At 59.8% G+C, this 51,867-nt stretch carries 53 protein-coding genes (1 of these 53 cut by a window edge); 25 read left to right on the forward strand and 28 right to left on the reverse strand.

Going from position 1 to position 51,867, the window contains the following annotated elements:
- From J2T09_RS21400 to J2T09_RS21430, 7 genes are all read left to right on the forward strand, one after another.
- Nucleotides 1-297: the 3' end of an SMP-30/gluconolactonase/LRE family protein gene (locus J2T09_RS21400; RefSeq protein ID WP_306838386.1), read on the forward strand. It extends 747 nt beyond the left edge of the window; 297 of the gene's 1,044 nt are visible here — the last part of the coding sequence; the start codon falls outside the window, past its left edge; its stop codon occupies nt 295-297.
- Between the two features lie 121 nt (nt 298-418).
- Entirely contained in the window at nt 419-808 is a 390-nt protein-coding gene (locus tag J2T09_RS21405) for a YciI family protein (protein ID WP_306838273.1), read from the forward strand.
- Nucleotides 805-2,079 (forward strand): RNA polymerase sigma factor, encoded by a 1,275-nt coding sequence (locus J2T09_RS21410; RefSeq protein ID WP_306838275.1) that lies wholly within the window; start codon nt 805-807, stop codon nt 2,077-2,079. The genes J2T09_RS21405 and J2T09_RS21410 overlap by 4 nt, the downstream gene beginning before the upstream one ends.
- A gap of 176 nt (nt 2,080-2,255) precedes the next feature.
- On the forward strand, nt 2,256-3,278 hold the full coding sequence (locus J2T09_RS21415; RefSeq protein WP_306838277.1) for an ABC transporter substrate-binding protein: 1,023 nt from the start codon (nt 2,256-2,258) through the stop codon (nt 3,276-3,278).
- Nucleotides 3,275-4,315 (forward strand): FecCD family ABC transporter permease, encoded by a 1,041-nt coding sequence (locus J2T09_RS21420; RefSeq protein ID WP_306838281.1) that lies wholly within the window; start codon nt 3,275-3,277, stop codon nt 4,313-4,315. Before J2T09_RS21415 ends, J2T09_RS21420 begins: the two co-directional genes overlap by 4 nt.
- Complete coding sequence (locus J2T09_RS21425) at nt 4,312-5,073, forward strand: ABC transporter ATP-binding protein (protein WP_306838283.1); 762 nt, start codon at nt 4,312-4,314, stop codon at nt 5,071-5,073. Before J2T09_RS21420 ends, J2T09_RS21425 begins: the two co-directional genes overlap by 4 nt.
- Nucleotides 5,074-5,191: 118 nt before the next feature.
- Nucleotides 5,192-5,653, forward strand: a complete 462-nt coding sequence (locus J2T09_RS21430) for an SRPBCC family protein (RefSeq protein ID WP_306838285.1) — start codon at nt 5,192-5,194, stop codon at nt 5,651-5,653.
- A 103-nt stretch (nt 5,654-5,756) separates the two neighbouring features.
- Here J2T09_RS21430 and J2T09_RS21435 read toward each other — a convergent pair whose 3' ends face one another.
- From J2T09_RS21435 to J2T09_RS21445, 3 genes are read right to left on the reverse strand one after another with little or no spacing between them, the layout of a single operon-like run.
- Nucleotides 5,757-5,987, reverse strand: a complete 231-nt coding sequence (locus J2T09_RS21435) for a hypothetical protein (RefSeq protein ID WP_306838286.1) — start codon at nt 5,985-5,987, stop codon at nt 5,757-5,759.
- A 1-nt stretch (nt 5,988) separates the two neighbouring features.
- Nucleotides 5,989-6,642: an OmpA family protein gene (locus tag J2T09_RS21440; protein ID WP_306838288.1), complete on the reverse strand. Its 654-nt coding sequence runs from the start codon at nt 6,640-6,642 to the stop codon at nt 5,989-5,991.
- Complete coding sequence (locus J2T09_RS21445) at nt 6,642-7,091, reverse strand: hypothetical protein (protein ID WP_306838289.1); 450 nt, start codon at nt 7,089-7,091, stop codon at nt 6,642-6,644. The genes J2T09_RS21440 and J2T09_RS21445 overlap by 1 nt, the downstream gene beginning before the upstream one ends.
- A gap of 301 nt (nt 7,092-7,392) precedes the next feature.
- Here J2T09_RS21445 and J2T09_RS21450 point away from each other — a divergent pair, with 301 nt between their 5' ends.
- The 4 genes from J2T09_RS21450 to sbmA all read left to right on the forward strand — a co-directional run bounded on the left by J2T09_RS21450 (nt 7,393) and on the right by sbmA (nt 11,959).
- Nucleotides 7,393-8,454: an LLM class flavin-dependent oxidoreductase gene (locus J2T09_RS21450; protein WP_306838291.1), complete on the forward strand. Its 1,062-nt coding sequence runs from the start codon at nt 7,393-7,395 to the stop codon at nt 8,452-8,454.
- A 53-nt stretch (nt 8,455-8,507) separates the two neighbouring features.
- Nucleotides 8,508-9,263, forward strand: a complete 756-nt coding sequence (gene map / locus J2T09_RS21455) for a type I methionyl aminopeptidase (RefSeq protein ID WP_306838293.1) — start codon at nt 8,508-8,510, stop codon at nt 9,261-9,263.
- Between the two features lie 114 nt (nt 9,264-9,377).
- Nucleotides 9,378-10,550, forward strand: coding sequence for a YbfB/YjiJ family MFS transporter (locus J2T09_RS21460; RefSeq protein ID WP_306838295.1), 1,173 nt, complete (start codon nt 9,378-9,380; stop codon nt 10,548-10,550).
- 128 nt (nt 10,551-10,678) lie between these two features.
- Nucleotides 10,679-11,959, forward strand: coding sequence for a peptide antibiotic transporter SbmA (gene sbmA / locus J2T09_RS21465; protein ID WP_306838298.1), 1,281 nt, complete (start codon nt 10,679-10,681; stop codon nt 11,957-11,959).
- Between the two features lie 81 nt (nt 11,960-12,040).
- Here sbmA and J2T09_RS21470 read toward each other — a convergent pair whose 3' ends face one another.
- Both J2T09_RS21470 and J2T09_RS21475 read right to left on the reverse strand, forming a co-directional pair.
- Nucleotides 12,041-12,394 (reverse strand): VanZ family protein, encoded by a 354-nt coding sequence (locus J2T09_RS21470; RefSeq protein WP_306838300.1) that lies wholly within the window; start codon nt 12,392-12,394, stop codon nt 12,041-12,043.
- Between the two features lie 54 nt (nt 12,395-12,448).
- Complete coding sequence (locus J2T09_RS21475; protein WP_306838303.1) at nt 12,449-13,489, reverse strand: polysaccharide deacetylase family protein; 1,041 nt, start codon at nt 13,487-13,489, stop codon at nt 12,449-12,451.
- Nucleotides 13,490-13,718: 229 nt separating this feature from the next.
- On the opposite strand from J2T09_RS21475, the gene J2T09_RS21480 reads away from it, so the two are divergent.
- The 3 genes from J2T09_RS21480 to J2T09_RS21490 all read left to right on the forward strand — a co-directional run bounded on the left by J2T09_RS21480 (nt 13,719) and on the right by J2T09_RS21490 (nt 16,564).
- Nucleotides 13,719-14,390, forward strand: coding sequence for a tetratricopeptide repeat protein (locus tag J2T09_RS21480; protein WP_306838305.1), 672 nt, complete (start codon nt 13,719-13,721; stop codon nt 14,388-14,390).
- 47 nt (nt 14,391-14,437) lie between these two features.
- The gene (gene der, locus J2T09_RS21485; RefSeq protein ID WP_306838308.1) at nt 14,438-15,862 is read left to right on the forward strand and encodes a ribosome biogenesis GTPase Der; all 1,425 of its coding nucleotides are present in this window, start codon (nt 14,438-14,440) and stop codon (nt 15,860-15,862) included.
- A 348-nt stretch (nt 15,863-16,210) separates the two neighbouring features.
- Nucleotides 16,211-16,564: a hypothetical protein gene (locus J2T09_RS21490; RefSeq protein ID WP_306838310.1), complete on the forward strand. Its 354-nt coding sequence runs from the start codon at nt 16,211-16,213 to the stop codon at nt 16,562-16,564.
- Nucleotides 16,565-16,897: 333 nt separating this feature from the next.
- On the opposite strand, the gene J2T09_RS21495 is transcribed toward J2T09_RS21490, so the two are convergent.
- A complete protein-coding gene (locus J2T09_RS21495) occupies nt 16,898-17,938 on the reverse strand; it encodes a glycosyltransferase family 4 protein (RefSeq protein WP_306838312.1) in 1,041 nt (346 codons plus the stop codon).
- A 199-nt stretch (nt 17,939-18,137) separates the two neighbouring features.
- Here J2T09_RS21495 and J2T09_RS21500 point away from each other — a divergent pair, with 199 nt between their 5' ends.
- Nucleotides 18,138-18,686 (forward strand): fused DSP-PTPase phosphatase/NAD kinase-like protein, encoded by a 549-nt coding sequence (locus tag J2T09_RS21500; protein ID WP_306838314.1) that lies wholly within the window; start codon nt 18,138-18,140, stop codon nt 18,684-18,686.
- Between the two features lie 54 nt (nt 18,687-18,740).
- Here the strand turns inward: J2T09_RS21500 and J2T09_RS21505 are convergent, their stop codons facing one another.
- From J2T09_RS21505 to J2T09_RS21535, 7 genes are all read right to left on the reverse strand, one after another.
- Nucleotides 18,741-19,256: a hypothetical protein gene (locus tag J2T09_RS21505; protein WP_306838315.1), complete on the reverse strand. Its 516-nt coding sequence runs from the start codon at nt 19,254-19,256 to the stop codon at nt 18,741-18,743.
- Between the two features lie 44 nt (nt 19,257-19,300).
- Nucleotides 19,301-20,212, reverse strand: coding sequence for a sugar kinase (locus J2T09_RS21510; protein ID WP_306838318.1), 912 nt, complete (start codon nt 20,210-20,212; stop codon nt 19,301-19,303).
- Nucleotides 20,213-20,366: 154 nt separating this feature from the next.
- Nucleotides 20,367-21,377: an ABC transporter ATP-binding protein gene (locus tag J2T09_RS21515; protein WP_306838319.1), complete on the reverse strand. Its 1,011-nt coding sequence runs from the start codon at nt 21,375-21,377 to the stop codon at nt 20,367-20,369.
- Nucleotides 21,370-22,377 carry an ABC transporter ATP-binding protein gene (locus tag J2T09_RS21520; RefSeq protein ID WP_306838321.1) on the reverse strand — a complete coding sequence of 336 codons (1,008 nt, stop codon included), beginning with the start codon at nt 22,375-22,377 and terminating at the stop codon, nt 21,370-21,372. The genes J2T09_RS21515 and J2T09_RS21520 overlap by 8 nt, the downstream gene beginning before the upstream one ends.
- 1 nt (nt 22,378) lies before the next feature.
- A complete protein-coding gene (locus tag J2T09_RS21525) occupies nt 22,379-23,296 on the reverse strand; it encodes an ABC transporter permease (protein WP_306838323.1) in 918 nt (305 codons plus the stop codon).
- Nucleotides 23,293-24,216 (reverse strand): ABC transporter permease subunit, encoded by a 924-nt coding sequence (locus tag J2T09_RS21530; protein WP_306838325.1) that lies wholly within the window; start codon nt 24,214-24,216, stop codon nt 23,293-23,295. The genes J2T09_RS21525 and J2T09_RS21530 overlap by 4 nt, the downstream gene beginning before the upstream one ends.
- A 116-nt stretch (nt 24,217-24,332) precedes the next feature.
- The gene (locus J2T09_RS21535) at nt 24,333-25,913 is read right to left on the reverse strand and encodes a peptide ABC transporter substrate-binding protein (RefSeq protein WP_306838327.1); all 1,581 of its coding nucleotides are present in this window, start codon (nt 25,911-25,913) and stop codon (nt 24,333-24,335) included.
- A 285-nt stretch (nt 25,914-26,198) separates the two neighbouring features.
- Here J2T09_RS21535 and bglA point away from each other — a divergent pair, with 285 nt between their 5' ends.
- Nucleotides 26,199-27,842, forward strand: a complete 1,644-nt coding sequence (gene bglA / locus J2T09_RS21540; protein ID WP_306838387.1) for a beta-galactosidase BglA — start codon at nt 26,199-26,201, stop codon at nt 27,840-27,842.
- 33 nt (nt 27,843-27,875) lie between these two features.
- Nucleotides 27,876-29,033, forward strand: coding sequence for a hypothetical protein (locus J2T09_RS21545; RefSeq protein ID WP_306838329.1), 1,158 nt, complete (start codon nt 27,876-27,878; stop codon nt 29,031-29,033).
- A gap of 3 nt (nt 29,034-29,036) precedes the next feature.
- On the opposite strand, the gene J2T09_RS21550 is transcribed toward J2T09_RS21545, so the two are convergent.
- Entirely contained in the window at nt 29,037-29,942 is a 906-nt protein-coding gene (locus J2T09_RS21550; RefSeq protein WP_306838331.1) for an AraC family transcriptional regulator, read from the reverse strand.
- Nucleotides 29,943-30,182: 240 nt separating this feature from the next.
- Between J2T09_RS21550 and J2T09_RS21555 the strand changes: the two genes are divergently transcribed.
- Entirely contained in the window at nt 30,183-30,305 is a 123-nt protein-coding gene (locus J2T09_RS21555; protein ID WP_306838333.1) for a hypothetical protein, read from the forward strand.
- An 87-nt stretch (nt 30,306-30,392) separates the two neighbouring features.
- Here the strand turns inward: J2T09_RS21555 and J2T09_RS21560 are convergent, their stop codons facing one another.
- The 5 genes from J2T09_RS21560 to J2T09_RS21580 all read right to left on the reverse strand — a co-directional run bounded on the left by J2T09_RS21560 (nt 30,393) and on the right by J2T09_RS21580 (nt 34,403).
- A complete protein-coding gene (locus tag J2T09_RS21560) occupies nt 30,393-31,634 on the reverse strand; it encodes a saccharopine dehydrogenase family protein (protein ID WP_306838335.1) in 1,242 nt (413 codons plus the stop codon).
- 66 nt (nt 31,635-31,700) lie between these two features.
- Complete coding sequence (locus J2T09_RS21565; RefSeq protein WP_306838337.1) at nt 31,701-32,798, reverse strand: carboxynorspermidine decarboxylase; 1,098 nt, start codon at nt 32,796-32,798, stop codon at nt 31,701-31,703.
- Between the two features lie 160 nt (nt 32,799-32,958).
- Entirely contained in the window at nt 32,959-33,375 is a 417-nt protein-coding gene (locus tag J2T09_RS21570) for a GFA family protein (RefSeq protein ID WP_306838339.1), read from the reverse strand.
- Between the two features lie 80 nt (nt 33,376-33,455).
- A complete protein-coding gene (locus tag J2T09_RS21575; RefSeq protein ID WP_306838341.1) occupies nt 33,456-33,989 on the reverse strand; it encodes an SRPBCC family protein in 534 nt (177 codons plus the stop codon).
- Nucleotides 33,990-34,010: 21 nt separating this feature from the next.
- Nucleotides 34,011-34,403, reverse strand: coding sequence for an ArsR/SmtB family transcription factor (locus tag J2T09_RS21580; protein ID WP_306838343.1), 393 nt, complete (start codon nt 34,401-34,403; stop codon nt 34,011-34,013).
- 212 nt (nt 34,404-34,615) lie between these two features.
- Here J2T09_RS21580 and J2T09_RS21585 point away from each other — a divergent pair, with 212 nt between their 5' ends.
- Nucleotides 34,616-35,458, forward strand: a complete 843-nt coding sequence (locus J2T09_RS21585) for an alpha/beta fold hydrolase (RefSeq protein WP_306838346.1) — start codon at nt 34,616-34,618, stop codon at nt 35,456-35,458.
- A 195-nt stretch (nt 35,459-35,653) separates the two neighbouring features.
- Here J2T09_RS21585 and ade read toward each other — a convergent pair whose 3' ends face one another.
- Both ade and J2T09_RS21595 read right to left on the reverse strand, forming a co-directional pair.
- Complete coding sequence (gene ade / locus J2T09_RS21590; RefSeq protein ID WP_306838348.1) at nt 35,654-37,348, reverse strand: adenine deaminase; 1,695 nt, start codon at nt 37,346-37,348, stop codon at nt 35,654-35,656.
- Nucleotides 37,349-37,462: 114 nt separating this feature from the next.
- The gene (locus J2T09_RS21595) at nt 37,463-38,422 is read right to left on the reverse strand and encodes a threonine ammonia-lyase (RefSeq protein ID WP_306838349.1); all 960 of its coding nucleotides are present in this window, start codon (nt 38,420-38,422) and stop codon (nt 37,463-37,465) included.
- A gap of 97 nt (nt 38,423-38,519) precedes the next feature.
- Between J2T09_RS21595 and J2T09_RS21600 the strand changes: the two genes are divergently transcribed.
- Genes J2T09_RS21600 through J2T09_RS21610 form a run of 3 tightly spaced genes read left to right on the forward strand, consistent with a single transcriptional unit; the run spans nt 38,520 to nt 41,027 of the window.
- The gene (locus J2T09_RS21600) at nt 38,520-38,993 is read left to right on the forward strand and encodes an Lrp/AsnC family transcriptional regulator (protein WP_306838352.1); all 474 of its coding nucleotides are present in this window, start codon (nt 38,520-38,522) and stop codon (nt 38,991-38,993) included.
- 4 nt (nt 38,994-38,997) lie between these two features.
- On the forward strand, nt 38,998-39,408 hold the full coding sequence (locus tag J2T09_RS21605) for a thiol-disulfide oxidoreductase DCC family protein (protein WP_306838354.1): 411 nt from the start codon (nt 38,998-39,000) through the stop codon (nt 39,406-39,408).
- Nucleotides 39,405-41,027 carry an SDR family oxidoreductase gene (locus J2T09_RS21610; RefSeq protein ID WP_306838356.1) on the forward strand — a complete coding sequence of 541 codons (1,623 nt, stop codon included), beginning with the start codon at nt 39,405-39,407 and terminating at the stop codon, nt 41,025-41,027. Before J2T09_RS21605 ends, J2T09_RS21610 begins: the two co-directional genes overlap by 4 nt.
- Before the next feature lie 50 nt (nt 41,028-41,077).
- Here J2T09_RS21610 and J2T09_RS21615 read toward each other — a convergent pair whose 3' ends face one another.
- The 7 genes from J2T09_RS21615 to choX form a co-directional block, all read right to left on the reverse strand.
- On the reverse strand, nt 41,078-42,181 hold the full coding sequence (locus tag J2T09_RS21615) for a branched-chain amino acid ABC transporter substrate-binding protein (protein ID WP_306838358.1): 1,104 nt from the start codon (nt 42,179-42,181) through the stop codon (nt 41,078-41,080).
- Between the two features lie 282 nt (nt 42,182-42,463).
- The gene (locus J2T09_RS21620; RefSeq protein ID WP_306838360.1) at nt 42,464-44,185 is read right to left on the reverse strand and encodes an ABC transporter ATP-binding protein; all 1,722 of its coding nucleotides are present in this window, start codon (nt 44,183-44,185) and stop codon (nt 42,464-42,466) included.
- Between the two features lie 417 nt (nt 44,186-44,602).
- Nucleotides 44,603-44,920 (reverse strand): ArsR/SmtB family transcription factor, encoded by a 318-nt coding sequence (locus J2T09_RS21625; protein WP_153359791.1) that lies wholly within the window; start codon nt 44,918-44,920, stop codon nt 44,603-44,605.
- Between the two features lie 136 nt (nt 44,921-45,056).
- On the reverse strand, nt 45,057-45,791 hold the full coding sequence (locus J2T09_RS21630) for a HugZ family pyridoxamine 5'-phosphate oxidase (protein ID WP_306838364.1): 735 nt from the start codon (nt 45,789-45,791) through the stop codon (nt 45,057-45,059).
- Between the two features lie 52 nt (nt 45,792-45,843).
- Complete coding sequence (choV, locus tag J2T09_RS21635) at nt 45,844-46,932, reverse strand: choline ABC transporter ATP-binding protein (RefSeq protein WP_373458560.1); 1,089 nt, start codon at nt 46,930-46,932, stop codon at nt 45,844-45,846.
- Entirely contained in the window at nt 46,929-47,771 is an 843-nt protein-coding gene (gene choW, locus J2T09_RS21640; RefSeq protein WP_306838366.1) for a choline ABC transporter permease subunit, read from the reverse strand. The genes choV and choW overlap by 4 nt, the downstream gene beginning before the upstream one ends.
- Nucleotides 47,772-47,848: 77 nt before the next feature.
- Complete coding sequence (gene choX / locus J2T09_RS21645; protein WP_306838368.1) at nt 47,849-48,802, reverse strand: choline ABC transporter substrate-binding protein; 954 nt, start codon at nt 48,800-48,802, stop codon at nt 47,849-47,851.
- A 202-nt stretch (nt 48,803-49,004) separates the two neighbouring features.
- On the opposite strand from choX, the gene J2T09_RS21650 reads away from it, so the two are divergent.
- The 3 genes from J2T09_RS21650 to J2T09_RS21660 all read left to right on the forward strand — a co-directional run bounded on the left by J2T09_RS21650 (nt 49,005) and on the right by J2T09_RS21660 (nt 51,709).
- Nucleotides 49,005-49,457 carry a pseudoazurin gene (locus J2T09_RS21650; protein WP_306838370.1) on the forward strand — a complete coding sequence of 151 codons (453 nt, stop codon included), beginning with the start codon at nt 49,005-49,007 and terminating at the stop codon, nt 49,455-49,457.
- Nucleotides 49,458-49,607: 150 nt separating this feature from the next.
- Nucleotides 49,608-50,525 carry a hypothetical protein gene (locus J2T09_RS21655; protein WP_306838372.1) on the forward strand — a complete coding sequence of 306 codons (918 nt, stop codon included), beginning with the start codon at nt 49,608-49,610 and terminating at the stop codon, nt 50,523-50,525.
- Between the two features lie 32 nt (nt 50,526-50,557).
- Nucleotides 50,558-51,709, forward strand: a complete 1,152-nt coding sequence (locus J2T09_RS21660; RefSeq protein ID WP_306838374.1) for a DUF2333 family protein — start codon at nt 50,558-50,560, stop codon at nt 51,707-51,709.
- Nucleotides 51,710-51,867 lie beyond the last annotated feature (158 nt).

Genomic DNA, 51,867 nt, shown 5'->3' on the forward strand with positions numbered 1-51,867 from the left:
CTGACCAACAAGAAGGCGCTGATCACCGCCGACGACAATGGTGGCCTGGACGGTTTTCGCGTCGATGTCGACGGCAATCTGTGGTGCGGCTGGGGCTCTTCGGGCGCCGCCGGTGCGAAGCCGGAAGACCTCAACGGCGTGAAGGTGTTCAACAAGGAAGGCAAGGCAATCGGCTTCATCAAGCTGCCGGAGCGTTGCGCCAACCTCACCTTCGGTGGCCCAAAGAAGAACCGCCTTTACATGGCATCCAGCCATTCGGTTTACGCGCTTTATGTGGAAACCCACGGCGCGGTCTGATCTGCCTGTGACCGAATGACGGGGCCGGACCGGTGAACGGTCCGGCCCCGTTCTCATTTTTGCGTGCGCATTGTCGGTTCTGCCGTTACTTCTGCGTCTTCCAGCGGAGAAGGAGAAAACGATGCTTTATGCCATTCTGTGTTATGCCCATGAGGAAACCGTGTTCGCCTGGTCGAGGGAGGAAGAGGCCGCCGTCATGGAAAAACTCCATGCTGTGCAGGCGCCTCTGGAAAAGGCCGGCAAGCTAGGGCCTGTCGGGCGGCTGATGCCGACCACGGCGGCGACCACCGTGCGCAAGGGACGCGACGAGCCACTGGTGCTCGATGGTCCGTTTGCCGAAACCAAGGAAGTGCTGCTCGGATTCTACACGGTGGATTTCGAGACGCTGGACGAGGCCGTTGCCTTCGCCAAGGATCTGTCGGCGGTCAATCCGGGCTCCAGTTCCTATGAGATCCGGCCGTTCTACGTCTTCCATCCGGGGCAGATTACCGCGTCAGAGGCGATCGTATGACCGATATCGGCTGGATCGAGCTGGCGTTGACCGCGGCACGGCCGCAGGCGCTGGGCGCTTTGCTGCGCTATTTCCGCGATCTCGATACGGCGGAAGAGGCGTTTCAGGAAGCCTGCCTGCGTGCCGTCCGCACCTGGCCGGACAAGGGCGCACCGCGTGATCCGGCCGCCTGGCTGATCCTTGTCGGCCGCAACAGCGGCGTCGATCAGATCCGCAAACGGGCGAAAAACGAACCGCTGCCGGAAGAGGCTGCCTTTTCCGACCTGTCCGATGCGGAAGAGGATATCGCCGACCGGCTCGACAATGCGCATTACCGTGACGACATCCTGCGGCTGATGTTCGTCTGCTGCCATCCCGACCTGCCCAATACGCAGCAGATCGCGCTTTCGCTGCGCATCGTATCCGGCCTCACCGTGCCGCAGATCGCCAAGGCGTTTCTGGTGTCGGATGCGGCGATGGAACAGCGTATTACCCGCGCCAAGGCACGCATCGCCAGGGCGCAGAGCGACAACACTCCAGGTGACAAGGGTGTTGTCGGTTTCGAGGCGCCGGATGCCTACGAGCGCGCGGCGCGGCTGAAAACCGTGGCAGCGATGATCTATCTCGTCTTCAACGAGGGATATTCGTCCGGCGTCAACAAACCCGACAGCATCATGTTTTGCGAGGAGGCGATCCGGCTGGTGCGCATTCTTCTGCGCATATTCCCGTCCGAGGCGGAAATCATGGGCCTTGCTACGCTGATGCTGCTGCAGCATTCCCGCGCCGGTGCCCGTTTCGATAATGCCGGCCAGATCATTCTGCTGGAAGATCAGGATCGCTCGCTTTGGGACAAAAAGCTGACCGCCGAGGCGCTTGCCATGCTCGACAAGGCCGTGCGTCACAGGAGCGGTGGTCCCTACCAGTTGCAGGCGGCGATCGCCGCCCTTCATGCCCGCGCGGAAAAATTCGAGGACACCGACTGGTGGCAGATCGATCTGCTTTATCAGGCGCTGGAGCATTTGCAGCCATCGCCGGTCGTCACGCTCAATCGCGCCGTTGCCGTGTCGAAGGCGGAAGGGCCGCAGGAGGCTTTGGCGCTGATCGAAACAGTGGCAGGTCCGCTCGACGGCTATTTCTACTTTCACGGCGTGCGTGGCGGTCTGCTGATGCAGTCCGGTCAGACGGCCGAGGCGCGCGAAGCCTTCGATCGCGCCATCGCTCTTGCCAATTCACCGGCGGAAGCGGCGCATATCCGCATGCAGATCGATAAATTGGGCGAGGTTGGAACATAGCGGTAATTCTCGGCGGGTCTTCGTTTATTCAGACAGAAACGCTGCATCTTCTGTGATCTTGAGCCTTGAAAAATATCAGCTTTGTCGAAAGATGATTGCAATGCTCTTGTTTGTGTCGGCGAGATGAGTCTATAGGGCGCCAACGTTTTCGCATCTCCTAAACAGGAACTCTCCTCGTGAATGCAATGAAATCCCTTCTGGCCGCCAGCGGCCTGTGTGCCGCAATCGGTTTTGCTGTCACATCTGCCGAAGCTTCGACCAAATACCCTCTGACAGTGGACAATTGCGGAGCGCAGGTCACCTTCGAGAAGGCGCCGGAACGGGCAATCGGCCTTGGTCAGAACAGCGCGGAAATCCTTCTGTTGCTCGGCCTTGAAGACAAGATGGTCGGCACGGCATTCTGGCCGACCAAGGTGCTGCCGCAGCTCGAGGCGGCCAATGCCAAGGTCAAGCTTCTGACCGTCGAATTCCCGACATTCGAAAGCCTGTTGGCGCAGAACCCGGATTTTGTCGCCGCATCGCTGCCAACCCTGATCGGCCCCACCAGCAAGGTCGCCAAGCGCGAGGATTTCGACAAGGTCGGCGTGGCCAGCTACATTTCTCCGAGCACCTGCCTCTCGACCGAAAAGGTCAAGAACGAATATGGCAGCCGTGACCAGATGTGGACCATGGATCTGCTCTACAAGGAAATCGAAGAGCTTGCTGAGATCTTCGACGTTTCCGACCGCGGCGAGGCCGTGATCGCTGACTTCAAGAAGCGCGAAGCCGCCCTGCGTTCGAGCGTTTCGAAGGATGGCAAGCAGCTTTCCTACGTTTTCTGGTTCTCCAGCCCGTCGCCATCCGCCGACGCCTATCTTGGCGGCAAGAACGGCGCCTCCGGCTTTATCGCCGATGTGCTTGGCGGCAAAAACGCCATCGACGCCGAAGCGGAATGGCCGACGCTCGGTTGGGAAAGCATCATTGCTTCCAACCCGGATGTCATCGTTGTTGCCAGTCTCGACCGTAACCGTTGGGAACTCGACAAGCCGGAAGCCAAGATCAACTTCCTGACCACCGACCCGGCTGTCAGCCAACTTGATGCCGTCAAGAACGAGGCCATTTTCGTTATGGACGGTGCGGCGATGAACCCGACCGTGCGCACGATCTACGGCGCCGAGCAGGTCGCCGAGCAGATGAAAGCTCTTGGTCTCCTCAAGTGAGTGAAAGTGGCCGCATAATCCGGCATCTGGCGGTGCTGGCAGCTTTGCTGCTGGCATCGCTTGCCGCCATCGCGCTTGTCGTGGGCATCAGTGTCGGTATCGGCGATCTGCCGATTCCGCTTTCGACCACCTATGCGGCCATATCCAACCGGCTGGGCTGGACGGCGATTGAACTCAATCGCATCCATGAAACGGTGATCTGGGATTACCGTCTCAGCCGGGCGCTTGTCGCGGCATTCTGCGGTGCGGGTCTGGCGCTTTCGGGCGCGATCATGCAGTCGCTGCTGCGCAATCCGCTGGCCGAACCTTATGTGCTCGGCATTTCGGCGGGTGCGTCCACAGGTGCGGTTGCCATCGTCATTCTTGGCCTCGGTGCCGGAACGGTGTCACTGTCGGCCGGTGCCTTTGCCGGCGCATTCGCTGCCTTCTTCTTCGTCGCACTGCTTTCGAACGGTACGCGCGGAGGCGCCGACCGCACCATTCTTGCAGGCGTAGCCGCATCGCAGCTGTTCAATGCCGCCACGTCCTATGTCGTCACCACGGCCGGTAACGCGCAACAGGCGCGCGATGTGATGTTCTGGTTGCTCGGCAGTTTCGGCGGCGTGCGCTGGCCGGAATTCATGCTGGTGTCGGTCATTGTCGGTTTCGGCCTGATCGTCTGCCTGTTTTACGCCCGCGTGCTCGATGCCTTTGCCTTTGGTGATGAGGCGGCGTCTTCGCTCGGCGTTAATGTCGGGCGCGCACGCATTCTCCTGTTTGCGCTGACCGCGATGATGACGGCGACCATCGTCAGCATGGTCGGCACGATCGGTTTCGTTGGTCTCGTTGTGCCGCATGCGGCCCGTTATGTTGTCGGTCCGCTGCATATCCGTCTGCTGCCGGCCTGCGCCATTGTCGGTGCCATCTTCATGATTCTCGCGGACATTGCCTCTCGTGCGCTCATTCCGCAGCAGGTCCTGCCGATCGGTGTGGTCACCGCGCTTGTCGGCGTACCGTTCTTTTCCGTCATCCTCTACCGGTTCCAGCGCGCGTCATGAGTATCAAAACCGACAATCTCGTCTGGAAGATCGGGCGCAAGACAATTCTCGACGGCGTATCCTTTGCGGCGAAACCCGGGAAGATGCTCGGCCTGCTCGGTCCCAACGGATCGGGCAAGACCTCGCTCTTGCGCCTTCTTGCCGGATTGAAGACACCGCATTCGGGCAGCGTTACGCTCGACGACAGGGATATTCGCAGCATCGGCCGCAAGGCGATGGCGCAACGTGTTGCCTTCGTGGAGCAGCACGCCACCACCAACGCCAACCTGTCCGTCATCGATGTGGTGAAGCTCGGGCGTTTCCCGCATCGGTCTATGTTTTCAGGCTGGTCCAAGGTCGATGATACGGCTGTCGAAGAGGCGCTGGACCGCGCCGGAATGATGGCGAAACGCAATGACCGCTGGCAGAGCCTGTCTGGTGGTGAAAAGCAGCGGGCGCATATCGCCCGTGCGCTGGCGCAATCGCCGAAAGAGCTCATTCTTGATGAGCCGACCAACCACCTCGACGTTCAGCATCAGATCAGCCTGATGCGGCTTGTTTCCGGCCTGCCTATCACCAGCATCATCGCCCTGCACGATCTCAATCACGCGGCGATGTTTTGCGACGAACTCATCATCATGCAACAGGGCAAGATTGTGGCGACCGGTTCGCCGGAAGATGTCCTTACGCAGGGTCTGTTGAAGGACGTCTTCTGTGTCGAGGCGCGGGTGGAAACCTCGCCGCATCATGACCGGCCGCATATTCATTATCTTCGCTGAATGCTTTTTTCAGCACCGTGCGAAGAAAAAACTTTGCCGCTGTCGGTTCCGTCTGTTCTGCTTCGTCCTAGGTTCATCATCCGATGCGATGTTTTTTGAAACTCAGGAGGAAGAGATCATGACCGCCAAATACCAGCTGCAGATCGTGCGTGAATTCGACGTGCCGGCCGAAAAGCTCTTCAAGGTGTGGACGACGCCGGAACGGTATGGCGAATGGTTCTGCCCGCTGCCGTGGAAGGTTACCGAGGCGCATATGGATTTGCGCGCCGGCGGTTCGAGCATGATCGTCATGGAGGGGCCGAACGGCGAGCGTTTCGAAAATCCCGGCATCTATCTCGACGTCATCCCGAACAGGAAACTCGTCTTTACCGATGCCTATACGTCGGCTTGGGTGCCGTCGGAAAAACCGTTCATGACCGGCATCATCGAGTTTGAGGATCTCGGCAACGGCCGCTCGCGTTACACCGCGACAGCGCTGCACTGGACGGAAGAGGATATGGAAACCCACAAGCAGATGGGTTTTGAAGAGGGCTGGAGTGTGGTTGCCGGCCAGATGGCGGACGTCGCCAAGACATTCTGATTTTTTCGAGTCGTTGCAGACACTTGTCGGAGTGAGTTGCGATATCGATTCAGTTGCTTCGAAGGAGGTGGTGGGCGTAAAAACGCCCGCCATTTTGTCCGTTTCAGCGCATGATGGCGGCGATCATGATTGCCGCAAACGCAAGCATCATGACGCTGCCGAGCACGATCGTAACGACGGCCTGGGCAGAAATATAGGTGCCGGCGACGCCACCGAGCATGCCCGGCCATCCGCTTTTGCCCTTTGCCTGCATCATCGGGTAACCGCAGGTCGGGCAGGCAATCGCCTTGTCCGAGACCTGGCCGGCGCAATCGGGGCAGGTGGTGAGAGCCATGTCAGTCTCCTGTTCCTATGGCAAATTCGACACGGCGGTTTTTCTGGCGACCGCCGGGATCATCGCTGCCATCCGCATTCTGGTTGGGCGCGACCGGTTCGGCTTCGCCCTTGCCGGATGTGGTCATGCGACGGTCGGCTACACCGAGCTGCGCCAGCCATTTGCGCACCGAGGTGGCGCGCTGCTCGGAAAGACGCTGGTTATAGTCGTCGCTGCCCTTGGCATCGGTATGGCCGGTAATGCCCACCGGTGATTTCGGCATGGCGAGCAGGATGCCGGACAATTGCCCGAGCACGGCACGCGCATCCGGGCGGATGTCCGACTTGTCGAAATCGAACAGCACATCGGCGGGCAGGGCGACGATGATGCGATTGCCCTCCTGCCGGGCGCCGAGCGCCGACAGAATGGCCTCGGTTTTCACACGGGTCACATCGTCCATGTTCTTCAGCGCAAAGGACGAGCTTCCGCTGGAAGCAGTGGCTGTGCTTGCCTGCGGTCGTGGTTCGAAACGCGAGGCCGGGAACTCGGCCTGCTCGAAACGCGAAGGCGTTTCGCCGACCGGGGCGGCACCGGTCGTGACCGTATAGGCCAGAGCCGAAACCGGCAGCATCAGCGCGATGCCTGCCGTGGCGAGGGCGGAAAGGCGCGCCGGCATCAGGGATTGAGATCCAGCGGTACGGTCACGCCCGGAGCATTGGTGTCATCACCGTCCTGACCCGGATTGAACACCAGCGTCAGCTTTTCCGCATCTTCGGGAATGGAGCCGGGGAACACGAGATCGCCTTCCATCGTCTGGCCGTTGATCACACGCATCCACTTGTTTTCGCCGATCATGCGCATGTGCAGGCGCTGTTCGGGGGCATCGCCCCAGGCGAGATAGGCGTTCTCTTCGTCGTTCATGTTGATGAAATTGGTCGCCTGGCTGTCAAAACTGGCGAGCAGGCGCACGGTCGTGGCGTCTTCGCCGAGCTTGATGGACTTTACCTGTACGGTGAGGCCGACCTCAGTGCTGACCTGTCCACCCTTGATGGTGACGGTGCGTTCCTCGGCGAGAACCGTGGTGGGAAGAAGAAGCGCCAGAACAATGGCGGAGGCTTTCAGCATGCGAAGTAACTCCCTAAAATCAACGCGGATTTATTCCTTGTCCGGTGGTTATAGGAGCCGATCGCTTTATTTCATCGGGCCAGTATATTTTTATGGGATTTAGCCGCTCCTGTGTGATGTTTGGGAGACATCTCGCGGCCGCACGCTCTTGCCATGCTGAATCCGCCCGCTGCCGCAACCTTCTGAAATCGGAATCGTTTCGCCCATCGAAATCTTCGAAACTTGCGTTCGAAAGTTTCGCATTTGTGCCAGGCGTCGTCAGTATCTATGTGAGCATGAACAGCAACGGATTTGTGAGCGAATGGAACTCGGCCTTTATACTTTTGCGGATGTCGATCCGAATGCGGAAAACAAGGGTGCGGAAGCGCATCGACGTCTGAAGGACCTGCTCGAGGAAATCGAACTGGCCGATCAGGTCGGTCTCGACGTGTTTGGCCTGGGTGAGCATCACCGCGCCGATTATGCCGTATCGTCGCCCTCGACGGTTCTGGCTGCGGCGGCAGTGCGGACGAAAAACATCCGGCTTTCCAGTGCCGTTTCCGTGCTCTCCTCGGATGAGCCGGTGCGGGTTTTCCAGCAGTTCTCCACCGTCGATCTCCTCTCCGATGGCCGGGCCGAAATCATGGCGGGGCGCGGCTCCTTCATCGAATCCTTTCCGCTGTTCGGGTATGATCTCGGCGATTACGATCAGCTGTTTTCCGAAAAGCTCGATCTTCTGCTCGCCATCCGCGACCAGGAAGTGCTGAGCTGGAACGAAGGCAGGCTGCGGCCGCCGATCAATGCCCGTGGCGTTTACCCACGGCCGTTGCAGGACAGGCTGCCGATCTGGATCGCCGTCGGCGGCACGCCGGAATCGGTGGCGCGAGCAGGGGCCATGGGCCTGCCGCTCGCCATCGCCATTATCGGCGGTGAGTATCGCCGCTTTGCACCCATGTTCGATCTTTACCGCGAGGCGGCGCGCCGTGCGGGGCAGGATCCGGCGGCGCTGAAGACCAGCATCAATGTCCATGGTTTCATTGCCGATACGACGGAGGCGGCTGCCGAGCAGTTTTATGGTCCGCAGGCTGAGGTGATGAACAGGCTTGGCCGCGAGCGCGGCTGGGGGCCGACCAGCCGGGCGCATTTCGATGCGGCGCGCGGGCCACAGGGCAACCTTTTCCTCGGTGAGCCGGAAGTGGTGGCGGAAAAGATCGTCGCGGCGCATCGGGTGTTCAGGAACGACCGGTTTCTGTTGCAGATGGCGATCGGGCTGATGCCGCATGCGCAGATCATGCGCGGCATCGAACTTTACGGCACGAAAGTAGCTCCTCTCGTCAGAAAGGAATTGACCGGATCGGCCGATGGCGCGAAACCGACTGCCTGAAAAGCGCGCTTTGGGGGAGGTGCTGCCGATACGATGATAGGAAAAGTTCAAGAATGGTGATCACCACCGAAGAGGAGCTGCAGAAGCTCAAGGATATCGGGCGTCTCTGCGCCGTGGCCGTTGAAACCATGGCAAAGGCGCTGGAACCGGGCATCACCACGCGCGAACTCGATATCATCGGCCGCAAGGTGCTGGAAGACAATGGCGCGCAGTCTGCGCCGGAGTTCTGCTATGAATTTCCGGGTGCGACCTGCATCAGCGTCAACGAGGAAGTGGCGCATGGCATTCCCGGCGATCGCCGCATCGAAGCCGGTGATCTCGTCAATATCGATGTATCCGCCGTCAAGGACGGTTTTTTCGGCGACACCGGCTCTTCCTTTGCCGTGCCGCCGGTCAGCAAGCAGATCGAAAAGCTCTGCCGCGATGGCCGTCGCGCGCTGTGGACCGGTTTACAGCAGGTGAAAACCGGCAAGCCGATTGCCGGCATCGGCAATGCCATCGGAGCATTCGCGGCCAAGAACCGCTATACGCTGATCGGCAATCTCGCCAGCCACGGTGTCGGCCGCTCGTTGCATGAGGAGCCGAAGGAAATTTCGACATGGCCGGATCCGGATGAAACCCGGATCATGGAAGAGGGGCTTGTCTTCACCATCGAGCCGTTCCTGTCGCTTGGCGGCACCTGGGCGGAAGATGGCGGCAATGGTGACCCGTGGACGCTTTATAGCGATCCGCGCGCGCCGACCGTGCAATACGAACACACAATTGTTGTGACACGCAACGGCCCGATCATCCTGACGCTGCCGAATTGATTTTTTTGACGAGGCGCTGTCCATGACGGCGCCTCAAACGTGCTGACCCTTTCTGATCATGGCGATCAGAATTTGTGGTTTGTCAGCCAAAGTGCCCGGTGCGATAAGCCGCTCATGTCCTCTTCCACATCTTCCCACTCGTCATCACTCTGGATCGGCCTTGCCGGCGCTGCCGCCATGGCAGGCGTCATGGGGTTTGGTCGTTTTGTCTATACGCCGATCCTGCCCGGCATGATCGCAGGCATACCCATTTCAGCCGCCGATGCCGGCACGATCGCTGCCGGCAATTTTGCCGGATATCTGCTCGGCGCCATCGCCTCGGCCTACGGCTGGGCAGCGGGCCGGGAGCGCATTGTCGCTCTTACCGGGCTTTTGGCCAGTGCGGTGTTTTTGGCGGCCATGGGGCTGACCACGTCCGTTACGGCTTTCACCATCATCCGCTTTCTGGCGGGTGCTGCGAGCGCGCTTGCCATGCTGTTCACCTCCTCGATCGTGATGATGCATGCGGCAAGACGGCCGACCATCGGCATGCTGCATTTCGGCGGTGTGGGTGTCGGGATCGCTCTGTCCTCCGTTCTGGTTCTGGCGGTCAACGCGTTGAGCGGTGATGCCGCGCATGGCTGGCGTTTCGACTGGTTTTCTTCCGCCGCCGTGGTGCTCGGCATCTTCTTTTTCGTGCAACGTCATCTGCCTAAACCGGCGATGGACGCGAAAGCGGTGGCGGAGCCACCGCTTGTCTGGCGCCTGCCACTGTTTTTGACCGTCTTGTCCTATGGTATTTACGGTTTCGGTTATGTCATCACCGCCACCTTCCTCGTCGCCATCGCGCGGATGGGCAATACCGGGCCGATGGTCGAGTTTCTCGTCTGGTTCGTGGCCGGTTGCGCGGCGGCGATCTCGCTTTTCGTCTGGAACCCGATCGCCCGCCGTATCGGTCTCGGCGGTGCTTACACTGCCGCCATCCTCGTGCTTCTGGCGGGCGTCGTCGCCTCGGTCGAACTGCCACCAGTGGCCGGCACCTTGGTGGGCGGCTTACTGCTGGGCGCGACCTTCATGGTGATTACCGCATTTGGCCTGCAGCTTGGCCGCCGTTTTGCACCGCAAAGCCCGCGCCGTGCCATCGCGGTCGTCACCGCAGCCTTCGGAACGGGGCAGATGATCGGGCCGCTGGTTGCCGGTTTTGTGGCCGAGCGGACCGGCAGCTTTACCGCGCCGTCGCTGCTTGCCGCTGTGGTGCTGGTTGCAGCGATTGCGCTGTCCTTGCCGCTGGTGCGTGAGCGCAGCTAAAATGTCCATGGTTACAAATGGGTAACAAAGGCCAAGAGCCATTGCCGCCCCCTTGGACTTGCCTTAGTTTCGCGCTTAGAGGTCGCCCCGACCGTTGTTAGATTCGAACTCAGGAAAGCAGCTTCTCCGTGTTCCACTCGTTTTTCCCCCGACCGAAACTGTTTTTCATATCTGCTGCACTGTGGACGGCGGTGTGTATCTTTGTCTGGTACGCCGCCGGCCCGCAGATGGGCGCGGCCCTCGGCATGCCGCCGCTTGCCGCCGGGCAGCAGGCACCGCTCGGGCTGGCTTACTTCGTCAGCCCTGACAATCTCTGGTTCTATCTCTATTTCACCATCTTCGTCCTGATCTTCGGAGGTGTCTGGAAGGTGATCGACCGGGATCACCCGTGGTCGAACTGGTCCATCTGGGGATCGGCCTTCATCATCTTCATCGCCTATTTTGTCGTGCAGATCTCGGTGGCGCTGAACAACTGGCGCGGGCCGTTCTTCGATCTTTTCCAGCGCGCGCTTGAAAAGCAGCCCGGCATAACCGCCGGACAGTTTTATGACCTGCAACTGCGGTTCCTTGAAATCGGCATGGTTGGCGTGGCGATGAACGTCATCACCGCCTACTTTACCAGCCATTATGTCTTCCGCTGGCGCACGGCGATGAACGACTTCTATCTGTCCAAGTGGGACAAGCTGCGCCACATCGAAGGTGCCTCGCAGCGTGTTCAGGAAGACACGATGCGATTTGCAACGATCGTCGAGGGTCTCGGCGTCGTTCTCATCAATTCGATCATGACACTGGTCGTGTTCCTGCCCTTGCTGTTTCAGATGTCGGTGCATGTCACCGAAATTCCGCTGCTCGGCGCCATCCCGCATTCGCTGTTCTGGCTGGCACTCCTCTGGTCGGTTTTCGGTACCGTTTTGCTCGCCGTGGTCGGCATCAAGCTGCCCGGCCTGCAGTTCCGCAATCAGCGTGTCGAGGCCGCGTTCCGTAAGGAACTGGTCTATGGTGAAGACCACGAAGACCGCGCCCAGCCGCCGACCATGCGCGAACTGTTTTCCAACGTTCGCAAGAATTATTTCCGCATGTACTGGCACTACCTGTACTTCAACGTCGCGCGCTATACGTTTGGCCAGCTCGATGCGATCATCCTGACGTTCATGCTGATCCCGACCATTGTTGCGGCGAAGATCACCATGGGTATCTGGCAGCAGATCGCGACGGCCTTCGGCCAGGTCAGTGACAGTTTTCAGTATCTGGTCAGCTCGTGGTCAACGATCATCGAGCTTCTGTCGATCCGCAAGCGTCTGGTTGCTTTTGAAGCCGCCATCGATGATCAGCCGCTGCCGGTCATCGACCAGAACTATCTTCAGCGCGAGGCCGAAGGCGGCGAGATGGCGGCGAACAAGCCGACCTGATCGCCCACCGGATCACAGCCGTTGTGACCGCGCCGGACCGAAAATCCGGCGCGGTTTTGTTTTGTGATCGGCGAAGAAAATTTACGACAGTGCGGCAGGCCGTCCGCGAAAACGGTTGACGCTCCAGCCGATAACGCAGCCGATCGCAGCGCCGCCTGCCTTGATCAAGGCATCATGGGCGTGCGCATGGCGGCTGGGTGCGAGAAACTGCAAAAGCTCGATGCCGCCGGCACCGATGAGAAGCAGCAGGGCGCAGAGTTTCCAGTGGCGCGGATAGGCGATCACGAACAGGAATGCCATCACGGCGAAAGCGCCGGCGCGGTCGACATTGACCGGCAGGAGATCGTGCGGCCGCATCTCGATCGGCGAGACGGTGGCAAAAACCACGAAGGCCAGCGCCGACCACGGCAGGATTTTCAGGATCTTTCGTGTCATGCCGCTGTCTTATTCCGGCGGGGCTGTGTTGGAAAACCCTATCGCCGTGCGTGGTTAAAGACCTGAGGACGGCGCCGAGACGGGAAGTGTTGGCCGCAGGTTGGCAGACGTGGTCGTCGCCGGCTCGGACAGCATGGCCATGGCTTGCGAATGCGTGACGCAGGCGACATCTTCCCTGCCGCAGACTTCGGTCACCAGCCGTTCCATTGCCCGCCAATAGGCTCCGGCATTCATCTCGACGAAATGAAGGCCGATCTGCAATGGAATACGTTGACCCTCATACTGCCTGTCGAAGGCGGCCTTGAATGCGGAATAGGCGCGTTCCTCGAATTCCGCCGAGCGGCTGGGGTTTTCGATGCCGGCCGAGTGGCGGATGAACAGGTTGTAGTCCATGGCGATAATCTGCCGCTGCTGCGGGCCTTCCGGAATGGTCGGCAGGCCGAAACGGAAAACCTCGTCCTTTTCCTTCGGCATTTCCGGGCCTCTCGTCACGGGGCTGGCGTCATACACAAAGCCGGCCTGCCGTTCGGCCTTCATCAAGGCCGGGCCCTGGCTGAGATAGGGTGCGCGAAATCCCTGGATGCCGGTTTTGACAAAATCCCGCCAGCCGGTCGGTTCCTGTTCCGCTGCATCATTGGCCACCCAGGCATTGGCCAGAACCGTCCGAAACGTCGTCAGTTCCTGCATCCACTGCTGTGTCGTCCATTCGCCGCCATCGAAATGGCCGCAGGTATGGCTGGCGATCTCGTTGCCTTCCTGCTTCGCCTGCCAGACGTGACCGAGGCGAATGCGGGCTTCCTCCTTGGTCTGGGCAAAGCCGATATTGGAGCGGCCCGGCTTTTGTCCCGGCCCCTGATAGGTCTTTGCCGAGGCGCGGTCGATGACTAGAGTGCAGGAAAGGAAATAGGTGAAACGGGCGTTGTTGCGCTTGGCGATATCGCGGCTGCGCTGCCAAAGGTCATTGTTGCCGGCACCATCGAAGGAAATCAGCACCAGCTGTTTCGGTTTTTCGCCGGCAATGGCCGTGGATGCGAGGCATGCAGCCGGCAGGACGGCAAGCAGGGTGCGGGCGAGCAGTGACGATACGCTGGACATAAAAACCTGTCGAAAATCATTTTCGGATACATTTATGGACGAAGCTTCTGCGTCGAGATTGCGGCGAAGCTTTGTGCGTGGTGACAAAATTTGGGCCGCGTCCTTGCCTCATCCTGCACGTTGGGCGTTAACAAGCTTTCGTGAATTGCACGAAGGGCCTTACATGAGCGGCAAAATACGCTAGAAGGCGGTCTTTCCGCATTCAGAGGCCCGGCGGCCGGAGACTGGTATGGCAAACAACGACGACACCTTCATTCGCGAAGTGAACGACGAACTGCGCTCGGAGCAGATGAACAAGGCGTGGAAACGTTTTGGTCGCGTCTTCATCGGCGCGGCGGTTCTGCTTGTCGTTGGTGTCGCCGGTCATCGCGGTTACGAATATTGGCATTCCAACAATGCCTCGGCCTCCGGTGATCGCTTCATCGCGGCCATCAATCTCGCCGGTGAGAACAAGGCCGACGAGGCATTGGCCGCTTTTGCCGAGATCGAAAAGGATGGCACCGGTTCCTATCCGGTTCTGGCCAAGCTGCGCACTGCGGCCCTTCAGGCCGAAAAGGGTGACAAGGCTGCCGCCATCGCGAGCTTCCAGGCGATTTCCAAGGATAATGCCGTCCCGGTGCTGGTTCGCGATGTCGCCAAGCTGCGCGCCGCCTTCCTTCTGGTCGATACCGCTGGTTACGATCAGGTTGCCGCCGAAGCCGAAGTGCTGACCAGCGACGGCCACGCGCTGCGCCATTCTGCCCGCGAAGTGCTGGGCCTTGCCGCTTACAAGGCCGACAACATGAAGCAGGCCAAGGACTGGTTCACGCAGATCACCAATGCTGCAGACGCGCCGCGCAATGTCGCGAGCCGCGCGCAGATCATGCTCGACAACATCGCCGCATCCGGCAAGGCGCCCTGATTTTTAGCCAGACCGGCTGAACGCGCCCAAAAAGAGAAAGAAACCACATGAGCTTCACCGTCGCCATCGTCGGACGACCGAATGTCGGCAAGTCGACGCTGTTCAACCGGCTGGTCGGCAAGAAGCTTGCGCTCGTCGATGACACGCCGGGCGTGACCCGCGATCGTCGTCCGGGCGATGCCAAGCTCGTCGACCTGCGCTTCACCATCATCGATACCGCCGGTCTCGAAGAAGCCGGTGCCGATACGCTCGAAGGCCGCATGCGCGCCCAGACGGAAGCCGCCATCGACGAGGCCGACCTGACACTGTTCGTGGTCGATGCCAAGTCGGGTCTAACGCCGCTCGACAAGACCTTTGGCGAACTGCTGCGCCGCAGCGGCAAGCCGGTCGTGCTGGTGGCCAACAAGTCGGAAGCCAAGGGTTCCGATGGCGGCTTTTACGACGCCTACACGCTCGGTCTCGGCGAACCGGTTCCGATCTCCGCCGAACACGGTCAGGGCATGATCGACCTGCGTGACGCGATCGTCGAGGCAATCGGCGAAGAGGCGGCATTCCCGGAAGAGGTCGATGAAGCCGAGACCAATGTCGACGTGCGCGACAGCGATTTCGACGACGAGGACGATGATGCCGAAATCGGCTATGACGAAACCCTGCCATTGCGCGTGGCCATCGTCGGCCGCCCGAATGCCGGCAAGTCGACGCTGATCAACCGTTTTCTCGGCGAAGACCGCCTGCTGACCGGCCCGGAAGCCGGCATTACCCGCGACAGCATTTCCGTCGAATGGGACTGGCGCGGCCGCACGATCAAAATGTTCGACACGGCCGGCATGCGCCGCAAGGCGCGCGTGCAGGAAAAGCTGGAAAAGCTCTCCGTTGCCGATGCGCTGCGCTCGATCCGTTTTGCCGAAACCGTCGTCATCGTCTTCGATGCGACGATCCCGTTCGAAAAGCAGGACCTGCAGATCGCCGATCTGGTTCTGCGCGAAGGCCGTGCCGCCGTTCTCGCCTTCAACAAGTGGGACATGATCGAGGATCCGCAGGCGGTGCTTGCCGAGTTGCGCGAAAAGACAGAACGTCTGCTGCCACAGGCGCGCGGCATTCGCGCCGTGCCGATTTCCGGCCAGACCGGGTATGGCCTCGACAAGCTGATGCAGAACATCGTCGAGACCGACAAGGTGTGGAACAAGCGCATCTCGACCGCGCGTCTCAACCGCTGGCTCGACCAGACGACAACGCAACATCCGCCACCGGCTGTTTCCGGCCGCCGCCTGAAGCTGAAATACATGACGCAGGTGAAGGCCCGTCCGCCGGCCTTCATGGTCTCCTGCACGCGCCCCGATGCGCTACCGGAAAGTTACGTGCGCTACATGACCAACAATCTGCGCACCGATTTCGACATGCCGGGCGTGCCGATCCGCATCCATTTCAAGGCGGGCGACAATCCGTTCGAAGGCCGCCGCAGAAAGCGCTGACCGCTTTAAAATTTGCACGCGTCACCCGTATGGGTGGTGACGCGTGTTTTTAAATTCGCTGATATGCCCCCGCCGATATGGCCGAGGCTTTGCGATTGTCGCATCATGACGCCGTGCAGCGTGGATTTCATCCGCCGCACCCGCATGAGCGATTGATGCTGATGATCCGGCTGCAGTCATGTTCGGCGACATCTCGCATTCTCATCCACATTCATAATTCCATACCGGCATAATTTTGCTTTGGTCTGTGTGCAATCACGCGCCGGGGCACGGGATATGTTCAACCGGTTCACAGGGTTAAGGGCTGTGAGCCAGCTCTGGCATGACGCCAGCAGAGAGGGGAATGAAATGGTTCGCATGACTTTTGCGATCTTCCTTGGCATGTCTTCCGCGACGTCCGTATTGGCGGAAGAGGCAGCCTTCACCTATCGACCGAGTATCGCGATCAAGCCCGGCAAGGAACTGCTGGTGAAGGGCGTGCGCGGGAAGAACTGCGCCGATCCGGCACCCGAGTGGGAGGATGTGGTGGCGAAACTGCCGGTTTCTGCCACCGGTACGTTTTCCGATGGGGGCATCGGCACGGTGCGCAGCCGCAAATGCGGCAAGGTGGTGCCGGCACGCGGCATCAAGTTTACCGCAACGACAAAGGGCCGCGAAAAACTGACCGTGTTTCGCGACCGGGTGGCCGTCACGGTGTTCTGAGGTGCTGTCTTGAGCACGTCGTCGTGACGGATGCGGACGGAGGGCGCGGGCCTCCGCTTGCTATTTCGGTGCGTCTGTGTTCGACTGCGCCCATGGCTTGTAACTCTGGGAGGGGATTCCAAGCCTTGTCGATCCATGGGAGGAGGAAATCCATGATCATTGCAGGTCTTGTCGCCGCCATCTGTCTGGGCATCGGAAGCGTGTTGTTCTTCCATTGGCGGGACGAGAATATCAGCTGATATCCAGCTTTGCCGGATGTAGACCATGGACACTGCGGGACCGGTTTCTGCAGTGTTTTTGCTGTGAGCGCCCCACCCATATCAGGTGAGCAATTCACTCGGCAGGCGCAGGAAGAGCCTTGGACGTCTGTGCCTTCAATACATTCGACAGAAACTGCCGCGAGGCCGCTTCCCAGGTGAATTTCCGCGCATGAGAGCGTGCGTCCACGCGTGAGCATGTGAGCGCCGCGAGGCAGGCCTCGCGCAGGTCTTCATTCAGCGCACCGGCGCCGGAACCGTCCTCGATAATATCGACCGGCCCCATGACCGGATAGGCGGCAACTGGCACGCCGCTCGCCAGTGCTTCCAGTATCGTGTTGCCAAAAGTGTCTGTCTTCGACGGGAAAACGAAAACGTCAGCCTGCGCATAGGCGCGGGCGAGCTCTTCACCGGTTTTCGTTCCGGTAAACAGCACGTGCGGATATTTGCGCTGCAATTCGGCACGGTCGGGGCCGTCGCCGACCACCACTTTCGAGCCTGGCAGGTCGAGATCGAGGAAGGCCGGCAGGTTCTTTTCCACGGCCACACGGCCAACCGTCATGAAGATCGGCCGCGGCAGGTCAAACGGGCGGTCGTCCTGATCCATCGGGTGAAACACCGTCTGGTCGATGCCGCGGCTCCAGCGCAGAAGGTTTCTGATGCCGATCGTGCCCAGTTCGCGCTCGAGACTGGCGGTCGCCACCATGCAACCGTTTCCGGCATTGTGGAACCAGCGCACGAAGGCGTTCAGCCAATGTAGCGGGATGGGAAAACGCGCCGCCACATATTCCGGGAAGCGGGTGTGATAGCTGGTGGAAAACGGCATGTCGTTCTTCAGGCACCAGCGGCGCGCCATCAGGCCGAGCGGACCTTCCGTGGCAATGTGCACGGCCGTCGGGCCCGATGCCTTGATGGCGGCGGCAACCTGCCAGTAGGTGGCGACCGAGAGCCGGATTTCCGGATAGGTGGGGCAGGGCACGCTGGAGAAATCCTGCGGTGTCACCATCGTCACGTCCACGCCCATGCGGATGAGTTCGCGATTGGTGTTTTCGATCGAACGGACAACGCCGTTGATCTGCGGATACCAGGCATCGGATACGATGGTAATTCTGGTCATGACCGGCCTAAAACCCCTTTTGCCCGTCTGTTTGCCGCAATTTCGCCGACTCATGGCGCTTGTTGCTGGCTGGGTGTTCTATCGCCGAGCTGTGTGACAAGCGCATGTCGGGCCGTTACCCAAGCGTGACGCTACTGTGATTTGCATCGGGTCCGGCGGGCGCCTATGTGTTTTCCGTGATTTTGAGTTGGTTATATTCATGCGTATTTTCAAGACGATCGGTTTGACGCTTCTGGCAGGCGTTGCTGCTGCCGGCATCCATATGGGCGTCAATCAACTTCTTGGAAACGAGCATGAGGTGATCGCCGGCGAGCTTTATCGCTCCGGTCAGCCTGGGTCGGAAGAGATCGATAGTCTTGTCAGCCGCCATGGTATCAAGACGATCATCAATCTGCGCAATGAGAAGCGCGGCGATTGGTATGCGGAAGAAAAGGCGGCCGCCATGCGCAATGGTGTGACGCTGGTGGACTATCCGATCAGTTCGGCAGACGTTCTTCCCGTTTCGGACAGCGAGGAACTGGCCGAGATCATGCGCACCGCGCAAAAGCCGATCCTGATCCATTGCGAACACGGCGCCAACCGCACCGGCCTTGCGTCGGCGATCTATGTCGGGGCTGTCGCGCAGCGCAGCGAGATTTTTTCGCAGCTGCAGCTGTCACCCTATTACGGCCATGTGCCGATACCCGGCATCGGCCGGTATGCGATGTGGCAGTCATGGGACAAGTTCGAGGAGACGATCGGATTTTGAGGTGGTGAGCGAACGCACCAAGCGTTTGCGCAGCTTCGCTCAGACCCGAGGCGACTACTTTCTTATTTTGAAAGGTTGATCGAAGCTGGTGGTCTTGCCACTGTTTTCGTCGTGCACCGTGTAGGTCAACATGTAATCGCCTTCGGGCGCGTTGGTGAGGGACAGTTCGATGTTCAGAAAGAACTCACGTCCGGTTCGATAGCTGAAAACGGAAGACTGATAGAATTTTTTCTCTTCCCGTATGATCTCACCCTTGGTGTCCCCGAGGGTCAGATCTACGGTCAACGCCAGCTCATTCTTGCCATCCGGTAGCGGCTTCCAAGTGTGTCCTAGCAGCTCTGCGTAGGTGATGAGCGTGTCAGTGGGTTTGAATACGTCCGAGCTTCGCGGTTCGTACATGCCGTAACTGGTCGGTTCTTGGTCCGCGAAGACCACATTTTGTGCTGTTAAAGGCAACTTTTGCCAGGCCTGCTGAGCTTGCGCATCCGCCTTTTGCCAGTTCGTCAGCGGATCCGCTTGGGCGGCGATCACGAGACTTGCCAGGATAATTCCGGTCAACGCGGTGCGCATATGCTTTCCTGCCTGTTCTGGTGAAGAGAAACGCCTGTCTGGATTTACCGCGGCAACAATCCAGGATCGATCAATGCCCCATGATGGCCGATGACTGTTGTCGCCACGGCGGCACCATGGCTTGCTGCTTCCGCCGGCGTCGCGCCGGTCAGCAGACGTGACAGGAAACCGCCGTTAAAACTGTCGCCGGCGCTGGTCGTGTCGACTACGGTCTTTGCCTCGACGGCGGGCACATGCTGCACCTCCGTGCCAGAGCTTAGCGTTACGCCACCCGGGCCGTCCTTGACGACGACCGTGGGCACGCCAAGCACATGGTAACGGGCAATGGTGGCGGCCACGTCGGGATCGCCGAAATGGACCTTTTCATCGTCAAAGCTGGGTAGGACGAGAGACGCGGCGCGTGCGCCGGCTTCGATCGTTTTCAGCATGATGTCTTTTCCGGCCCACAGGCGCGGGCGAATGTTCGGGTCGAAGGCGACGATCTTGCCCAATGCCTTTGCGCGGCGCAGTTCCGACAACAGCGTGTCGATCGCTTCCGAGGACAGGATGCCGAGCGTGATGCCGGAGAAATAGACGATGTCGGAGGCTTCAATCGCCGCGCGCAGATGGTTCGCGTCATCGGCCAGCTTTTTGGCGGCGGCGGTGTCGCGCCAGTAACTGAAGGTGCGTTCGCCGTCTTTCAGCGTGATCAGGTAGAGACCCGGTGTTTTGCCGGGAATGCGGCGGATTTGGGCAGTACCGATGCCGGCCTTTGCCATCATCGCCAGCATTTCGTCGGACATCGGGTCGTCGCCGAGAGCCGTGAAATAATCGACCGACCAGTCGGCGGGCAGGCAGGCTCGGGAATACCAGGCGGTGTTGAACGTGTCGCCGGCAAAACCTTTGCGCAGCAGGCCGTCACCCGCTTGCGACAGTTCCACCATGCATTCGCCGATCGATAGAAACTTTCCGCCCAAAACCGTTCTCCCAACAATTTTCGTCATTTGGCGATACGCGATGAGGACGGGGGAGGCAAGGGTGGTTGCTACCGCAGACGCCGCGATTGAGGTTTTTGCGCCTCATCCGCCTGCCGGCACCTTCTCCCCGCGCACGGGGAGAAGGGAGCAAGCCTTAAGCCTCCGCCGGCAGATCCATGTGGTAACACGCGGCCGACTGGCCTGCGCGCACCAGTTCCGTCGGCGGCATCTTGGTGCGACAGATATCCGTTGCCTTCCAGCAGCGCGGCTGGAAAGGGCAGCCCGGCGGCGGGTTCATCGGGGATGGTGGATCACCTTGCAGGCGGATGCGTGAACGCTGACGCGCCAGTTTCGGATCCGGAATCGGAGCTGCCGAAAACAGTGCCTGCGTGTATGGGTGTGCAGGCGCGCTGAAGACGGTGGCGCAATCGCCGGCCTCGACGATACGACCGAGATAGAGCACCAGAACATCATCCGAGATCAGGCGCACGACGGAAAGATCGTGACTGATGAAGATCAGCGTGAGGCCGAATTCCTTGCGCAGTTTGCGCAACAGCGTGATGACCTGACCCTGGATCGACACGTCGAGCGCCGAAACCGGCTCGTCGCAGACGATCAGCTTTGGCCGCGTAATGACGGCGCGGGCAATGCCGATACGCTGTGCCTGACCGCCGGAAAACTCGTGCGGATAGCGGTTGATCATTTCCGGCACGAGACCGACCGCCGCCATGATATCCTGCACGCGCTGCAAACGTTCGGAACGGCTGAGTTTCGGTTCGAACACGGTGAGCGGTTCGGCGATGATATCGCCCACCGTCATGCGTGGATCGAGCGAGGCGATCGGATCCTGAAAGATGATCTGCATGTCGCGGCGGGCCATGCGGATCTGTTCTTCCGAAAGGTCGAGCAGGTTCTTGCCCTGCCAGACGACCCGGCCTTTCTGGGCGCGGATGAGTTGCAGGATGGAACGGCCGAGCGTGGATTTTCCGCAGCCGCTTTCCCCGACGATACCGAGCGTGCGACCTTCCTTCAGTTCGAACGACACGTCATTGACGGCCGTCAGAACCGAAGGTTTCTTGAAGAAGGACTTTGCCTCGATCTCGAACTGGGTGGTGAGGTTTTCGACCTTGAGCAGGGTCGGAGCGGAACTTGTCTGATCAAGCATGGGTCAACAGCTCCTCACGACGCGGGAAGGGGTGGAAACAGGCGGCGCAATGTTGCGGCGCCAATGTTTCGAGCTGTGGCGGACGATCAATACAGTCGTCCTGTACCTGAGGACAGCGCGGCGAGAAATTGCAGCCCTTTGGCAGATGCTGCAGGTTCGGCGGGCGGCCGGGAATGACGACCAGTTCATCGACATCCTGATCGGGCCGCGGGATCGCCGCATGCAGGGCTGCCGTATAGGGATGCGCCGGCTTTTCGAACAGCTCGTCGACGGGGGCTTCCTCGACGATGTTGCCGGCATACATGACGGCGACACGGTCGGCGAGACCGGCGACGACACCGAGATCGTGGGTGATCATCAAGAGCGCCGTGTTCATCTCGGCGGTCAGATCGTTGAACAGGTCGAGGATCTGGGCCTGAATGGTGACGTCGAGGGCCGTGGTTGGCTCATCGGCGATCAGCAGCTTCGGCTTGGTCAGAAGCGCCATGGCGATGACGATGCGCTGGCGCATGCCGCCCGACAGTTCATGCGGGTAGAGGTTGAAGCGGCGGGTCGGGTCAGGGATGCCGACACGCTTGAGCATGTCGAGCGCCTCCACAGATGCCGCGCGGGCCGTGAAGCCGCGATGAATCTCAAGCTGTTCCGTCAGTTGCCGGGAGATCTTGAGAGATGGATTCAAGGCGGTCATCGGGTCTTGGAAGACCATGGCCATGTCCTTGCCGCGCACCTTGTCGAGTTCGCGGGGTTTCAGCGCCAGCACGTCGCGGCCTTCCAGCAGTGCCTGACCGGAGGTCTGGCCGTTCTTGGCGAGCAGGCCCATGATGCCGAGGAATGTCTGGCTTTTGCCGGAACCCGATTCGCCGACGATGGCGATACGTTCGCCGCGACGGACGGTGAGGTTCATGTTCGACACGGCCTTCACGTCGCCATCCGGCGTCTTGAAGGTGATCGAATAGTCCTTCAGTTCCAGAAGGACTTCTTTTTGCGTCTGGTCTGTCATGTCAGCGATCCTTCGGGTCGAACGCATCGCGCAGGCCGTCGCCGATGAACAGCAGGCTGAGCAGAAGCGAGACGAGGAAGATGGCCGGGAATACGAGCAGCCAGGGCATGCTTTCCATGGCATCGGTTCCTTCCGCGATCAGCGTGCCGAGCGAGGTCAGCGGTTCCTGCACACCGAAGCCGAGATAGGACAAGAAGCTCTCGGTCGCGATGATTTCCGGCACGGTGAGGGCGGCAAAAATGACCACCGGTCCGACAAGGTTCGGGATGATATGCTTGGTGATGATTTTCAGCGGTTTTTGACCCGACGCGCGGGCGGCTTCGATGAACTCACGGTTCTTGAGCGACAGGGTCTGACCGCGCACGATACGGGCCATGGTGAGCCATTCCAGCGCGCCGATCGCTGCGAACAGCAGATAGACGTTGCGGCCAAAAATGACCATCAGCAGAATGACGAAGAGGATGTAGGGCAGGGCGTACATGATGTCGACGAAGCGCATCATGATCGAATCCAGCCGTCCGCCGAAATAGCCGGAAATGGCACCGTAAAGCACCCCGATCACCACCGAAACGAGCGTGGCGACGAAGGCGACGGCGAGCGAGACTCGGGTGCCGTAAAGCACCCGGGCGAGCAGGTCGCGGCCGTTCGGGTCGGTGCCGAAATAATGGCCGTCTTCCCAGGAGGGCGGCGCGCGGAATGCGGCCCAGTCCGGGTCCTCGTAATTATGCGGGATCAGATAGGGGCCGATGAAGGCGGCGAGGATGAGCAGCGCCAGGACAACGATCGAGACGACCGCTGCCTTGTTGCGACAGAGCCTGCGCATCGCGTCCTTGGTAAGCGAACGACCTTCCGGGGAAAGACCTTCCGCTTCCAGCAGTTCTGCTGCGAGCAGCTCTCGTTTTGCGGGATTGAGGATCATCTGTTTCTCACTTTCGGGTCAAGCCAGGCATAGGCGATATCGACGATGAGGTTCAGGAAGACGATCAGCACCATGTAGAAGATGACCGTGCCGAGAACCATGCCGTAATCGCGGTTGAGGGCGGCGTTGATGAAATAACGGCCGATGCCGGGAAGCCCGAAAATGCTTTCGACGACCAGCGAGCCGGTGAGAAGGTAACTCGCCGCCGGGCCGAGATAGGAAACGACCGGCATCATGGCGGGTTTCAGCGCATGCCGCATGACCGTCAGGCGGGGCCCGATGCCCTTGGCCTTGGCGGTGCGGATGAAATTCTGGTTCATCACCTCGATCATCGAACCACGGGTGATGCGCGAGATGCGGCCCGCATGCGGCAGCGCCATGACGACGACCGGCAGGACGAGGAATTTCAGCGAGCCATCACCCCAGCCGCCGACCGGCAGCCATGCCAGCTGAATGCCGAACACCAGCTGCAGGATCGGAGCGATAAGAAAATTCGGGAACACGACGCCCACCAGAATCATCGCGCCGAGGACATAGTCCGGCATCTTGTTCTGATAGAGCGCCCCAAGACAGCCGACCGCGACGCCGATGACGATGGCGAGCACAAAGGCGGTCATGCCGAGCGTGAACGTATAGGGCAGGCCGACCATGATCTGCTGTGCGACGTTAAAATCCTCGCTCGTGAAGGATGGGCCGAGATCGCCTTTTAGAAGGTCGCTGACATAGTAGAAATACTGCTGGATCAGCGGTTTATCGAGATTGTAGTGGGCCGCGAGGTTTTGCAGGATCGCCGGCGGCAGCGAGCGTTCACCATCGAACGGGCCACCGGGCGCGAGACGGAGAACGAAAAAACAGGCCGTTACGGCGATCCACAAGACCGGGATCGTCGATAGCAGGCGACGGAAAGCGTAACTGAGCATGATTGGTTCGGATCGGGTCTTTTCGCCTCGGTATGACCGCAACGCCTGAAAGCGCTACAGCGTCGTGCACGATAAACGCACACGACGCTGAAAGGCAAAAGAGCCTGGACTCCCTGTTATTCTTTGATCGAGAGCCAGCGCGTGCGGTGGGTATCCTGCACGTTGTCTTCGAAGCCAGAGATTTTCGGAGAAACCACGTTCTTGGAAACGTAGTAGTAGATCGGCAGCGCGGCACTGTCATCGAGGGCCAACTGTTCGGCCTTCTTGAACATCTCGGCGCGTTTTTTCAGATCCTTTTCGGCATTGCCGTCCTTGATCAGCTTGTCGAATTCCGCATTCGACCAGCGGCCGTAATTGTTGGCGACACCGGTCATTAGCAGGCTGAGGAAATTGTCCGGGTCGTTGTAGTCGGCGAGCCAGCCGGCGCGACCGACTTCAACGTCACCGCGCTTCAACTGGTCGTAATGGACCTTGGTTTCGGCGTTGATCAGCTGAACGTTGACGCCGAGCGGTTTCCACATGGCGGCGATCGCAACGGCGATGCGCTTGTGGTTGTCGTTGGTGTTATATTTCAGCTCGATGCTGAGCGGCTTGTCCGGGCCGAAACCGGCTTCGGTGATGAGCTTCTTGGCCTCTTCGACCTTCTGCTTGTAGGGCTCGTCCTTCCAGGAGACGTAAGCCGGCTCGCCATAGTTTGCAGTGCCCGGCGGAACCCAGGAATAGGCCGGCAGTTCGCCGGTGCCCAGAATCTGCGGGCCGATCACTTCGCGGTTGATCGCCATGGACAGTGCCTGGCGGACGCGCTTGTCGGCGGTCGGACCCTTCTGGGAGTTGATGACATAATAATAGAGACCCGAGAACGGAGCGACATGCGCCTGGCCGGGCAGGTTCTTCTGCATCCAGTCATACTGGTCGGTGGGGAAATCGGTGAGGATATCGAATTCACCGGCGCGGTAACGCTTCAGTGCGGCTTCCTGGTCTTCGAGGACGAAGAATTTGGCGCCATCGATCTTCAGGTCGGCTGCGCCGTAATACTGGTCGTTCTTGACGGTGGTGACGTGTGAACCCGGAATCCATTCGGTCGGCTTGTAGGGGCCATTGGTGACGATGGTGCCAATCTTCACCCAGTCTGCACCCTTGGCTTCAACGACATGTTTCGGCACCGGATAGGCGGTATAGTGCATCAGCGCGTTGATGAAATAGGGGGTGGGGTTTTCAAGGGTGATCTCGAGCGTCTTGTCGTCGATCGCCTTGACGCCGAGCTCGTTCAGATCGGTGATCTCGCCCTTGTTGATCTTTTCAGCATTCTTGATCGTGTACTGCAGGTAAGCGTAGTCCGCCGCAGCCTTCGGGTCCATCAGGCGCTGGAACGAGAATACGAAGTCACCGGCAGTGACGGGCTGGCCATCGGACCACTTGATGCCGTCGCGCAGCTTGAACGTATAAACGAGGCCGTCGTCGGACACCGTCCAGCTTTCGGCCTGGCCCGGGATCGGGTTGACCTTGGCGTCTTCCGTCACGAGACCTTCGAAAATGTCGCCGGCGATGCGGTTCTCCCAGTCGCCTGACAATTTTTGTGGATCAAGCGACTTCGGGTCGCCGCCATTGTGGATGTTGAGCGTCGCGGCATGCGCTGAACAGGCCAGCAATGCGCCAAACATTGCCGTCGCCAAAAACTTCTTGCTGAAGTGATACATGGGAAACCCCCACCTTTCTAAGGCTTCTAAGCCTCTTTTTCATTCACGTTCCCGTTTTCCGACAGGCGGAAAGGCGGCACGATAGTGCCGGGATTGCGACATTGTAACCCCCCTAAATCTTGGGGTTTGTGCGTCGCCAACTATGGGTGTGTCATCGAGATTGCACTTATCGCGATCAAATTGCCGTTCAAAACTCTGTTATGCCGGGTCCGGCCACTCTCGGTTGCCTTTTGCCGGTGGGGCCTTAGTTTGGCAGTAACCGAACTCCAAGAGAGGTATATGCTTATGATTTCGCAGGCAGACATCCGATCCGATTGGTGGCGTGGAGCCGTGATCTATCAGGTCTATCCGCGCTCTTTCCAGGACACGACGGGTGACGGGATCGGCGATATCAAGGGTATTACCGGAAGGCTGGGACATATTGCCTCTCTTGGCGTCGACGCCATCTGGCTGTCGCCGTTTTTCACCTCGCCAATGGCCGATATGGGCTATGACGTTTCGGATTACTGCAATGTCGATCCGATGTTCGGCACGCTCGCCGATTTCGACGAGATGATGACGGAGGCGCATCGCCTCGGTCTCAAGGTCATCATCGATCAGGTGATTTCGCACACGTCCGACCAGCATCCATGGTTCATCGAAAGCCGCTCCAGCCGCACCAATCCGAAGGCCGACTGGTTCGTCTGGGCCGATCCCAAGCCGGACGGCACGGCGCCAACCAACTGGCTGTCGATCTTCGGTGGGCCGGGCTGGGAATGGGACGGCGTGCGCAAGCAATATTACATGCACAATTTCCTGATCTCGCAGCCGGACCTGAACTTTCACAATCCGGATGTGCAGGACGCCATGCTGGACACGGTGAAATTCTGGCTCGACCGTGGCGTCGATGGTTTTCGCCTCGACACGGTGAACTATTATTTCCACGACAAGCAGCTGCGCAACAATCCGCCGATGGTCTACGACACCGATGGCGCCGGCATGGAGACCGATACCAATCCCTATTCGATGCAGAACCACCTCTATGACAAGACACAGCCGGAAAACATTGATTTCCTGAAACGTTTTCGTGCGTTGCTGGACAGTTACGAGGGCAGGGCAAGCGTCGGCGAAGTGGGTGACGGGCCGCGTTCGCTGAACACGCTGGCGCTTTATACGACCGGCAATGACAAGCTGCACATGTGCTACACATTCGACCTGCTGGGCCCGGCCTTCGATGCAGGTTATATCCGCAAGGTCATGCAGACCGTGCTCGACACGGTGGTGAACGGCTGGGTGTGCTGGGCATTTTCGAACCACGACGTCATCCGCCATGTCACCCGTTTCATCGAGAGCCCGCAAGAACAGGATCGTGTCGCAAAAATTTCGGCGACGCTGATCGCCACCCTGCGCGGTTCGATCTGCTTGTATCAGGGCGAGGAGCTGGGGCTGACGGAAGCCGAGCTTGCCTTCGAGGACCTGCGCGACCCCTATGGCATCCGCTTCTGGCCGGCCTTCAAGGGCCGCGACGGATGCCGTACGCCGATGGTGTGGGAAAGCGCAAAGCCGCATGCCGGCTTCACCGAAGGTGCCAGGACATGGCTGCCGGTGCCGAAGGAACACGCGGCCCGCGCCGTCGATGCGCAGGAGAAGCTGGCGGATTCGGTGCTGGCGCATTACCGGGCGACGATCGCCTTCCGCAAATCGCATGCCGCTCTCATCGATGGCGACATGACTTTTCTCGACACCAATCAGGACCTGCTCGCCTTCGTGCGCGAGAAGGGTGGCGAGAAGCTGCTGTTTGTCTTCAATCTCACCCGCGAGCCGCAGAACTTTACGCTACCGAAACGGCTGGGTGACGTGATGCCGGTGAACCTGCCGGGGTTCTCGTCGAAACTCGAGGGTGGCATCGTCAAGCTGGATGCAATCGACGTTTTCTGCGCGCGGGTGTGAGGGCCGGTTCGGCTTTTTGATGGGGGAATGTTGGTGAAGCGTGTTTCTGTAACCGTCGTCACGGCCCTGTCGCTGCTGTTCGTTTCCAGCAGCGCAGGGCTGGCTCAGGATGCTGAAAAATCGGCGGTGAAAGATGGCTGGGTGGAAAGGGCGTTCGATTTTTCTGACCCCGATCTGGATTTTAAGGTGTTGCTGCCTAAGGAAAGCCGGCCGGCGACGGTGCCGATGAAGCTGCGGCAGCCGGATACGCTCGGAAATGTCACGATCATCGGTGAAGTACCAGCCATTGCTACCGCTGAAGTGCCGATCAGGATGACCGTGATTGGTTATGACTTGAGAACATCCGGCGCTGCAGACCGTATCTGTGGCTGGGTTCTGACGCAGGCGCGATACAAGACGGTCGAGGAACTTGTCTCGCCCCATCGCTCCGTCGCTTCGGTGGTCGGCCTGAAATACGATGGTGACGTTCCGGTCGAAGGGGTGATCAGCAACTGTCAAACGCGTGGTTTCCAGGCGATTGCGGTCAATCTCCTGTTCGATTTGCCGAAGGACAAGAGCGCTGAAGATCGTGATGCAATTTTCGATTTCGCCACCGATTACGCGCAGACCGTTTTTGACAGCATCACTTTCAAGAATGGCCAGAATGACGGTTACCGGGACGGTCTGAAGGATGTCCCCATCCGAATCGACGGCAAATCGCTCGACATATCCATTCCCGACGACTGGGAGGTTCCGATCAATGATTTCGATGGTCGCGCCAATGCCGAACTGCATGTGATCAAGCAGGATGAGGATGTTGCGAAAGGTGGTGTCTGGCTGATTGCGTCAGACATGAAAGATAAGCCGGATCTTGCCGAGATCGGCAGCAAGACGATCCCGTTTTTCCTGAAAGCACAGTTCAGCGGATCAGACGCTCCGAAACCGGAGGGCAATAAAGCGGGGCCGGATATCAACGGCAAAGGTAGCTTGCTGCATCATTTTCTGTTTTCGGTGAAGGATCACAAAGGCGAGGATAGCGGCGACATCCGTGCCATCATGATCTGGAACGAGGGTAGGCTGTACACCCTGATCCGCTGGTCCGCTTTTGATCAGGATGGCAGTTCGAATGCGTTCTTTTCCACGCTGCCCATGTTGACGATCTACGATGCGTTCGCAGCGATGCTGGAAAAACTCCTCAGCGAGAAAGGGTGAAGCTTACGCCCCCACCAATCCCGCATCCTCACCCCGCACCCGCGAAATATCGCGGATCGGCGGGGCGCCGAACAGGCGGCGGTATTCGCGGCTGAACTGCGACGGGCTGTCGTAACCGACACGATGGGCGGCGGTGGCGGCGTCCAGTGCTTCGGCCAGGATCATCCGACGCGCTTCCTGCAGGCGCAGCTGCTTCTGGTATTGCAGCGGGCTCATGGCCGTCACTTCGCGAAAATGTTCGTGCAACGAGGAAGAACTCATGCTGGCTTCGCTGGCAACGCGATCGATGGAAAACGGCTTGTCAAAGTTGTCACGAATCCAGGTGATGGCGCGGTTGACCTGCTGGAGACGGCTTTCCGGCATCAGCAGGCGGCGCACCTTGTGGGCCTGCTCGCCGCGCATCAGCCTGTAGAGCAGTTCACGTTCGGCCAGAGGGGCGAGGAAGTCAATGTCCTCGGGCGTGTCGAGAAGATGCGTCAGCCGCACAGCCGCGTCGAGAAGGCCGGGCGAAGCTTCGCTGACGCAAAGGCCGGTACCGCAGCGGGCGGTGCCCGTCTCGGCTGTGCGCGGCATTTCCATCAGCATCGAACCGAGAGCCGGCATGTCCAACGCCAGCAGCAGCGACATATAAGGTTTCTCCGGGCTCGCCGCGACGACACGATTGACGACTGGTAGCTCGACCGAGGCAACGAGGTGACAGCCGGCACCGTATTCATAAGTGTGGTCGGCAAGCGTTACATGCTTGCTGCCCTGCACGACGATGCAGAGCGACGGCTGCGTGACGCCGCGCACCGGTTCCGTAGGGTTGGAGACGCGGATCAGCGAGAGGTTCGGGATTTTTGTCGGATGAACGCCGTCGCAATCGGTGTGTTGTGCAATTTTTGTGACAAGCGTTGCGAGATGATCCATTGCATTGTCTCCAGTCAAAGGTGCGAAATACGCTGATTTCGCCGAATTCGATGATGCTTCTTATCGCGCGCCTTGCATGTGCGCCAGAGGGTAGAAAAGTCTTTCGGAGAAATGTGCAATCATCCCGTAGGTCTGGTCTACCGCGTTCGGCGCCGGCCGGCGCATAAATCAGGCACCGGTAGACGTAAGCCGGTGCCATCGCTCAACGCAAACCAATCAAACCAGCCAGAGGAGACGGTCATGACCGCATGGAACCAGCTTTTGCAAACCGCTCGCCGGATGGTGAGCAATCCTGTCCATTTCATCGAGCGCCAGATCGCTGCGCGTCGTGCCGCCAGGCCGCGTCGTTACATGAACGGCTGATCCGTCGCGACGACAGCGACAAACGGAAAAGGCCCGCGATCGCTCGCGGGCCTTTCGTAATTTCAGCATTGAGACAATCGCTGCATCTCAATCGAAGTGCAGTTCGCGCTCGCCCTGTTCGTCACGAATGCAGGTCTGCAGGCCGATCTTGTTGAGGATGTTCAGGAACGGGCGCGGGGCCAGTTCTTCGACGTTTGCCATCTTCTTCACATCCCATTCGCCCGTTGCCACCAGCATGGCGGCCGCGACCGGGGGGACGCCGGCGGTGTAGGAAATGCCCTGGCTACCGACTTCGTTGAAGGCTTCCTTGTGGTCGGCGACGTTGTAGATGAACACCGTGCGTTCCTTGCCGTCCTTGATGCCCTTCACGAAGTCACCGATGCAGGTCTTGCCTTCGTATTCCGGCGCCAGCGACGACGGGTCGGGCAGGCAGGCCTTGACGACCTTGAGCGGCACGACTTCGTCGCCATTCGCCAGCTTGACCGGCTGCTCGGAGAGAAGACCGATGTTCTTCAGGACGGTGAAGACGTTGATGTAGTGATCGCCAAAGCCCATCCAGAAGCGCACGTCGGCGCCTTCCATGTTCTTGGCCAGCGAATGCACTTCATCATGGCCGCAGAGATAGGCGCGGCGGGTGCCGACGACCGGCAGGTCGTAGTCCTTGCCGATTTCGAACATCTTGTTGACGTTCCATTCGCCGCCCTGCCACGAATAGACGACACCCGTGAACTCGCGGAAATTGATTTCCGGGTCGAAGTTGGTGGCAAAATACTTGCCGTGGCTGCCGGCATTGATGTCAACGATATCGACGTCGGTGACGGTGTCGAGATATTCGTCCTTGGCCAGACGCGCATAGGCGTTGACGACGCCCGGATCGAAGCCGGCGCCGAGGATGGCGGTGATGCCCTTTTCCTCGCATTCGGCGGCACGCTTCCACTCGTAGTTACCGTACCACGGCGGCGTTTCGCAGATCTTGTTCGGCTCTTCGTGGATGGCGGTGTCGATATAGGCGACGCCGGTATCCATGCAGGCGCGCAGCACCGACATGTTGAGGAAGGCGGTGCCGACGTTGATGACGATCTGGCTGCCTGTCTTGACGATCAAGGCCTTGGTGGCTTCGATGTCGAGCGCGTCGAGCGCGTGACCTTCGAGCACGCCTGCCTGCTTCATCGCCTTCTTTTCGTGAACCGAAGCGATGATGTCGTCGCATTTCGACTTGGTGCGCGATGCGATATGGATGTCACCGAGGACATCGTTGTTCTGCGCACACTTGTGGGCAACAACCTGAGCGACGCCACCGGCGCCGATGATGAGCACGTTCTTTTTCATTCTGGGGACCACTCCTTGCGTCCAATCGTCAGAAAGTCTGTCCTGTGGGCCTTTGGCCCTTTCTGATCAGGAAAGGCTCTGTTCGTAGTCCGTGTAGTCAAACTCACGGACCGTCCTGAGGCTGCCATCCAGTTCCCGGATGGCGATTGCCGGCATTTTCACGCCGTTAAACCAGTTTTTCTTGACCATCGTGTAGCCGGCGGCATCCTGGAACGAGATGCGGTCGCCGACCTTTACTTCTTCGGGGAAGTCGAATTCTCCAAAGATGTCTCCGGCAAGGCATGACTTGCCGCAGACCATCGCACGATGGGGTCCCTGGTTGGGGTGAACCTTGGCATTCTCACGATAGATCAGGAGATCCAGCATGTGCGCTTCGATGGACGAATCCACCACGACAAGGTTCTTGCCGTTGTAAAGCGTGTCGAGGACGGTGGTTTCCAGCGTCGTCGATTTGGTGATCGAGGCTTCGCCCGGCTCCAGATATACCTGAACGCCGTATTCGCCGGAGAAACGCTTCAAGCGCTCGGCAAACAGGTCGACCGGGTAATCGTCGCCGGTGAAGTGGATGCCGCCGCCGAGAGAGACCCATTCGGCCTTTTTCAGCAATGGTGCGAATTTTTGCTCGATATCGCCGAGCATGCGGTCGAACAGGGCAAAATCCTTGTTCTCGCAGTTGTTGTGGATCATGAAGCCGGTGATCATCTCCATGACCGGATCGACCTTTTTCAGATCCCATTCGCCGAGGCGCGAGAACGGACGGGCGGGGTCTGCCAGATCGAAGCTCGAGGAGGAGACGCCGGGGTTGAGGCGCAGGCCGCGGGTGATGCCGGCAGACTGGCTCTCGAAACGCTGCAGCTGGCCGATCGAGTTGAAGATGATCTTGTCGGCGTGGCTGACAACTTCATCGATTTCGTAATCGGCATAGGCGACGGAATAGGCGTGCGTTTCCTTGCCGAAACGCTCGTGGCCGAGGCGGACTTCATTCAGCGAGGACGAGGTGGTGCCGTCCATGTAGTCGCGCATGAAATCGAAGACCGACCATGTCGCAAAGCATTTCAGCGCTAGCAAAGCTTTAGCGCCCGACTTCTCACGCACAGTGGCAATCCGTTCCATGTTCTGGAGCAGTTTGGACTTGTCGATGAGGTAGTAGGGAGTTTGCAGCATTTCGCGTGATCGGCCTTCTTGCACTTGGGAAAGGTTAAGGGGGCCTATTGCCTGACGCAGATGACATCTTCAAGACCCGAAGGCAAGAATGTCCAAAGAACCGGTTAATTGGCCGGTTTCCCGGCTCGCTGACGCTGTGCAGTATGTGCACGCTGCCGTCTCAGCCGGGCGGCGGCATCCTTGTGAATGCTGTCAAACCCGGATCGATACGGTCCCAGGGCTGAGCGCCGTCTGTCCATGTCACCATCTGCGGCTGGTAGCGTTCCGGCTCGTCGAGGCTTGCTGCGCGGATGACGAAATACTCGGGCATGGCAGGAAAGACCATGTAGACCGGCGCGCCGCATGCCGGGCAGAAGGCGCGCCTCTTGAGTGTGCCGCCGTCCCCGGTGGCCTCGAAGTGGCTTGGCTGGCCTTCGAGCGTGACAACGGCATTTGCGAAGACGAGGTTTGATGTGTGGCCGGTGCCGCTTTCGCGCTGACACTGACGGCACTGGCAGTCAACCATGGCGGCGGGCTCGCCGGCGACCTGATAACGGACCGCGCCGCAGGCGCAGCCTCCCGTGAAGGGCGTGCTCATGCATTTCTCCATTCGCAATGGTCGGGATCGGTGACGGTGTGGCCTCTGCCGAGGATGGAACCGGCAAGGGCCACGGGATGTCAGGCGGGAATGAGCCTCTCGTATTCTTCCCTGAGCCTCAGCCAGCCCTTCCAGAAGGGCTGCGGTTTCTGCCCGTTGGCCTTGGCGGCAAGGATATCGAGATGCATGTGCCATCCGGCACCGACCATGGTCATGTTCTTGCGATCGGAAATGCGCTTGTGGACGAGGGTGAGCAGAACGTCCGGACCGATCGGTTTCAACTCGATCGAGACTTCACCGCGTGGCGGCCAGGTGAAGGCCAGGCGATGTGGCGCTTCGAAGAGAGTGATCTCGCTTGTCATCCGCTGTTCTTCAGGAAAGCCTTCGGGTCGGGCTTCGGCACCGTCCGTCAGTTCGTCGTTGCGCCAGACGAGTTCGAAAGAACCGCCGGGTTCGGATGGCATGATGCCCGAGGCGAGCCATTGGCGACGAAGATCGCTGTTGGTCAGATAGTCCCAGATCCGCTCGATCGGGCCGGGCAGTTTGCGCTGAATGGTGATTTCGGATGGCGCGGTCACCCGTCCGTATTTCTCCAATACATTCATGTCGTTCATCGGTTTTCTCCCAGTTTTGATTCAAGTGTCATGTCCAGGTTTCGATGCGGGCTTTTCCTGTGTTCCGGCAGCGGCGGCCTTGCGCGTGTCATCCTCCTTCAGCAGGCGTTCCAGCGCATCGAGCCTGCCGGTCCAGAAGCGTTCGTAGAAGGATAGCCATTCATGAGCGGTGGCGAGCGGGCCGGGTTCGAGCCGGCAGAGATGGGTGCGCCCGCGGATTTCACGACGGACAAGGCCGGCGCCTTCCAGCACCTTGATATGTTTCGAGGCGGCGGCGAGCGACATGGAATAAGGTTCGGCCAATTGCCCGACCGTGCGCTCGCCTTGCGTCAACTCCTGCAGCATATGGCGACGGGTGGCGTCGCTCAGCGCGTGGAAAACGGTGTCGACCTGATGTGATTTTAACTCAACCATGTGGTTGAATTTGCGCTTAGGTGCGATGATTGTCAACCGAATGGTTTAATTTCTTTGCGATGACCGTGGGCGGGACGTTGTCACGTCACACGGCCGCTATTCAAAATCGATATGTCGTCATATCTTGGCGGCGCGCCGGCAGTGTTCGACGTGCTTTGCCGGAGCCATAAAAACGTTCGCCTGAATTTTGCCAGATCAACCGAGGGAAAATCATGAGCAGCAGTTTCATCACCACCAAGGACGGCACGCAGATTTTTTACAAGGACTGGGGTTCGAAGGATGCCCAGCCGATCGTCTTCCATCACGGCTGGCCGCTTTCGGCCGATGACTGGGACGCGCAGATGCTGTTCTTCCTCCACGAAGGCTACCGCGTCATCGCGCATGACCGGCGAGGACATGGTCGCTCCAGCCAGACCGACACCGGCAACGAGATGGATACCTATGCTGCCGACGTGGCAGAGCTTGCCGCGCATCTGGACTTGAAAAACGCCATCCATGTCGGCCACTCGACCGGCGGCGGCGAGGTGACGCGTTATGTCGCCAAATTCGGCCAGCCGCAGGGCAGGGTCGCCAAGGCCGTGCTGATCGGCGCCGTGCCGCCGGTCATGGTGAAATCGGAGAAAAATCCCGGCGGTTTGCCGCTCGAAGTGTTCGACGGTTTCCGCAAGGCGCAGGCGGCCAACCGCGCGCAGTTCTTCCTCGATATCCCGACCGGCCCCTTCTACGGTTATAATCGGCCGGGTGCCGAGGTGTCGGAGGGCGTGATCCGCAACTGGTGGCGGCAGGGCATGATGGGCGGCACCAAGGCGCATTACGATTGCATCAAAGCGTTTTCGGAAACGGATTTTACCGAGGACCTGAAGGTGATCGACGTGCCGGTTCTGGTGATGCATGGCACGGATGACCAGATCGTGCCGTTCGAGGATTCGGCGCCGCTTTCTGCCAAGCTTTTGAAGAACAGCACGTTGAAGGTTTATGACGGCAAGCCGCATGGTGTGGCGACGACCGATCCGGATCTGGTCAACAACGATCTGCTGGCGTTTTTCAGGGCGTGAGCTTGATCGCGAGCACGCGGTGAGGCTTGCCCCTCACCCTAGCCCTCTCCCCGTAAGGACGGGGAGAGGGGACTTGCCATGCTCGACGTTAGCGATAGGCGGAGCAGTTGCGGCTTGTGTCCTTCTCCCCGCGTGCGGGGAGAAGGTGCTGACAGGCGGATGAGGGGCACCTCGCAGAGCGCAAGCGGGCTCGTCTCAGATCAGCTGGAACTTATCGACATCCACCATACCCATATCCGAAATTTTTAGGTGCGGAATGACCGGAAGTGGCAGGAAGGCGACCTGTAGAAAAGGTTCTTCCAGAGTCGTTCCAAGGGCATAGGCGGATTTTCTCAGGTCATGCAGCGTGTCGCGCACCCATTCGTATGGTTCGAGGCTCATCAGGCCGGCGACGGGAAGGGCGATCTCGCCGGTGACCTTGCCATCTTCCACCACGACAAAGCCGCCCTTGATCTCGCTCAGCCTGTTGGCGGCCAGCGCCATGTCATCCTCGGAAACGCCGACAACGCAGATATTGTGGCTGTCATGGCCGACGGTGGAGGCGATCGCACCCTTCTTAAGGCCAAATCCCTGCACGAAACCGTTGGCGTGATTGCCGTTCTTGCCATGGCGTTCGATGACCGCGACCTTGATGATATCGCGCTCCAGATCAACGCCGGTCTGGTTGCCGGAAGCGGGCAGGCGGTAGCGGCGGTGTTCCGTGATGATCTTGCCGGGCATGACGCCGATGACCGGGGTTTCGCTTTCAAAGTAGGGCACGCCGAAATGCATGGCCTGCACGGGGCGCGCCTTGACGCTGTCGAGACCGACGGCGGCGACGGGCTTGCGGGTCGCAAAGAGTTCGTCGGTGACTTTTCGCCCGGCGGCAAACACCATGTTGGCCTTGCAGTTTTCAAGACTGTCGACGATGACGAGATCGGCACGCCAGCCGGGGGCGACGAGGCCGCGATCGCGCAGGCCAAAAGCCTTGGCGGCGGAGATGGAGGCTGCGCGGTAGACGGCGAGCGGTTCGACGCCGGCGGCAATCGCGGTGCGGATCATGTAGTCGAGATGGCCCTGTTCGGCGATATCGAGCGGATTGCGGTCGTCGGTGCAGAGCGCCAGGTAGGGCGACAGGCGCTCCGTGAGGATCGGCATCAGGGCGTGAAGGTCTTTCGAGACGGAGCCTTCGCGCACCAGGATGTGCATGCCCTTGCGGATTTTTTCGAGCGCTTCTTCGGCCGTCGTGCATTCGTGTTCGGTGCGGATGCCGGCTGACAGATAGCCGTTGAGGTCGTTGCCGGAGAGAAGCGGCGCGTGGCCGTCGATATGGTCGCCATAAAAAGCGTCGAGTTTGGCGAGGCAGATCGGGTCCTTGTGGATGACGCCCGGGAAATTCATGAACTCGGCCAGGCCGATGACTTTTGGGTGGTCGCGGAAGGGCAGAAGCTTTTCAATCGGCAGATCGGCGCCGGCCGTTTCCAGATGCGTGGCGGGCACGCAGGAGGAGAGCTGCACGCGGATATCCATGATTGTCTGCTCGGACGAGTCGAGAAAGAACTGGATGCCTTCGGCGCCGATGACATTGGCGATCTCGTGCGGATCGCAGATCGCGGTGGTCACGCCATAGGGCAGGACGCAGCGGTCGAATTCATGCGGGGTGACGAGCGAACTTTCGATATGCAGATGCGTGTCGATAAAACCGGGGACGACGATCTTTCCGGAAATATCGATCTCGGTTTTTCCGACGTAATCGCCGCAGGTGCCGACGATGCGGTCGCCACAGATGGCGATATCGGAGGCGATGAGTTCTCCGGTGACGAGATCGAAAAATTTGCCGCCCTTCAGCACGATATCGGCGGGCTCGCGGCCTGTGCCCTGGTCGATCAGGGTCTCAAGGCGATGGGTCATGGCGGGCTCCTGCTGCTGAATTGATTCCCTCTCTTTAACGGTTGATCGGCAAAACGGGGAGAGATGATCCGAAGTATTCGCCCGGAGCGCGGTTTCATTGCACGATGAAAGGCTCTAACGATCCATTGCCCGAATATTGCCACCGCAAAAAATGGTTGCGACCGTCTTTCCCTTCAGCTCTTTGCCGTGCTCGAGCAGTCCCGCTAGTCCTGCTGCGCCGGCTTCCTCGACAACGAGGCCGTATTGGGTGAGGCAGAAGCGTCGTGCCTGGTCTATTGCCTGTTCGCTGGCCTGCCAGACGTCGTCCACTGTGGTCTTCATGCATTCCAGCGCATATGGGACGCATTCTCGCACGGCGATACCATCGGCGACGGTATCGGCTTTGTCGGTTGATACGAGACCGTCGGTCTCCCATGAAAGCTTCATTGCCGGAGCATTGGCTGCGGTCACACCGATGATACGACAGCCCGGCGCCTTTTCTCTGATCCAGGTGCCGACGCCGGTGAGAAGCGCACCGTTGCCGAGCGGCACGATGATGGCATCAAGCGTGATGCCGTCGGATGCCAGCTGTTCGGTAATCTCCAGCGCGATGGTACCTGCTCCTTCAGCGATGGTGGCAAGCGCGCCGTCCTCGACGAAGGGGCAGCCATGTAATGCGGCATAGGCGCGGGCAGCTGCCTTGGCTGAATCGAAGTCATCACCTTCCAGTTCCACTTCGGCGCCAAGGCGTCGCATCGCTTCGATCTTGTCGGGATTGGCGGTTGTCGCGGAAAATATCACGACGCGGCGGCCACGGGCCCGGCCAGCGTAAGCCAGCCCCTGACCGAAATTGCCGGCGGATGCGGAGACGATGGGATGGTCGCCAGGCGGTTCGTTATGCATCCACCAGTCTGTGCCGCGCCCCTTGAAGGAACGGATCGGATTGAGCGTTTCGACCTTTGCCAACAGTCGCAGGCCGAGTGCTTCATTGGCCATCGCTTGCTCGATAAGCGGGCTTCCGGTGAACAGCGGATTGATGGCTCGGGAGGCAGCAAGAATGCCGGCGGCGGTGGGGACGGGGTGTTTCGCTGTCATGCGGGAAGAATGAACGAGAAAAGCTGGTGTTATTCCTAATCTCATACAAGAATGCGGGAAATTATCCCATCTTTTGGTCTGGAGCGGGAAAATATCCATGTCACTCTCGAAAGCCGATCGTTGCATCCTGCGGCTGATGCAGCAGGATGCAACGATCACCTTGTCCGCTCTTGCTGAAAGGGCAGGGTTGTCGCCGTCGACTGCGCAACGGCGGCTGCAGAAATTGCGTGAGGACAAGGTGATTCTGCGCGATGTTTCGATCGTCGATCCGAAAAAAGTGGGTGCTGCCGTCGCCATGCTGGTCGAAGTGGAACTTGAACGCGACCGGCCGGAACTTCTGCCACCCTTTCTGCGCTGGGTGTCGGAAACGCCCGAAGTTCAAGAGGCTTGGTGCACATCCGGGCGAGGGGATTATACGCTCGTTATTCTGGCGCAGTCGGTCGATCATTTCGACAGGCTGGCTGACGGGATGATGGAGCGTAATCCGAATATCCGGAAATTCACCACGAGTGTGGTCCTGAAAACGCTGAAACGCGGGCTGGTGGTGCCGGTTGAATGCGATGCGAGGTAATACCATGAATGCAAACCTGCCACCCGGCCCGATTATCGTCTTCGACGCTGAATGTGTTCTCTGTTCGGCCAATGCGCAGTTCGTGCTGCGTCACGATCATGCGCGGCGGTTTCGGCTGGCATCCATGCAGGGTGAGGTGGGCGCCGCGCTCTACCGCCGTTTCGGTATCGACCCGACCAATCCGGAATCGATGATCATCGTGGACGGCGACAGGCTCCTGCGTGACAGCGATGCCGTGCTGACGATCTATCGCGGTCTCGGTTGGCCGTGGAAGGCGTTGGATGTCCTGCGCCTGGTGCCGCGTTTCCTGCGCGATCCGGCCTACCGGCTGATCGCCCGCAACCGCTACCGGATTTTTGGGCGGCATGATGCCTGCTGGGTGCCGTCGCCAGATCACGCGGATCGCGTGCTTTGAAAACGGTTCTGGTTCTCGGCGGATATGGTGGTTTTGGTGCAAGGCTTTCGAAACGCCTTGCGGCAGATGGCTGGTTGGTTCTGGTGGCCGGCCGCAATGAGGCGGCAGCGCGGCGTTTTGCCGATACGCTGCCGAATGCGCGACCGGTTGTGGCGGACCGTAATGGCGACCTTGCGCCGATCCTCGAAAGACATCGGCCCATGCTGGTGATCGATGCGGCCGGGCCGTTTCAGAACAGCGATTACCGGGTGGCCGACACCTGTATTGCCTGCGGTGTGCATTATATCGATCTTGCCGATGCCCGGAGCTTTGTCGGTGGCATTGCGGGTCTGGACGATAAGGCGAAAGCGGCCGGTATCGTCGTGGTTTCGGGTGCCTCCAGTGTGCCGGCCATGTCCGGGGCGGTGATCGCGGAGCTTTCGCGGGACATGGATGAGGTATGCGCCGTATCGATGGCGATCAGTGCATCCAACCGTGCGACTGCGGGTGCTTCGGTGGCGGCGGCGATCCTCAGTTATGTCGGCAAGCCGGTGCGGCTGTGGCGTGGAAAACGCTGGCGGCAGGAGACGGGATGGCATGCTGTCAAGCGCGCCCGCTACAAGGTCGATGGTCGCCCCGGTATCTCGCGGCTGGTCGCATTGTCCGATGTGCCTGACCACGACATCGTGCCTGCCTGCGTGAGGGGGCGTCCGGCAACGGTATTTCGTGCCGGGCCGGAGTTTTCCTTTCAGCTGCTGACGCTTTGGCTTTTGAGCTGGCCGGTGAAATGGGGCTGGGTCCGTTCCCTTTCGCCACTGGCGCGCTGGCTGCGGCCGCTGCAACGGTTCAGTGCCAATCTCGGCACGGATCGTTCCGCCATGATGATCGATGTGAAAGGGCGATTAGCTGACGGCTTCGTTGGTCGTCGCTGGACGCTGATCGCGGAAGAGGGCCATGGCCCCGAAATCCCGACCATGGCGGCGCAACTGCTGGCCGGCGCTCTGGCTGAAGGGCGGGTTTCTGCCGGCGCAAGGTCTGCCGCCGGAAAACTGTCGCTTGGCGATTTCCAGCCGCTGCTCGATGCCTTGTCCACCCATCGGCAGGTGGATACGCAACACTATCAGCCGCTCTATCGCCGGGTGATGGGACAGGCCTACGAAACTTTGCCGCAGCCGATGCGGGACATGCATGATGTTTACGGCGATGCCGGCGCAAAGGGCAGGGCGACGGTGACGCGCGGACGCTCGCGTCTTGCCTGCCTGATTGCCGATATCATGCGGTTTCCTCCGGCGGGCGAACATGACCTGCACGTCTCCTTCGAGGAGGAGGGCGGTGTCGAGCGCTGGACGCGCGATTTCGATGGTCGTGTGTTTGTCAGCGAACTCAGCCAGAGCGGTCGTCATCTGGTCGAGCGTTTCGGGCCGATGCGGTTTTATTTCGACCTGCCGTCCGATGAGAACGGGCTGACGATGATCATGAAAAAGTGGTCGGTGTTCCGCCTGCCGATGCCGTTGTTCCTCGCGCCGAAAAGCGTGGCGCGGGAATGGGGCGAGGGCGAAGACTTTTTCTTCGACGTGCCGGTTGCGCTGCCGCTTGTGGGCGATCTGGTGCATTATCGCGGTCGGCTTCGGCGGCTCTGACGCAAAACGGGCGCCAGAAGGCGCCCGCTGCTTAGTCGTTCCAGGTCCGATTACTCGGCAGCGACGGTCTTGCCGCCTTCCCACTTGTAGACGGAGAAGGTCTGCGAGGTGAGATCGCCGGTTTCGCCATAGGTGAGTTCGCCGATGGCGGTCTTGATGCCCGAGCCATCCTTGAGTGCTGCAGCGACGGCTTCCGCGTCATCGGTGGTGCCGGCCTTGGCGATGCCGGCCGCGATGACTTCGACGGCGGCATAGGTGTTCAGCGTGAAGGCTTCTGCCGGGATGTTCTTGGCAGTCAGCGCGGCTGCTGCTGCCTTGCTGTCTTCGTTCTTCAGCGCGTCGGCGGCGTTGGTGTAGATCGTGCCATTGGCGGCCTCGCCACCGGTTGCGACAAACTCGCTGTTCGACAGGCCATCACCGGCGACGAGCTGCACGGCCATGCCGGCATCCTTCATCTGGCGAACCAGCAGGCCGGCTTCCGGGTGGTAACCGCCGAAATAGAGAACCTCGACACCCTCGGACTTCATGCGGGTGACCAGCGCGGAAAAATCCTTGTCACCCGGGTTGAGCGCGTCGTTGAAGACTTCGGTGACGCCGGCGGCATTCAGCGATTTCTTGAAGGCATCGGCCAGACCCTTGCCGTACTGGGCCTTGTCGTTGAGGATGGCGATCTTCTTGTCCTTGAACTTTTCAACGACGTATTTTGCGGCAACTTCGGCCTGCTGGTCATCACGGCCGCAGGTGCGGAAAACGGTCGAGAGGCCCTGTGCCGTCAGTTCCGGCGCGGTGGCCGTCGGGGTGACCATCAGCGCGCCGTTTTCGGAAAAGACGAGAGAGGCGGGGACCGATACGCCGGACGTGACCGGACCAACGACGAAGCGGATGTCATCGGCGATCAGCTGGTTGGCAGCAGATACACCCTGCTTCGGATCGCCGGCGTCGTCAGCGATCTTCAGGACGAGTTTCTCGCCGTTGATGCCGCCCTTCTTGTTGATTTCCTCGACGGCGGTTTCCGCGCCGTTCTTGATCTGCGCGCCGATGGCGGCAACCGGGCCGGTGAGCGGTGCCATCAGGCCGATGGTGATGTCGGCATGCGCGAGCGGTGCAAAGGCCAGCGTGGCGGCGAGAGCCGCAGTGATTGTCTTCAAAGTCATGTCCGTCTCCTTGGATGGCAGGCCTCCCGACCCGCTTCTTGATCATGCATCCACCTTGCTCTCTCGTCCGTCGACATGTCGTCGTCGTGTCGGGGCAGAGCTTGGGTTTCGCGGTCCCTTCCACCGCATGGCCATGTTTGGCTCATGCGGCAGTCGGTAATTTTCCTAGGAATATTCCGGCATTCACGCAAGAAGATAACCAAAACCCGCAGGGTTTCGGCGGATTAATTCAATGCTTTTCACGCGGTGTTGAAGGGCCGGCAGGCCGGCCCTTGATCCTTCTCAGGCGACGGCGCCGAACTGGGCTTCGTGCAGACGGGCATAAGCGCCGCGTTTGGCGATCAGGACGGTATGCGAACCTTCTTCCAGAATGCCGTCCGGCCCCATGACGACGATGCGATCGGCATTGCGGATGGTGGCAAGGCGATGGGCGACGACGAGCGAGGTGCGGCCGCGCGACAGTTCGCCCAGCGCCTGCTGGATGGCGTATTCCGTGGCGGAATCCAGCGCCGAGGTGGCTTCGTCGAGGATGAGGATCGGCGGATCCTTGAGGAAGATACGGGCGATGGCGAGACGCTGCTTCTGGCCGCCGGACAGTTTGACGCCACGTTCGCCGACCGGCGTGTCGAGGCCTTCCGGCAGTGACAGGATGAATTCGTCGAGTGCGGCACGGCGCAGCGCCTCGATGATTTCCTCGTCGGTCGCGCCAAGGCGGCCATAGGCGATGTTTTCGCGGATGGTCGAGCCGAACAGGAAAACATCCTGCTGCACGAGGCCGATCTGATTGCGCAGCGAGGCTTGCGTCATGTCGCGGATATCGATGCCATCGATCATGATCGAGCCGGCATCGACCTCGTAGAAGCGTGGCAGGAGAGAGCAGAGCGTGGTCTTGCCGGCACCCGACGCGCCGACGAAGGCGATGGTTTCTCCGGCATTGATCTTCAGGTTCAGGTGTTCGAAGACCTTCGACTTGCCGTCATAACTGAAGGCGACGTCGCGGTATTCGATGGCGCCGGTCAGGTGCTCGACTTCGCGGGCATCCGGCTTGTCGGCGATATCCGGCGCGGTGTCGATCAGCGAGGTGAAACGCGAAAAACCGGCAATGCCCTTGGGGTAGGATTCGATTACCGAGGTGATCTTGTCGATCGGGCGGAAGAAGACGTTGACCAAGAGCAGGAACCCGACAAAGCCGCCGTAAGTCAGTTCACCCTGGATGACCAGATAGGTGCCAAAAATCATCACCATCAACTGCACCAGGCGGGTGCTGAGATAGCTCATGGTGATGCTGGCGGTCATATAGGCATAGGCGCTGAGCTTGGTGGTCTTGTAGCCCTCGTTATTGGCAGCAAACAGCTGACGCTCGTAATCCTCGTTGGCAAAGGCTTTCACGACGCGGATGCCGCCGACGCTTTCCTGGACGCGGGTGTTGAAGTCGCCGACCTGACGGAAAAGCTTGCGCCAGTTGGTGGTCATGCGGGCGCCGTAGCGGCTGACCAGCCAGGTCATGAAGGGCACGATGATCGTGGTCATCATCGCCAGCTTCCAGTTGACCGAAAACATCAGGATGAAGGCGCCGATGAAGGTCATGATGGCGATGAACAGGTCTTCCGGGCCGTGATGGGCGATTTCGCCGACCTCTTCCAGATCCTTGGTCACATGGGTGATCAGCTGGCCGGTGCGGTTGTTGTCGAAATACCGGAAGGAGAGTTTCTGGATGTGATCGAAGGCCTGCCGGCGCATGTCGGTCTCGATGGAGATGCCGAGCGCGTGGCCCCAGTAGTTCACCACCGCCATCAGGCCGGTGTTGAAGACGTAGATGACCAGCAGGGCGGCGGCCGTGGCGGCGATCCAGCCCCAGTGCTGGCCTGGCAGGAGATCATCGACGAAAAATTTGACCGCGATCGGAAAGCCGAGTTCCAGCAGGCCGGCCAGAACCGCACAGCCGAAGTCGAGCGCAAACAGGCCCTTATAGGGTGCGTAATAGGAAAAAAAGCGGCGCAACATGGAAAACTCCGACAGCAGGACTGGTGGTGCGAAGAGCAGAGGAGGATTGCGCGCGCTTTCGCGTTGCCAGCATCGGCGACGCCTCATCCGTCCGATAACTTGACCGCACGCCTCGCCTTATAGGGAGGCTTTGATGACCTGTCATCAGTCGTGAGGTGGAATATACCGATCCGCTTAAATCGGTTCGCCGGGAAAAGGCGCAGGCCTTCGAGAAGAACGAAGGCGAAAACGACGCGGTGGCTGCCGGAATTTCCGACAGGTGCCCCCGCGTCGTAAACGCAAAGTCATAGTTCAAAATTGCAAAACCCGGCATTGCGGGTTGGGAGCTCCGCCTATGCCGAATTCAGTTTCCGACAAGTTTGTCGTTATATTAGCAAGTTCGCGTCAAGGTGGTTTTCCGCCGTGACAGCGCTACCATTAGGCGGCAGTTTTTTTCCGCTCGGGAGCGCAGTAGATGGACTCAAGCGTTTCGAGAACCTTGAGGACCGATTCCGACGAGCTGGAATAGTAGATCGTCTGTGCGTCGCGGCGGGTATTGACCAGCTTCTGTGCGCGCAGCTTGGAAAGGTGCTGGGAAAGAGCAGACTGGCTGAGGCCAACCTGGTTAGCAAGTGCACCGACGGCCACTTCGCCCTTGACCAGGCAGCAGAGGATCATCAGGCGTTTCGGGTTGGCCATGGCCGAAAGAAGGCCGGCGGCGGATGTAGAGTGATCGGAAAGTGACATCGTGTCCATGTCGTTCAAACGTCCCCTTGAGTAGGAAGCAGGTATCAGCTGTGTTGATGCAGGTATCAGTAAGTCTGATCGGTTCGAGGCCGAAAATTTAGCAAGGTCAGTTATGGATTGTATATCCCTAAATTTAGCGTAGCGTCTATGATGTTTTAGCAAAATTTGAAATACGATCGAGAATCTCATTTGAGTCCGAAATCGGCTCGTCAAACTCATATCTCAGCAAAATATCACCACGGATCAGGTCAAAACCGGCCATATCGACACCGGAAATGGTCCAATCGCCGATTTCCTTTGCTTTCAGCGCAAGGGCCGCAGCATCCGCTTCTGCCGTCATCGCCCCTACTAATTTTTGCATATGTAACCATTCTGCCGCAAATGAAGACTTGATAATCGTCAATTCCGGGGCGGTGAGGGCATAGGCTTTGCCGAATCCGCCGTTGAGCGCGGCGTGCGATGGCACCAGCCGGAAGAAACGGAAGTCGGCAAAGTCGACATAAAGCTCCGCCTTGCGATGACGGGCTATAAAACGGTCTCGGATTCGGGCGTGATCGGCGCTGTCGCGATCGACTGATTCGGCCGTGCAGAACACCGTGATGCGCGCGTGTGCAAGCGGATCACCCTTGCCGGGTTCACCCGTCATGATCGAGCAACGCGGATCCTGTTTGAGAGCCACCGTATGGCTGGCGAGGTCGGAGACGAGAATGACCGGCACGCCGTCGAGATCGATCCCCAAAAGCGCGCGGCTGACGGCGGGAAAGCCGGTTTGCGCATCAATGACGGCAAGCGCGGCATGACGCGCGCCGCGCAGCAGCCTGCGGCCAAGGCGGCGGGCTTCCTCGTCGGTTTCGCGAATGGGGGAGGGTTTGTCCTGCATGGCGTTTCCTTGTCGTGCCGAACGTCATCCGGCACGACAAGGCATGCGGGTCTCAGCGGCGGCGGTGCCGGGTAAGGCCGGCGATCACATCATCGGCGGTGATGGTGCCGACCACCGCGCCATTGTCAATGATGCCGATCAAGCCCGGCTGGCGCGACATGGCATCGAGGATGTCCACCAGCGGCGTCGTGGCAGGCGCCGTGGCGCTGACGGGCACGGAGGTGTCGGCCACGCCCGGGCGCATGACGTCGGCTGCGGTCAGCATGCTGATCGGGTTCATGTTGGCGACGAAGTCCGCGACATACTGGTCGGCCGGCGCCTGCACGATTTCCTGCGGCGTGCCGCACTGGATGATGCGTCCGCCTTCCATGATGGCGATACGGTTGCCGATGCGGAACGCCTCGTCGAGATCGTGGCTGACGAACAGGATGGTCTTTTTCAGCCGCCGCTGGAATTCCAGCAATTCGTCCTGCAGTTTCGTGCGAATCAGCGGGTCGAGTGCGGAAAACGGTTCGTCCATCAGAAGGATCGGCGCGCCGGTGGCAAAGGCGCGGGCAAGGCCGACACGCTGCTGCATGCCGCCGGAAAGCTCGCCGACCTTGCGATCCGACCATTTTGACAGGCCGACAAGTTCCAGCTGTTCGGCAACGCGTTTTTTGCGCTCGGCTTCCGGCACATCGGCAAGCTCGAGGCCAAAACCGACATTTTCCGCCACCGTGCGCCAGGGCAGGAGGCCGAATTGCTGAAAAACCATCGAGACCGAATGCATGCGCAAGTCCCGCAGCGTTTTCGCATCGGTCGTGTAGGGATTGACGTGGCCGTTGGGCGTGGCGACGCTGACGCTGCCGCGCACGACGGGCGCAAGCCCGTTGACAGCGCGCAGGAGGGTCGACTTGCCGGAGCCGGACAAGCCCATCAGCACGAGGATTTCACCTTCATGGATGGACAGGGAGGCGCCGGCGACGCCCATGACGATGCCGGTCTCGCTGGCAATCTCGTCACGCGTTCTGCCCTGATCTACCAGCGGCAGGGCACGCTCCGGCTTGTCGCCGAAGATGATATCGACGTTTTCGAAGCGGACGCAGTCGTTCGGTTTCGTCTCGACCGGTGTCTGGACGGCGACCATGGTGTTGGCGGTCATGATGCGCCTCCCTGCGATGTGCGGAACATGCGGTCGAGGATGATGGCCAGAATGACGATGCAGAGGCCGGAATCAAAGCCGCGGGCGACATTGACCGTGTTGAGGGCTCTGAGCACCGGTACGCCGAGGCCGTTGGCACCGACGAGGGCGGCGATGACCACCATCGACAGCGACAGCATGATCGTCTGCGTCAGGCCGGCCATGATCTGCGGCGTCGCATAGGGCAGTTCCACCTTGCGCAGCACCTGGGACGGCGTGGCGCCGAAGGCGACGGCGGCTTCGGTGAGCGCACCGGGCGTCGAGATGATGCCGAGACGGGTGAGGCGGATCGGTGCCGGGATTGAAAAGATCACGGTGGCGATCAGGCCCGGTACCATGCCAAGGCCAAACAGGATCAGCGCCGGGATGAGATAAACGAAGCTCGGCAGCGTCTGCATCAGGTCGAGGATCGGCCGCATGGCGTTGTAGAGCCATTCGCGACGGGCGGCGGCAATGCCGAGCGGGATGCCGATCAGCATGCTGACGAAGGTCGCGGCGCTGACAAGTGCCAGCGTCTGCGTCGTCTCCTCCCAGTAGCCCTGGTTGAAGATGAAGAGGAAACCGCCGAAGGTGAAGAGAGCGAGCGCTATCGAGCGCCTGAGACAGTATGAGAGAACGGCGAAAGCCGCCATGACAACGAGCGGATGCGGCGTTTCCAGCACCCATAACAATCCGTCGATGACGGAGGACAAGACGGCCGAGAGCCATCTGAAAAACCAGTAACCATTGGTCGTCAACCAGTCGACGACCGCCTTTGCCCATGCGCCGATGGGAATACGATGCTCTTCAAGCCAATCCACGAGAAACCTGCCATCCGGAGGAAAAGAAAGGGCGGGTGCCCGCGGCGGCCTAACCGCCACGGGTCATGGATGTCAAATCAGAGGCCGAGTTCTTCCTTGACGGCGGCAAGGCCATCTTTGCCGTCAAGCGTGGTGACGCCGGCAAGCCAGGGCTCGATCACGGTCGGGTTCTTCTTGATCCAGGCTTTGGCGGCCTTGTCGGCATCTTCGCCGTCATCGAGGATGCTGCCCATGATGGTGTTTTCCATGTCGAGCGAGAACTTCATGTTGGTCAGGAACTTGCCGAGGTTCGGGCATTCGGCGACATAACCGCCGCGGGCGACGGTGTAGACCGTGGCGCCGCCGAAATTCGGGCCGAAGACAGTCTCGTCACCGCCAGCGAGATAGGTGATCTCGTGGGCGACGTTCATCGGATGCGGTGCCCATGCCAGGAAGACGATCGGCTTGTCTTCCCTGTCGGAGCGGGTGACTTCGGTCAGCATGCCCTGCTCGGAGGATTCAACGACCTGGAAGCCCTTGAGATCAAAGGTGTTCTTGTCGATCAGCGACACGATCATGCCGTTGCCTTCATTGCCCGGCTCGATGCCGTAGATCTTGCCGCCGAGCGCATCCTTGTGCTTGGCGATATCCTTGAAATCCTTGATGCCAAGCTTGGCGCCGGCGGCATTGGTGCCGAGCGTGTATTTTGCGCCTTCGAGATTGACGGCGATCGTCTCGATCGACTTGTCGGCGATGTAATCCTTGATGGCGCCGTTCTGGGCCGGCATCCAGTTGCCGATGAAGACGTCGATATCCTTGTTCTTCATCGAGGAATAGGTGACCGGCACACCGAGCGTCTTCACGTCGGCCTTGTAGCCGAGCGCTTCGAGCACGGTGATGAAGGAGGCATTGGTGGCGGCAAGGTCGGTCCAGCCGACATCCGAAATGCGCACGGTGGCACAGCTTTTGGGGTCGGCAGCATGGGCCGTCTGCGCAAGCAGAAGGGCCGATACGGTGGTGGCCAATACAGTCGAATATTTGATAAAGCGCATGTTGGGCTCCCGTTCTTTTTTGTTCCCGGCCATTATGAATACATCCGGCCTGCAAGCAAGCGCGCGCAAAAACGTCAGGATAACCGGGCTATTTGCGACATAATGGCACGTCGGGGCGGGTTTGATCTCCGTCAATGTTTGCAAGGCGGGGCGGGGTGTAGGTGTCGCGTGACAAAAGTCATGAACGCCACAGGAGTTTCCCATGCGTCTCGCACTCATCCGCCCAGCCATTCTTGCCGCGGCCGTCGGCCTTTTCGCCGTTCCGGCGCTCAGCGCCGAAATCGAAATCAGGATGCTGAACAAGGGCAGTGACGGTCAGGCCATGGCGTTCGAACCGGCATCCGTGCGGGCTGCCGTCGGTGATACGATTCGCTTCGTTTCCGTCGACAAGGGCCACGATGCTGCGGCCGTGAAGGAACTGATCCCGGAAGGTGCCGAACCGTTCAAGGGCAAGATCAGCACCGATCTGACCGTTACCGTCGACAAGGAAGGTGCCTATGTCGTGAAATGCACGCCGCATTACGGCATGGGCATGGTCGCCCTGATCGTTGTCGGTGAAGGTGCACCCGCCAATCTCGATGCGGTCAAGGCTGCGAAGATGCCGAAAAAGACCCGTGACCGCCTCGATGCGGAAATTGCCAAGCTCGGTCTCTGATCGGCGCCTTTGATCGGCGAAATGCGTGATTCTCGATGCGGCGGCGCAGTGATGCGTCGCCGCATCGCTTTGGAAGCCTCTGGCATTTTGGCCTCTGGTATTTTGCCTGTCGGTGCTTATGTGTAGCGAGCAAATATAAAGGGCTGCCGCATGGCGAAACGACATCCTGCTGACGACGAGCTTGCCGGCGCGCTCGCGGTGATAGCCGACATCGACGCGGCCGTGGCGCGCTGGATGCCGGAAAATGCAGGCCAGACCGTCAGCCTGCCTGCCGACGATGCAACGGAAACTCCTCCGCAAGAAGCCGCCGAGCCCGTCGCACATGTGGAGCCGGATGTTGCCGTAGTGGTGGCGAGCATCGAGGCTGCGGATGGGGCAAAATCACCTCTCGTTCGCTTCGCTCGCCGCCTCGATGGCGATATCCACACCATTATTGCTGAGGCGAGCGGCACTGCCGCTCCGTCGACCCGGGAAAAGATCCTTCGTCGTGTGGGTCTCAGTCGCCCGGCCCGCGATCTGCGTTACCGTGACGGCATTCTCGCTTCGCGCCTTGTTCCGCATCTCGACCGTGCCGCACGCCTTATCGGCGCGCTTCGAACGCATCGGGCGGACATGACATCGAGGCTGGTCGTCATCGAGGCTGACCTCGTCCGGCGGATCGAGGAGAACAAGAGCCTTGAAGGCGAGCCCGATGCGATGACCGATGCCGCGAAAAAGCTGGAAAACCGGCAGGACGTGGTCGAAGCCATCATTCGGCATGTAGCTGTTTGCAACAGTGTCTACCACAAGCTGAGCATCGAGGCCGAGCGCGGCATCATTGTCCTGCAGGCCTTGGGCGGCGGTCGTGATCTGCCGCTTGCAGACCATTTTTCGCAAGAGACATGCGAGGTTTTGTCATCGCTGCTGGATCTGTCGGGCCGGGACATGCTGTCGATGCGCGAGGTGCAGCGTCGCAAGCAGCCGGTGGACGACAGTTTCCAGCACCGTTTTTATCCCGCATCGCGGCGGCATGACGAAGACGAGCCCATGACGGTGCATGACCCGTCACCACAAAAGGCATCGGCCTGAAACGACGGCCAATACAGGAGCAAAAACCGCTTATGCTTGAACCGATCCTCGCTTTCTTCCGGCGTTTGTTCGCCGGTGTTTCCCGTGGTCTGGGGCTGGTATTTGCACGTATCGGCTGGCCGTTCATGGCGGCGCGCGGCTGGTATGGTCGTCGCAGCTGGAGCATTCGCGGCACCGTTCTTGCCGTTCTGGCGATCGTGATCGGTTTTTACGGCTACTTTTTCTACCAGACGCAGGTCTGGACCGATTTCGATCCGGATTTCGTCGATAGCTACAGGTTCTCCGAACGTACGGTGCCAGCCGGCCAGACACTGGCCACGCCGGCGCCCGCGAGTGTCGATGCGCCGGCAGGTGCGGTGACGCCGCCGCGCCAGTGCCAGTCTTCCGCAATCGTCGATGTGGCCGCCGATCTCACCAACCGCAACGTCAACAGCAATGCATGGATCTCCTCCATGCTGCTCTACCGGCTGGGCTTTTTTGGCGTCGACTGGGATCACACGCCCTTTTTCGACAACAAGGCATCCTTCCAGCGCGGCGTGAACCAGGCGCTTCGCCGCACGACCGTCGAACTGGTGGATAGTCTGGCGCGCGTGCGCGGCACGTCGGGTATCGACACCAATCTGCAGGATGCGCGCAACAATCTGCAGTTCGACGAATATTCCTGGTATTTCGGCCTGACCCCGTTCGGCCCCAAAACGCCGACGCCGAGCTATTATCGCGCGGCCATCAACAGCCTGAAGAAGTTCAATGTCGATCTGGCGGCCTGCGTCACCACGTTCGACAGCCGCGCCGACAACCTCGTGCAGTTCGTCGATCGTATCGCCAACGATCTCGGCAGCACGACGGCGATCCTGCGCGAGCGCTCGGAAAACCACAATGGCGGCTGGTTCGATACGCGCGCCGACGACCGGTTCTGGTTCGCCTATGGTCAGCTTTATGGCTATTATGCCGTGCTTTCGGCGGCCGGCGCCGATTTCAGCCAGGTCATTCGCGAGCGCAATCTGGGTCCCCTCTGGACCGACACGCTCGGCCAGTTCAAGGCGGCGCTGCGCATCCAGCCTTCCATCATTTCCAATGGTCGCGAGGATGGCATGATCATGCCGACCCATCTGTCGACCATGGGTTTCTACATGCTGCGCGTTCGCTCCAACCTTGTGGAAGTGCGCTCGGTTCTGGATCGCTGATCCTTCTTTTTGCGACCAGCAATGCCCCGATAACAGAAAAGCCCGGCGAAATGCCGGGCTTTCCAGACTGCTGACAAACCCCTGGCTGGTCCAGGGGTTTTGTGATTCACTGGGTCATGTTGAAGAAACCTGCTCCCGAACAGACGGCTCTCGAGATG

This window comes from Neorhizobium huautlense (genome assembly GCF_030811685.1).
Classification (GTDB): domain Bacteria; phylum Pseudomonadota; class Alphaproteobacteria; order Rhizobiales; family Rhizobiaceae; genus Neorhizobium; species Neorhizobium huautlense_A.

Excerpts from the sequence above, each read along its gene's own strand:
- J2T09_RS21450 (WP_306838291.1), top strand. The coding sequence starts at position 7,393 with ATGGAACTCGGCCTTTATACTTTTGCGGATGTCGATCCGAATGCGGAA.
- bglA (WP_306838387.1), top strand. The coding sequence starts at position 26,199 with ATGATTTCGCAGGCAGACATCCGATCCGATTGGTGGCGTGGAGCCGTG.
- choX (WP_306838368.1), bottom strand. The coding sequence starts at position 48,802 with ATGCGCTTTATCAAATATTCGACTGTATTGGCCACCACCGTATCGGCC.
- J2T09_RS21505 (WP_306838315.1), bottom strand. The coding sequence starts at position 19,256 with ATGCGCACCGCGTTGACCGGAATTATCCTGGCAAGTCTCGTGATCGCC.
- J2T09_RS21615 (WP_306838358.1), bottom strand. The coding sequence starts at position 42,181 with ATGACTTTGAAGACAATCACTGCGGCTCTCGCCGCCACGCTGGCCTTT.
- J2T09_RS21440 (WP_306838288.1), bottom strand. The coding sequence starts at position 6,642 with ATGCCGGCGCGCCTTTCCGCCCTCGCCACGGCAGGCATCGCGCTGATG.
- J2T09_RS21630 (WP_306838364.1), bottom strand. The coding sequence starts at position 45,791 with ATGCAGGACAAACCCTCCCCCATTCGCGAAACCGACGAGGAAGCCCGC.
- J2T09_RS21425 (WP_306838283.1), top strand. The coding sequence starts at position 4,312 with ATGAGTATCAAAACCGACAATCTCGTCTGGAAGATCGGGCGCAAGACA.
- J2T09_RS21475 (WP_306838303.1), bottom strand. The coding sequence starts at position 13,489 with ATGTCCAGCGTATCGTCACTGCTCGCCCGCACCCTGCTTGCCGTCCTG.
- J2T09_RS21525 (WP_306838323.1), bottom strand. The coding sequence starts at position 23,296 with ATGATCCTCAATCCCGCAAAACGAGAGCTGCTCGCAGCAGAACTGCTG.
- J2T09_RS21650 (WP_306838370.1), top strand. The coding sequence starts at position 49,005 with ATGCGTCTCGCACTCATCCGCCCAGCCATTCTTGCCGCGGCCGTCGGC.
- J2T09_RS21445 (WP_306838289.1), bottom strand. The coding sequence starts at position 7,091 with ATGCTGAAAGCCTCCGCCATTGTTCTGGCGCTTCTTCTTCCCACCACG.
- J2T09_RS21535 (WP_306838327.1), bottom strand. The coding sequence starts at position 25,913 with ATGTATCACTTCAGCAAGAAGTTTTTGGCGACGGCAATGTTTGGCGCA.
- choV (WP_373458560.1), bottom strand. The coding sequence starts at position 46,932 with ATGACCGCCAACACCATGGTCGCCGTCCAGACACCGGTCGAGACGAAA.
- J2T09_RS21470 (WP_306838300.1), bottom strand. The coding sequence starts at position 12,394 with ATGACACGAAAGATCCTGAAAATCCTGCCGTGGTCGGCGCTGGCCTTC.
- J2T09_RS21625 (WP_153359791.1), bottom strand. The coding sequence starts at position 44,920 with ATGGACACGATGTCACTTTCCGATCACTCTACATCCGCCGCCGGCCTT.
- J2T09_RS21605 (WP_306838354.1), top strand. The coding sequence starts at position 38,998 with ATGAATGCAAACCTGCCACCCGGCCCGATTATCGTCTTCGACGCTGAA.
- J2T09_RS21515 (WP_306838319.1), bottom strand. The coding sequence starts at position 21,377 with ATGCTTGATCAGACAAGTTCCGCTCCGACCCTGCTCAAGGTCGAAAAC.
- J2T09_RS21460 (WP_306838295.1), top strand. The coding sequence starts at position 9,378 with ATGTCCTCTTCCACATCTTCCCACTCGTCATCACTCTGGATCGGCCTT.
- J2T09_RS21575 (WP_306838341.1), bottom strand. The coding sequence starts at position 33,989 with ATGAACGACATGAATGTATTGGAGAAATACGGACGGGTGACCGCGCCA.
- J2T09_RS21580 (WP_306838343.1), bottom strand. The coding sequence starts at position 34,403 with ATGGTTGAGTTAAAATCACATCAGGTCGACACCGTTTTCCACGCGCTG.
- J2T09_RS21530 (WP_306838325.1), bottom strand. The coding sequence starts at position 24,216 with ATGCTCAGTTACGCTTTCCGTCGCCTGCTATCGACGATCCCGGTCTTG.
- J2T09_RS21655 (WP_306838372.1), top strand. The coding sequence starts at position 49,608 with ATGGCGAAACGACATCCTGCTGACGACGAGCTTGCCGGCGCGCTCGCG.
- map (WP_306838293.1), top strand. The coding sequence starts at position 8,508 with ATGGTGATCACCACCGAAGAGGAGCTGCAGAAGCTCAAGGATATCGGG.
- J2T09_RS21500 (WP_306838314.1), top strand. The coding sequence starts at position 18,138 with ATGCGTATTTTCAAGACGATCGGTTTGACGCTTCTGGCAGGCGTTGCT.
- J2T09_RS21600 (WP_306838352.1), top strand. The coding sequence starts at position 38,520 with ATGTCACTCTCGAAAGCCGATCGTTGCATCCTGCGGCTGATGCAGCAG.
- J2T09_RS21520 (WP_306838321.1), bottom strand. The coding sequence starts at position 22,377 with ATGACAGACCAGACGCAAAAAGAAGTCCTTCTGGAACTGAAGGACTAT.
- J2T09_RS21560 (WP_306838335.1), bottom strand. The coding sequence starts at position 31,634 with ATGAAAAAGAACGTGCTCATCATCGGCGCCGGTGGCGTCGCTCAGGTT.
- J2T09_RS21405 (WP_306838273.1), top strand. The coding sequence starts at position 419 with ATGCTTTATGCCATTCTGTGTTATGCCCATGAGGAAACCGTGTTCGCC.
- J2T09_RS21660 (WP_306838374.1), top strand. The coding sequence starts at position 50,558 with ATGCTTGAACCGATCCTCGCTTTCTTCCGGCGTTTGTTCGCCGGTGTT.
- J2T09_RS21570 (WP_306838339.1), bottom strand. The coding sequence starts at position 33,375 with ATGAGCACGCCCTTCACGGGAGGCTGCGCCTGCGGCGCGGTCCGTTAT.
- J2T09_RS21430 (WP_306838285.1), top strand. The coding sequence starts at position 5,192 with ATGACCGCCAAATACCAGCTGCAGATCGTGCGTGAATTCGACGTGCCG.
- J2T09_RS21495 (WP_306838312.1), bottom strand. The coding sequence starts at position 17,938 with ATGACCAGAATTACCATCGTATCCGATGCCTGGTATCCGCAGATCAAC.
- J2T09_RS21480 (WP_306838305.1), top strand. The coding sequence starts at position 13,719 with ATGGCAAACAACGACGACACCTTCATTCGCGAAGTGAACGACGAACTG.
- der (WP_306838308.1), top strand. The coding sequence starts at position 14,438 with ATGAGCTTCACCGTCGCCATCGTCGGACGACCGAATGTCGGCAAGTCG.
- J2T09_RS21410 (WP_306838275.1), top strand. The coding sequence starts at position 805 with ATGACCGATATCGGCTGGATCGAGCTGGCGTTGACCGCGGCACGGCCG.
- J2T09_RS21435 (WP_306838286.1), bottom strand. The coding sequence starts at position 5,987 with ATGGCTCTCACCACCTGCCCCGATTGCGCCGGCCAGGTCTCGGACAAG.
- J2T09_RS21555 (WP_306838333.1), top strand. The coding sequence starts at position 30,183 with ATGACCGCATGGAACCAGCTTTTGCAAACCGCTCGCCGGATGGTGAGC.
- J2T09_RS21585 (WP_306838346.1), top strand. The coding sequence starts at position 34,616 with ATGAGCAGCAGTTTCATCACCACCAAGGACGGCACGCAGATTTTTTAC.
- J2T09_RS21595 (WP_306838349.1), bottom strand. The coding sequence starts at position 38,422 with ATGACAGCGAAACACCCCGTCCCCACCGCCGCCGGCATTCTTGCTGCC.
- J2T09_RS21490 (WP_306838310.1), top strand. The coding sequence starts at position 16,211 with ATGGTTCGCATGACTTTTGCGATCTTCCTTGGCATGTCTTCCGCGACG.
- J2T09_RS21550 (WP_306838331.1), bottom strand. The coding sequence starts at position 29,942 with ATGGATCATCTCGCAACGCTTGTCACAAAAATTGCACAACACACCGAT.
- J2T09_RS21565 (WP_306838337.1), bottom strand. The coding sequence starts at position 32,798 with ATGCTGCAAACTCCCTACTACCTCATCGACAAGTCCAAACTGCTCCAG.
- ade (WP_306838348.1), bottom strand. The coding sequence starts at position 37,348 with ATGACCCATCGCCTTGAGACCCTGATCGACCAGGGCACAGGCCGCGAG.
- J2T09_RS21620 (WP_306838360.1), bottom strand. The coding sequence starts at position 44,185 with ATGTTGCGCCGCTTTTTTTCCTATTACGCACCCTATAAGGGCCTGTTT.